At 70.6% G+C, this 57,671-nt stretch carries 47 protein-coding genes (1 of these 47 running past the window's edge); 12 read left to right on the forward strand and 35 right to left on the reverse strand.

Annotation, left to right across the window (positions count from 1 at the left end; translation table 11 throughout):
- The first annotated feature begins 123 nt into the window (after positions 1–123).
- Positions 124–1,401 carry an MFS transporter gene (locus AB0N07_RS00005; protein ID WP_365830369.1) on the forward strand — a complete coding sequence of 426 codons (1,278 nt, stop codon included), beginning with the start codon at positions 124–126 and terminating at the stop codon, positions 1,399–1,401.
- A 317-nt stretch (positions 1,402–1,718) separates the two neighbouring features.
- Positions 1,719–4,262, forward strand: coding sequence for a class III lanthionine synthetase LanKC (gene lanKC / locus AB0N07_RS00010; RefSeq protein ID WP_365830371.1), 2,544 nt, complete (start codon positions 1,719–1,721; stop codon positions 4,260–4,262).
- 29 nt (positions 4,263–4,291) lie between these two features.
- Here the strand turns inward: lanKC (AB0N07_RS00010) and AB0N07_RS00015 are convergent, their stop codons facing one another.
- From AB0N07_RS00015 to AB0N07_RS00030, 4 genes are all read right to left on the reverse strand, one after another.
- Positions 4,292–6,091, reverse strand: coding sequence for a BTAD domain-containing putative transcriptional regulator (locus AB0N07_RS00015; protein WP_365830373.1), 1,800 nt, complete (start codon positions 6,089–6,091; stop codon positions 4,292–4,294).
- 180 nt (positions 6,092–6,271) lie between these two features.
- Positions 6,272–6,379: a class III lanthipeptide gene (locus AB0N07_RS00020; protein WP_365830375.1), complete on the reverse strand. Its 108-nt coding sequence runs from the start codon at positions 6,377–6,379 to the stop codon at positions 6,272–6,274.
- A 69-nt stretch (positions 6,380–6,448) separates the two neighbouring features.
- Positions 6,449–9,037 carry a class III lanthionine synthetase LanKC gene (lanKC, locus tag AB0N07_RS00025; RefSeq protein ID WP_365830377.1) on the reverse strand — a complete coding sequence of 863 codons (2,589 nt, stop codon included), beginning with the start codon at positions 9,035–9,037 and terminating at the stop codon, positions 6,449–6,451.
- A 36-nt stretch (positions 9,038–9,073) separates the two neighbouring features.
- Complete coding sequence (locus AB0N07_RS00030) at positions 9,074–9,205, reverse strand: hypothetical protein (RefSeq protein ID WP_365830380.1); 132 nt, start codon at positions 9,203–9,205, stop codon at positions 9,074–9,076.
- 833 nt (positions 9,206–10,038) lie between these two features.
- On the opposite strand from AB0N07_RS00030, the gene AB0N07_RS00035 reads away from it, so the two are divergent.
- Complete coding sequence (locus AB0N07_RS00035; protein ID WP_365830382.1) at positions 10,039–10,197, forward strand: hypothetical protein; 159 nt, start codon at positions 10,039–10,041, stop codon at positions 10,195–10,197.
- A 415-nt stretch (positions 10,198–10,612) separates the two neighbouring features.
- Here the strand turns inward: AB0N07_RS00035 and AB0N07_RS00040 are convergent, their stop codons facing one another.
- Positions 10,613–13,564: a LuxR C-terminal-related transcriptional regulator gene (locus AB0N07_RS00040; protein ID WP_365830384.1), complete on the reverse strand. Its 2,952-nt coding sequence runs from the start codon at positions 13,562–13,564 to the stop codon at positions 10,613–10,615.
- Between the two features lie 962 nt (positions 13,565–14,526).
- On the opposite strand from AB0N07_RS00040, the gene AB0N07_RS00045 reads away from it, so the two are divergent.
- Positions 14,527–14,946, forward strand: coding sequence for a ribonuclease domain-containing protein (locus AB0N07_RS00045; protein WP_365830386.1), 420 nt, complete (start codon positions 14,527–14,529; stop codon positions 14,944–14,946).
- Positions 14,947–15,911: 965 nt separating this feature from the next.
- Here AB0N07_RS00045 and AB0N07_RS00050 read toward each other — a convergent pair.
- The 4 genes from AB0N07_RS00050 to AB0N07_RS00065 form a co-directional block, all read right to left on the reverse strand.
- Positions 15,912–16,832: an undecaprenyl-diphosphate phosphatase gene (locus tag AB0N07_RS00050; RefSeq protein WP_365830388.1), complete on the reverse strand. Its 921-nt coding sequence runs from the start codon at positions 16,830–16,832 to the stop codon at positions 15,912–15,914.
- Between the two features lie 188 nt (positions 16,833–17,020).
- Positions 17,021–17,656, reverse strand: a complete 636-nt coding sequence (locus tag AB0N07_RS00055; protein ID WP_365830390.1) for a phosphatase PAP2 family protein — start codon at positions 17,654–17,656, stop codon at positions 17,021–17,023.
- A gap of 132 nt (positions 17,657–17,788) precedes the next feature.
- Positions 17,789–18,730 carry a M56 family metallopeptidase gene (locus AB0N07_RS00060; RefSeq protein WP_365830392.1) on the reverse strand — a complete coding sequence of 314 codons (942 nt, stop codon included), beginning with the start codon at positions 18,728–18,730 and terminating at the stop codon, positions 17,789–17,791.
- A 35-nt stretch (positions 18,731–18,765) separates the two neighbouring features.
- Positions 18,766–19,194, reverse strand: coding sequence for a BlaI/MecI/CopY family transcriptional regulator (locus tag AB0N07_RS00065; RefSeq protein WP_365830394.1), 429 nt, complete (start codon positions 19,192–19,194; stop codon positions 18,766–18,768).
- Positions 19,195–19,584: 390 nt separating this feature from the next.
- Here AB0N07_RS00065 and AB0N07_RS00070 point away from each other — a divergent pair, with 390 nt between their 5' ends.
- Positions 19,585–21,321 carry a TIGR03767 family metallophosphoesterase gene (locus AB0N07_RS00070; protein ID WP_365830396.1) on the forward strand — a complete coding sequence of 579 codons (1,737 nt, stop codon included), beginning with the start codon at positions 19,585–19,587 and terminating at the stop codon, positions 21,319–21,321.
- Between the two features lie 147 nt (positions 21,322–21,468).
- Here AB0N07_RS00070 and AB0N07_RS00075 read toward each other — a convergent pair whose 3' ends face one another.
- Both AB0N07_RS00075 and AB0N07_RS00080 read right to left on the reverse strand, forming a co-directional pair.
- A complete protein-coding gene (locus AB0N07_RS00075; RefSeq protein ID WP_365830398.1) occupies positions 21,469–22,212 on the reverse strand; it encodes a polysaccharide deacetylase family protein in 744 nt (247 codons plus the stop codon).
- A gap of 558 nt (positions 22,213–22,770) precedes the next feature.
- Positions 22,771–23,337: a methyltransferase domain-containing protein gene (locus AB0N07_RS00080; protein WP_365830400.1), complete on the reverse strand. Its 567-nt coding sequence runs from the start codon at positions 23,335–23,337 to the stop codon at positions 22,771–22,773.
- 132 nt (positions 23,338–23,469) lie between these two features.
- Here AB0N07_RS00080 and AB0N07_RS00085 point away from each other — a divergent pair, with 132 nt between their 5' ends.
- A complete protein-coding gene (locus AB0N07_RS00085) occupies positions 23,470–24,750 on the forward strand; it encodes a histidine kinase (RefSeq protein WP_365830402.1) in 1,281 nt (426 codons plus the stop codon).
- On the forward strand, positions 24,747–25,433 hold the full coding sequence (locus AB0N07_RS00090) for a response regulator transcription factor (RefSeq protein ID WP_365830404.1): 687 nt from the start codon (positions 24,747–24,749) through the stop codon (positions 25,431–25,433). Before AB0N07_RS00085 ends, AB0N07_RS00090 begins: the two co-directional genes overlap by 4 nt.
- A gap of 54 nt (positions 25,434–25,487) precedes the next feature.
- Here the strand turns inward: AB0N07_RS00090 and AB0N07_RS00095 are convergent, their stop codons facing one another.
- The 14 genes from AB0N07_RS00095 to AB0N07_RS00160 form a co-directional block, all read right to left on the reverse strand.
- Entirely contained in the window at positions 25,488–27,971 is a 2,484-nt protein-coding gene (locus AB0N07_RS00095) for a transglycosylase domain-containing protein (RefSeq protein ID WP_365830406.1), read from the reverse strand.
- A gap of 348 nt (positions 27,972–28,319) precedes the next feature.
- Complete coding sequence (locus AB0N07_RS00100; RefSeq protein WP_365830408.1) at positions 28,320–29,117, reverse strand: FCD domain-containing protein; 798 nt, start codon at positions 29,115–29,117, stop codon at positions 28,320–28,322.
- A gap of 304 nt (positions 29,118–29,421) precedes the next feature.
- The gene (locus AB0N07_RS00105; protein WP_365830410.1) at positions 29,422–30,132 is read right to left on the reverse strand and encodes a FadR/GntR family transcriptional regulator; all 711 of its coding nucleotides are present in this window, start codon (positions 30,130–30,132) and stop codon (positions 29,422–29,424) included.
- Positions 30,123–31,124 (reverse strand): aldo/keto reductase, encoded by a 1,002-nt coding sequence (locus tag AB0N07_RS00110; protein WP_365830789.1) that lies wholly within the window; start codon positions 31,122–31,124, stop codon positions 30,123–30,125. The genes AB0N07_RS00105 and AB0N07_RS00110 overlap by 10 nt, the downstream gene beginning before the upstream one ends.
- Before the next feature lie 46 nt (positions 31,125–31,170).
- Positions 31,171–32,208: a sugar kinase gene (locus AB0N07_RS00115; RefSeq protein ID WP_365830412.1), complete on the reverse strand. Its 1,038-nt coding sequence runs from the start codon at positions 32,206–32,208 to the stop codon at positions 31,171–31,173.
- Positions 32,205–32,834 (reverse strand): bifunctional 4-hydroxy-2-oxoglutarate aldolase/2-dehydro-3-deoxy-phosphogluconate aldolase, encoded by a 630-nt coding sequence (eda, locus tag AB0N07_RS00120; protein ID WP_365830414.1) that lies wholly within the window; start codon positions 32,832–32,834, stop codon positions 32,205–32,207. The genes AB0N07_RS00115 and eda overlap by 4 nt, the downstream gene beginning before the upstream one ends.
- Entirely contained in the window at positions 32,831–33,592 is a 762-nt protein-coding gene (locus AB0N07_RS00125; protein WP_365830416.1) for an SDR family NAD(P)-dependent oxidoreductase, read from the reverse strand. Before AB0N07_RS00125 ends, eda begins: the two co-directional genes overlap by 4 nt.
- Positions 33,589–34,644, reverse strand: a complete 1,056-nt coding sequence (locus AB0N07_RS00130) for an alcohol dehydrogenase catalytic domain-containing protein (RefSeq protein WP_365830418.1) — start codon at positions 34,642–34,644, stop codon at positions 33,589–33,591. The genes AB0N07_RS00125 and AB0N07_RS00130 overlap by 4 nt, the downstream gene beginning before the upstream one ends.
- Positions 34,641–35,078, reverse strand: coding sequence for an RbsD/FucU domain-containing protein (locus AB0N07_RS00135; protein ID WP_365830420.1), 438 nt, complete (start codon positions 35,076–35,078; stop codon positions 34,641–34,643). Before AB0N07_RS00135 ends, AB0N07_RS00130 begins: the two co-directional genes overlap by 4 nt.
- On the reverse strand, positions 35,069–35,977 hold the full coding sequence (locus tag AB0N07_RS00140) for an amidohydrolase family protein (RefSeq protein WP_365830422.1): 909 nt from the start codon (positions 35,975–35,977) through the stop codon (positions 35,069–35,071). Before AB0N07_RS00140 ends, AB0N07_RS00135 begins: the two co-directional genes overlap by 10 nt.
- Positions 35,970–37,304 (reverse strand): L-fuconate dehydratase, encoded by a 1,335-nt coding sequence (locus AB0N07_RS00145; protein WP_365830424.1) that lies wholly within the window; start codon positions 37,302–37,304, stop codon positions 35,970–35,972. The genes AB0N07_RS00140 and AB0N07_RS00145 overlap by 8 nt, the downstream gene beginning before the upstream one ends.
- A 95-nt stretch (positions 37,305–37,399) precedes the next feature.
- Positions 37,400–38,443 (reverse strand): ABC transporter permease, encoded by a 1,044-nt coding sequence (locus tag AB0N07_RS00150; RefSeq protein ID WP_365830426.1) that lies wholly within the window; start codon positions 38,441–38,443, stop codon positions 37,400–37,402.
- Entirely contained in the window at positions 38,436–39,998 is a 1,563-nt protein-coding gene (locus AB0N07_RS00155) for a sugar ABC transporter ATP-binding protein (RefSeq protein WP_365830428.1), read from the reverse strand. The genes AB0N07_RS00150 and AB0N07_RS00155 overlap by 8 nt, the downstream gene beginning before the upstream one ends.
- Positions 39,999–40,041: 43 nt before the next feature.
- Complete coding sequence (locus AB0N07_RS00160; protein WP_365830430.1) at positions 40,042–41,106, reverse strand: sugar ABC transporter substrate-binding protein; 1,065 nt, start codon at positions 41,104–41,106, stop codon at positions 40,042–40,044.
- Positions 41,107–41,538: 432 nt separating this feature from the next.
- Between AB0N07_RS00160 and AB0N07_RS00165 the strand changes: the two genes are divergently transcribed.
- The 4 genes from AB0N07_RS00165 (at position 41,539) to AB0N07_RS00180 (ending at position 46,083) form a co-directional block, all read left to right on the forward strand.
- Positions 41,539–43,770 carry an alpha-L-fucosidase gene (locus tag AB0N07_RS00165; RefSeq protein WP_365830432.1) on the forward strand — a complete coding sequence of 744 codons (2,232 nt, stop codon included), beginning with the start codon at positions 41,539–41,541 and terminating at the stop codon, positions 43,768–43,770.
- 175 nt (positions 43,771–43,945) lie between these two features.
- The gene (locus AB0N07_RS00170) at positions 43,946–44,899 is read left to right on the forward strand and encodes an expansin EXLX1 family cellulose-binding protein (RefSeq protein ID WP_365830434.1); all 954 of its coding nucleotides are present in this window, start codon (positions 43,946–43,948) and stop codon (positions 44,897–44,899) included.
- 172 nt (positions 44,900–45,071) lie between these two features.
- Positions 45,072–45,509 (forward strand): winged helix-turn-helix domain-containing protein, encoded by a 438-nt coding sequence (locus tag AB0N07_RS00175; protein WP_365830436.1) that lies wholly within the window; start codon positions 45,072–45,074, stop codon positions 45,507–45,509.
- A gap of 121 nt (positions 45,510–45,630) precedes the next feature.
- A complete protein-coding gene (locus AB0N07_RS00180; protein WP_365830438.1) occupies positions 45,631–46,083 on the forward strand; it encodes a hypothetical protein in 453 nt (150 codons plus the stop codon).
- A gap of 562 nt (positions 46,084–46,645) precedes the next feature.
- On the opposite strand, the gene asnB is transcribed toward AB0N07_RS00180, so the two are convergent.
- From asnB to AB0N07_RS00220, 8 genes are all read right to left on the reverse strand, one after another.
- The gene (asnB, locus tag AB0N07_RS00185; protein WP_365830440.1) at positions 46,646–48,487 is read right to left on the reverse strand and encodes an asparagine synthase (glutamine-hydrolyzing); all 1,842 of its coding nucleotides are present in this window, start codon (positions 48,485–48,487) and stop codon (positions 46,646–46,648) included.
- A 257-nt stretch (positions 48,488–48,744) separates the two neighbouring features.
- Positions 48,745–49,191, reverse strand: a complete 447-nt coding sequence (locus tag AB0N07_RS00190) for a hypothetical protein (RefSeq protein WP_365830442.1) — start codon at positions 49,189–49,191, stop codon at positions 48,745–48,747.
- Positions 49,192–49,206: 15 nt separating this feature from the next.
- A complete protein-coding gene (locus tag AB0N07_RS00195; RefSeq protein WP_365830444.1) occupies positions 49,207–50,208 on the reverse strand; it encodes a LacI family DNA-binding transcriptional regulator in 1,002 nt (333 codons plus the stop codon).
- A 105-nt stretch (positions 50,209–50,313) separates the two neighbouring features.
- Positions 50,314–51,831: an alpha-L-arabinofuranosidase C-terminal domain-containing protein gene (locus tag AB0N07_RS00200; RefSeq protein WP_365830446.1), complete on the reverse strand. Its 1,518-nt coding sequence runs from the start codon at positions 51,829–51,831 to the stop codon at positions 50,314–50,316.
- A gap of 114 nt (positions 51,832–51,945) precedes the next feature.
- Positions 51,946–52,350 carry a class I SAM-dependent methyltransferase gene (locus tag AB0N07_RS00205; RefSeq protein ID WP_365830448.1) on the reverse strand — a complete coding sequence of 135 codons (405 nt, stop codon included), beginning with the start codon at positions 52,348–52,350 and terminating at the stop codon, positions 51,946–51,948.
- Between the two features lie 155 nt (positions 52,351–52,505).
- Complete coding sequence (helR, locus tag AB0N07_RS00210) at positions 52,506–54,674, reverse strand: RNA polymerase recycling motor ATPase HelR (protein ID WP_365830450.1); 2,169 nt, start codon at positions 54,672–54,674, stop codon at positions 52,506–52,508.
- 193 nt (positions 54,675–54,867) lie between these two features.
- Positions 54,868–55,386 (reverse strand): GNAT family protein, encoded by a 519-nt coding sequence (locus AB0N07_RS00215; protein WP_365830452.1) that lies wholly within the window; start codon positions 55,384–55,386, stop codon positions 54,868–54,870.
- Positions 55,387–55,571: 185 nt separating this feature from the next.
- Positions 55,572–56,156: a rhodanese-like domain-containing protein gene (locus tag AB0N07_RS00220; protein WP_365830454.1), complete on the reverse strand. Its 585-nt coding sequence runs from the start codon at positions 56,154–56,156 to the stop codon at positions 55,572–55,574.
- A 105-nt stretch (positions 56,157–56,261) separates the two neighbouring features.
- Here AB0N07_RS00220 and AB0N07_RS00225 point away from each other — a divergent pair, with 105 nt between their 5' ends.
- Positions 56,262–56,558 carry a metal-sensitive transcriptional regulator gene (locus AB0N07_RS00225; protein WP_365830456.1) on the forward strand — a complete coding sequence of 99 codons (297 nt, stop codon included), beginning with the start codon at positions 56,262–56,264 and terminating at the stop codon, positions 56,556–56,558.
- 24 nt (positions 56,559–56,582) lie between these two features.
- On the opposite strand, the gene AB0N07_RS00230 is transcribed toward AB0N07_RS00225, so the two are convergent.
- Both AB0N07_RS00230 and AB0N07_RS00235 read right to left on the reverse strand, forming a co-directional pair.
- Positions 56,583–57,332, reverse strand: coding sequence for a sulfite exporter TauE/SafE family protein (locus AB0N07_RS00230; RefSeq protein WP_365830458.1), 750 nt, complete (start codon positions 57,330–57,332; stop codon positions 56,583–56,585).
- Positions 57,329–57,671: the 3' portion of a rhodanese-like domain-containing protein gene (locus AB0N07_RS00235; protein ID WP_365830791.1), read on the reverse strand. Its footprint extends 38 nt past the window's final position; only the last 343 of its 381 coding nucleotides appear in the window; its start codon lies beyond the right edge, outside the window; the stop codon is at positions 57,329–57,331. The genes AB0N07_RS00230 and AB0N07_RS00235 overlap by 4 nt, the downstream gene beginning before the upstream one ends.

A 57,671-nucleotide genomic window follows, 5' to 3' on the forward strand; every position in this document is an offset into this window, starting at 1 on the left:
GCACCCACGGCTGGTCGTGCCCCGCCCCCCCCCCGCGGGCCCGGCCGCCCCGGCTGCCCCCCCCCCCCCCACCCCGGTCCGTCCGACCCCCACCCCCGGTGGACCAGAATCCGGAAGGGCCTCATGAACGGCAGGCAGTCCAGCGCCGCCACTCAGGGCGGCACGGTCAGACTCAGCGGAATCAGAGACTTCCGGCTCCTGTGGATCAGCGGTCTGCTGGCCGGTCTGGGTTCGCAGATGTCGGCGATCGCGCTCCCCCTGCTGGTGCTGCGCCAGACCGGCTCCCCCGTACAGGCCGGGGCGGTGGGCACGGTCTCGGTCGGCGCCCTGCTCGTCACGATGCTGCCCGGGGGCGCGCTGGCCGACACGGTCGAGCGGCGTCGGCTCATGCGGCTGTGCGACATCGGCAGCACCCTGGTGGTCGGCAGCCTGGCGCTGGCCGTCCTGCTCGGCCGCACCCCCCTCGTCCTCGTCCTGCTGGTGGCCGCGGTCGGTGCCGTCATCAACAGCTTCTACGGACCCGCCGCGTTGGGCCTGCTGCGCGCGGTGGTCTCGCGCGAGTTGCTCGGCACCGCCTCGTCCCGGATGCAGGCCAGAGCAGCCGCGGCGCGTCTGGTCGGCCCGATGGCGGGCGGCGCGCTGTACGCCGTGCATCCCGCCCTCCCGTTCGCCGGCGAGGCCGTCTTCCTGCTGCTGTCCACCACCTGCCTCGCCTTCGTCCGCACCCGGTCGGCACCCGACCCCGCGGCACGATCCGCCTTCTCCGGAAGGGAGTTCACGGCCGGCGTCTCCTTCCTGTGGCGGCGGCCCTATCTGCGTACGGTCCTGTTGGTCTTCGGCCTGGGCGTGAATGGCGCGTTCGGCGCGATGATGTTCGTCGCGCTGGCGGTCACCTCGCACAGCGGCAGTTCCGGCCTGGGCAGCGGCACAGTCGTCTCGCTCACCGCCGTCGGCTCCCTTCTGGGAGCCTTGCTCGCCCCGCGCATCCCGTCTGCGTGGCGCTCCGCGACCCTGATCGCGGCGACCTGCTGGGTGTGCGGCTTCGATGCCCTGTTACTGACTATCAGTCAGAATCCCTTGTACGTTGGCGCGTTGTGCGCGGCCTGCGTCGCGATGGCGGCCGTCGCCGGCATCGGCTTCCTGACCTCCCTGTTGGAGTCGGCCCCGCAGCACATGGTCGGCCGGGTGCAGAGCGCCGCCGGATTCATCTCCTCACTCGTCCAACCGCTCGGCCCGCTGGCCGGAGGCACCCTGCTCGCCGCCTACGGCGCGCGAACGGCCTATGCCGCGCTCGGAACGGTGTTTCTGGTCTGCGCGGTCGTCCTGACCTTTGCCCCGTCGGTCCGACGAACCGACGCCGTACCGGTCGTCGTCCCTACCGAGGCACTCGGCGCCGACTGAGCGCACCGCTGAAAGTGCCGCGACAGTCCGCTGTCGACTGCTCAGGAGCCCGAACGGCGGATCAGGCCAAGGACGCGGAGGCTCTCCACGCCAGTCTGCTTGTCGTCGCCGAATCCGTACGCCGGCCCGGCTCGCACGGAAGACCTCATCGCGTCGCCCGCCGCGGCGGTGACCGATGCCGCCGTCGCCTCAGGCCGGCCCTCAAATGCGCCAACTCCCCGTGTATCTGGTCCGATTCGACAGGCAGCCAAGCCGACGACCTGATCCGCCGGACAGCCCCCGCTCCCTCCTACGACCGACCCGACGGGAGAATCACCATGGCCGAAGCACGCCAGTCCCTGACCTACTGCGCCGCCGACCGCGACTTCTTCGAGACGCCTGCCCGGCTCCCGGACGACGGCACCCGCTACCCGCTCGCGTGCGGCGAGGCGCCCGAGGGCTGGAGCCGTACGACGCGGGGGTTGTGGAGCGTACTGACCCCGGACGGCGTCCGGTTGCCCGAGCAGGGCTGGAAGATCCATCTGTCGGCGACCCCGCGTGTCGCCGGCGTGACGCTCGACCGGGCCGCCGCCGTGCTGCTGCGCCGCCGGGTCCCCTTCAAATTCCTGCGCAGCCGTGACGCGCTGTTGCTGATGGTCGACAAGAACATGGCGCGGGGCAGCAGCGGCAAGTTCATCACCGTGTACCCGTCCGACGAGACCGAGTTGGAAGAGGTCGTTGACGAACTCCGCTCCGTCGTCGACGGGTTGCCGGGCCCACACATCCTCAGCGACCTGCGGATCGGCCCCGGTCCCGTGCACGTCCGCTACGGGGCGTTCGTGGAACGGTGGTGCGCGGACGAGGACGGGCGGCAGGTTCCCGCGCTGCGTGACCCCTCCGGCACGCTGGTGCCGGACGTACGCTCACCGGTCTTCGCCCTGCCCGACTGGGTCACCCCGCCGTCGTTCCTGGACGAGCCGCTCGCGGCCCTGCGCGCGGCGGGCTTCGGCGACTTCCCCTACCAGGTCGTCAAAGCCCTGCACTTCACCAACGCCGGCGGCATCTATCTGGCCCGCCACCGGGTGAGCGGCCAGACGGTGGTGCTGCGCGAGGCACGGCCCTTCGCCGGACTCGACGGCGCCGCCGCCGACGGTGTCGAGCGGCTGCACCGCGAGTACCGCGCGCTGACGGCCCTGCGCGGACTGGACTGTGTCCCCGAGGTCCACGGCCTGCACACCGCCTGGGAACACCACTTTCTCGCCGAGGAGTACATCGAGGGCCAGACCCTGCTGGACGCCGTGCTCAACCGCTACCCGGCCGTCGGCCGGGACATGGGCGAGGAGGCGACGCGCGACTACGCACGCTGGGCGGGCGCCGTCATCGACAACCTGGGCAGGGCACTCGACTCCGTCCACGAACGCGGGCTGCGCTTCCGCGACGTGCACCCGCTCAACGTCATCGTGCGTCCCGACGACTCCGTGGTCCTGGTGGACTTCGAGTACGCCACCGACCTCGACGCGTCGGACGGACTGCGCGTCGGAGCCCGCGGCTTCGCGGCCCCGGCCGGTACGGCACCCGGTGACGTGGACGACTACGGTCTGTGGGCCACCTGGCTGTTCACGCTGCTGCCCATGACGGAAATGGCGGACTTCGCCCCGGACAAGGCGCCCTTGCTCGAAGCCGTGGCCAGGGAACGCTTCGGTCTGTCACCCACCGAGGGTCCGCGCCGACCGGCGGTGGCGGATTCCCGGCCGACTGCCTCCACCGTACGCGCCGTCCACGCCGACGACGTGTTCGCTCCCTCCGAGTGGCCCGCACTCCGCGACCGGCTGGCCGAGGGCATCCACGCCTGTGCCACACCCGACCGCGAGGACCGCCTGTTCCCCGCCGACTGGGAGGTCTTCCGCACCGGCGGCCACACCCTCGCCCACGGCGCCGCCGGTGTGCTCCTCGCCCTGCACCGCGCGGGCGCCGCCGTCCCCGGCGCCTACGTCGACTGGCTGACCGCGGCAGCCCACCGGGTCCGCCCCGAAGCGGGAGGTGGACTGTACGACGGTCTGTACGGCGTGGCCGTCGTGCTCGACGAACTCGGCCGTCCCGACGAGGCGTCGGAGATCCTGGCGCGCGCCCGGGCGGCCGGTGACCCGCCCCGGGCCGGTCTCTTCGGCGGCCTGGCCGGTATCGCCCTCACACTGTGCCGCTTCGCCGTACGCACCGGTGACCCGGCCCTGTTCGACGAGGCCGTGCACATCGCGGAGCGCCTGGAGACGCTACGGCGCGGCGCATCGTCGCCGAGGCTCGGCCTGCCGTCCCACGCGGGCCTCATGTACGGCCTCGGCGGCCCGGCGCTGCTCCAGCTCCGCCTCTATCGCGTGACCGGCGAGGAGCGGTATCTGAAGGCGGCACGGGCCGCACTGGACTGGGACGTCCGCCAGTGCGTCCCGATGGCCGACGGGACCGTACAGGCCAAGCAGGGCCACCGTCATCTGCCGTACCTGGACGAGGGCAGCATCGGGATCGCCCTCGTGGCACGGGAATACCTCGCCCATGCCGACGATCCCGCGCTCGCGGCCTTCGTCTCCGCAGCGACACCGTGCGGCGCGGCTCCCTTCGTGCGCGAGCCGGGCCTGTTCCACGGCAGGGCCGGGCTGGTCGCCGGTCTCGCCCTGCTCGCGCCGGCGGACGAGGACGCACAACTGCTGTCGGCGGTACGGAACTTCTTCTGGCACGCGCTGCGCAAAGGCGAGGGACTGTACGTCCCCGGCGCCGGTCTGCTGCGTCTGTCCGCCGACCTCGCGACCGGCTCGGCGGGCGTGCTGCTCGCCCTGCACACGGTGTTCGAGGGCAAGGGCGACCTGGGCACGCTGCTGCCGGTGAGCTGACGGCTCCGCGCCCGGAGGGAGGCCCGGCCTCAGACGCGGGCCGCCTCCCGGGCGTACAGGTGTGTCAGGTACGGCAGTGAGTAGGCGGCGGTGTGCGCGGTGACCTCGCTGTCGGGCAGCACCACCGCCCCCGCCTCGATCATCTGCTCCAACTCCCGCTGAGCGCCCAGCCGGTCACTGCCCAGGACCGCGGCGGCCTCCGCCGCGGTGAACCAGCCGGACAACGGCAGGCCCGCGAGACGTCGCAGCGCGCCTTGGTGCCGTTCGGCCAACTGCGCCCACGCGTCGGCGACATGGGAGCGCACCTGCAGGTCACCGACGCTCAGTTCGTCCAGGAGCGCTCCGGGGTCGGCGAGCCGCTCCGCGTACTCGGCGAGCGGCAGATGCTGCAGCACGGCCAGTTTGAGGCCCGCGGCCCGTATCGCCAGCGGCAGTGCGCCGCACGCGGCCACCACGCGTGCGGCGGCGGGCCGGTCGCACAGTACGCGGCCGGTGCCGATCAGCCGGCCCAGCAGCTCCAGGGCCTCTGCTGTCGACAGCGGCGGGACCTGCACCCGATGGGCCGGGGCCAGCCCGGCCAACTGCGTACGGGCCGTGACGATCACCGTGCTCCGGCCGGTGCCCGGCAACAGTGGCCGCACAGCGGCCTCGTGGGGCGCATCGTCCAGCACCACGAGCACTCTGTGGTCGGCCAGCCAGTCCCGCCACAGCGCGGCAGCCCGCTCCGGAGAGGTGGGCGAGGCCGCGCCGAGACCGGCGTACGCCAGCAGTTCCGCCGTCACCGAGGCCAACGACCTCGCCCCGCCGTCCTGTTGCCGCAGCGGTACGAGGATGCGGCCGCCCGGGAACCCGCCCTCCAGCCGGTGCGCGGCACGCACCGCGAGGGTGGTCTTGCCCACACCGGCCGGACCGACCAGGACGCGGGTGACTCCAGCGCCCCCGGTGATCGTCTCCAGCAGCTGCGCGAGAATCTCCCCGCGACCGGTGAAGTCCGCGGTGTCGACGGGCAGTCCGACCGGCGCCGGAGGACGGGCGGCCGGGGCGGCTTGCTCGTCGGCGAGGACCCTACGGTACAGCGACTCCAGGGCCGGACTCGGGGACAGCCCCAACTCCCGTGACAGGTGCTGCCGTAGATCGTCGTAGGCGGCCATCGCCTCCCCCCGGCGGCCCGATCGGTGCAGGGCTGTCATCTGGGCGGCGCGCAGTCGCTCCCGCAGCGGATGTTCGTCCACCAGGTCGCCGACCGCCTCCGCGACCTCGCCGGGCCGGCCGCCCGCCAACGCGGCCTCGGCCCAGTCCTCGCAGACACCCAGATAGCGGAGGGTCAGCCGGTCGGCTTCCGCCCGGAGGGCCTCGGAGCCGCCGAGTCCGGGCAGCGGCGGCCCGCTCCACAGCGTCAGGGCCTCGTGCAGCAGCCGCGCCGCGCGTTCCACGTCGCCGTCGGCCGAGGCCTCACGCCCGGCCCGGGCCAGTTCCAGGAACCCGAGGGAGTCCAGCTCGCGGGCGTCTGCCTGGAGCACATAGCCGCCGCACTGCAGGGAGATCCGGTCGCCCGCGCCCGCCTTGAACAACATCTTGCGGAGCGTCGAGACGTACAGCTGAAGATTCTTGCGTGCCGTGCGCGGCGGATCGTCGTCCCACACGGCCTCGGTCAGAAACTCCACCGAGACAGGGGAGTTGGCGTGGCACAGCAGTGCCGCCAGGACGATGCGCTGCTTGAGGGGGCCGAGCGGGAGGGCGTGTCCGTCCATCTCGGCGGAGAGCGGCCCGAGGACCGAGAACCGCAGGCGAGACGTGACGGTGATCGGGTTCGAGGGAGTGGCGTACACCAGGCGTTCCTGTCTCACGGGACGTGGGACCGGCTCCGGCCCACGCAGGGGTCGCGTGGGCCGGAGCCGGTCGGGGGCCGTGGACGACTGTGCCGCGAACCATGATCCCTAACATCGGGGAAACCCCGACACCCGATCGAGGGTCCCTACGGCCCGGCGCCATAGGGTCCCCCGCCTTGGTCACGCCGTGTGAATGCTCCACCCGCTCCAACTGGCGCTGATACAGAAAGCAGCGGTCTCGGTCTCCGTGTCGGTGTCCAGGGTCTGCAGCGCGAGGATCTGAGTCATCAGGGGTCTCCTGTTCGATGATGAAGAAGATGAAGAAACGGACGTACCAACCCGGCGGACGACACTGGTCTATCCACCGGGCGCTGTGGATCCGGTGGCGGTGCCCAGGGTGAACACCTCGTCACCGGGGCCGTGCAGGACGCGGCGGAGGGCCAGCAGCACCCCGGCCGCACCGCTCGACAGATCGGCACTGAAACGCTGCGCCCCCGACCCGAGGAAGCGGACCCCTCGGGTGTGCGGCACGGCGTACTTGATCAGACCGGTGGCAGCCCGCACGGCTGCGTCGCGGGCGTCGGCACCACCGTCCGTGTCGGCCCGGTCGGCGAGAAACCAGGCCAGCCCGGCCAGCCCCTGATACAGCCCGGCCTCCTTCGTCCAGCACGACACGGACGTCCCCGCCGCCACCAACGGGAGCGCCTCTACGAGGCGTTGGTCGGCGCAGGTGGCGGCGTACCGGGTGAGGACCGTACCCACGCCTGCGGCTCCGACGGCGAGGTAGGGCATGGCTCGTTTGAGGACGGCGTTGTCGGCGAAGGACAGGGTGCCGTCGTCCATGGGGATGGCACGGTCCAACTCCTCGTGCAGGAGCCGGAGTCCCGCCGCACGGTAACGGTCGTCGCCGGTCTCGCCGCCCAGGTGGTGCAGGAACAGAGCCAGTCCGGAACGGCCGTGGAACAGCCCGCGGGCGTCGTCGGCGCCCAGAGCGGGTACCAGGTCCGAGGCGGCAAGGAGCGCGTCCCCCGCGGCGGCGGCCCGCTCCAAGTGCCGCTCGTCGTCCGTCTGCCGGTGCAGGGCCAGCCAGGTCAGGCCGACCCCGGCGAGTCCGCCGGCCAGAGTGGCGCACGACGCGGTGAGGGGGTGGCTGTCGGCGTGCCGGGCGAGGTCGACCGCCTCGTCCAACTGCCCGAGCGAGGCCAGGACACGGGCGATCCCCGCGGTGCCCGCGTCGAGCCCGGGGGGCAGTTCGTCACGACGGGCCAGTGCGTCGTGACGCAGCCGCTTCTCGACGGCCTCCGGGACGGGCGCCCCGGCCTGGTGCAGGGCGTGGACCACACCCGCGGTGCCGTAGGCCACGCACACGGTGTTGGCGCCGAACGCCTGTGCTGAAGGCGGGAAGACCCAGTCCGCGCGGCCGGTGTCGGCGGTCTCCAGCAGACCCGCCACCACGTCGTCGGCGAGCCGGGCGAGACAGCCCAGCGGATCGGCATCCAGTTCGGCCGGAGTGGGCGGAGCCGGACGGGGCGCGGCGCTCGCGGGGTAGTGGGAAACGGCACGCGTCCACAGATCGTCCGCAGGCGCGGCATCCGCCAGGTCGCGCCGGAGCAACGTGAGCCCGCCGGGAGTCAGTTCGGCGGTCTCGTGGAAGGGCGCGAGAAAGGCGAGGACGAGCGCGGCAGTGCCGTACCGGTCCGTCAGCAGCGGGTCGTCACTCGCGGCCAGCAGCGCGGCAGGTGGAGTGAAGCCCTTGGTCCCCATGGCCGCCGGGGGCCCGTCGAACGCCGAGGCCGCCTCGAAGTCGACGAGCCGGGCGGTGCCCGACGGGGTGACGATGACGTTGCCGAGGCTGATGTCCCCGAACCGGTGTCCCAGCGCGTGCAGTTGGTCCAGGGACGCGTCCACGTCCCGCAGGAGTCCGCGGCAGAGTGCGAAGAACTCCGCGCGGTCGTCCGCCGTACGGCCGTGCCGCATGAGAGGGGACGTCCGGCTCAGCCATCGGCGCAGTGGATCGCCCTCGATGTACTCGGTGACCAGGAAGTCGTGCTCCCACTCGGTGAAGTGCTCCAGCGGTTCCGGGCACACACCGGGAGCCGCCGAGTGCACTGTGGTCAAGATCTCGTACTCGTGGCGCAGCCGCTCCTGCGCGCTCGTACCGTCCCAGATGAGGCCGTTGTGGGCACGGGCCTCCTTGATGAACACACGGCGGCCGGTGCGGGTGTCCCGCGCCTGGTACGTCCCGCCGGCGTTGCTCGGCTGCAGCGCGGCGAGAATCTCGTAGTCGCGGATGAGGATCGCGCCCGTGTGCGGCACCGGCTCCTCCGTGACGAACGGGTCGGTGATCCCGGCGGGCAGCACGAAGAACGGCCGTCGTTCGTCCGGGACGTCACGACCCGAGGCATCCCGGACGAGCCCCTGCCGAGTGCCGTCGGGCAGCAGTCTGCTCCGGGCGCCGAACGCGCCGTACCGGTAGTGGACGGTCTTGGAGTCGCCGAAGCGGCGGTCCGAGAGGATGTACGGTCCGTCCTCGTCGCGCAGCGCGTCGGAGAGCAGACCGAGCAGCCGCCGCGCGGTCTCGGTGTCCGGCGGGTAGATGGCGCAGAACTTGCCCGCCTGGGCGCGGTGGGCGTGCTTGTGGTGCATGACAAGGAAGAACATTCGGGCGGACAGGTGCTTGAACGGCACGTCCTCCGCGAAGCAGACCCGTGCCACCTGATCGAGGACCTGCTGGGCCCGGTCGAGTCGCGCCGACACATGGATCTTCCAGCCCTGTTCGGGACGGCGGGCGTGCGGTTGGCTCCACACCGTCCAGACGTCCTGAGGTACGTGCCGCCAGCCGGGGGCCGGACGGCTCGGTGTGAAGCGCGGGCCGGGGTCGGCCATCGTCGCGAGGGGAGCGTAGTACTCCTGGTCCGCGAGGGTCTCCGCGAAGGTATCGAGCACGGGATCTCTCCTCGGGGCGTGTGGTGCGAGCCGGGATCACAGAGTGCGGACGGTGATCGTGCTTCCGGAGACGCTGAAACAGGGGAACGCGCCGGCCTCCTGCTCCGCGTCCAGTCCCTGAAGGGCCAGGATCACGGCCATTTCAGTCATCTGGGCTGACTCGGTCATCTGGGTCACCTGTGCCTTCGTAGGCGTCGACGCACGACGATGAGGGTGACGGGCCGGCGGGTCGGAACGCGCGGTCCTGTCGGCCTGGCTCGACGGTAGGCAATCCCGGTTCAGAGTTCTGCTGCGACCGGTATGCGACGGGTACTGCCGCAGGTCGGGGAGCGCCTCGGGGGCCGTCCTGTCTCCGGGGCGTCGGCGGACCGCAGGCCCTCCGTCTGGGTCGACGTCCTCGGCGGCGGCGACGAGACCTCCACCATCCTGTTCCCGAACGGACCGGACGCCCGCCACCCCCACGGTGTCCCACGTCCTGCCACGGGTCTTCCCGGCCGTCCTCGACTGGAGCGGCGGCCTACTGCTGCCGGACGACGTTCAGCGAACAGTTTGAAACGCAGCCGCCCATGACGTCCGGGCGGCCGTCGGGCACGGCCTCATCGACGCTCTCACCGAGGCCGAACCCTCTCCGTCGGTCAGCAGGCCTGAGCCTCCACCGATCCCGGATCCGGCCAGGGCCGGTGAAGCCCACGGCGGACGCCCCTTGAGCTCGGCTGTGACCTGCACGTTCATGGGCCGCATCGATGAGCTTTGCCCCGCCCCGGCCGGTGAACCTACGTATTCGATTACGTAGTTCTACTGGAGCCTCCGAAAGACAGCGTTGGGAGACTCGCCCCATGGGCTACCTGACGGAGCCGTGGTGTCACGCCGGGAGCCTGCTGCTTCCTTACCGAGCACCGTCGTCAGCGTTCCAACGGGTGGCGACCGCTGTCCGGTCAATAGAACCCAACTGAACATTGGAGAGTCCTCCGTTGGTATCCAAGATTCGTGTCCTTCTGGGCATGCTCGTGCTCCTGGCGCTGGCCATCGTCGCCATCGCCCTGCTCGCGGCCATGAAAGCCGGTGCCGTCTGGTTCACGATCGTTCCTCTCGGCATCCTCTTTATCGGCGCGTCCGTTGTCCGGTCGCTCGGATGGTTCGACAAAAAGGCTGGTGGCTGACCGGCTCACAGGGCACACAGTTCTAGCCGGACCGCCGCGCCACGGCTCCCGGCACCCGGCGTCCACCCGGTGGCCTGCCGCACGGTCGTACGCCCGTGCACGTGAGTTTCCTGGTCGGCGTCGTCCGTGGTCAGGGGGAGCGGGTCAGGCGGGTGGGCGCGCCCGCCGTCCGGCCGCCCTCGTCCCCCAGGCGCAGGGTGTCGGCGCCGGACTTCGTCAGGGTGTAGATGTTGCCCGCACGCACAGCACACCCGCGGACGGGTCCGACGGAGCGCTGGTCGCCGCCTCGAAGACCATGGACGTGCCGTGTGTCTCCCGCGGACGCGCGAAGTCCAGGTGCAGAGCTGGCACCCCTGACGGAACAACAGGTCACGGTGGCCTGGCCGTCGGACCGGGCGGCCACCAGAGCGACCGGTCAGACGGTCGGCCGGTGGACCACTCGGCCGAGTGCGTGCGGCAGTGCCGCGCGGGAGGAGATGTCGAGCTTGCGGTAGATACGGCCGAGGTGGGTTTCGACCGTTCTGGTGCTGAGGAAGAGCTGCTCCGCGATCTCCTTGGTGCGTTTACCGCCCGCCGCCAGTTCCGCGATCTCCCGCTCTCGCTCGGTGAGAAGAACCACCGTCGCCCTGGCGCTCGCGTCGTGCGCCGCTGCGACCGCCGCACCGTTGGCAGCGAAGGACGCAGGCAGCAGGGTCCTGACCCTTGCCGCCTCCTCACGGATCCGCTGTGCGCCGCAGGCCCGAGCTGCCTGTCCCGCCATATCGAGCCACTCCAGTGCCTCCTGGGTGCCATGGGCCGCGTGCACCGAAGGCGCCCCGGTCACCAGGGTCCAGGCGTGTTCCACCGGCAGGCCCGCCCGGCGGAACGATTCCGCGGCCTCGTGGAACAGCTCTGCCGCCAGGCGGTGTTCTCCTTCGGCGGCGTGGATCGCGGCCCGGGCTCTGCGCACGTGTTGCTGTTGCAGCGGCAGCCCCAACTGCTCGGCCACGACCTCCCCTGCCCTGGCCCAGTCGCGTGCGGCGTCGATGTCACCACAACGCAGTGCCGCGTCGCAGGCGAGGGCCAGAAGCGCGGGCTGCCAGGCCCGCAGCAGCCGCTGCAGCCGCGGGCCGCCCTCCTCGACGAGGGTGCGCAGACAGCCCGCCGCGTCCCCGCCGATGAACTGGGCGTGGGCGCGCAGGCCGACCGCTACCGCTGCCCGCCAACCTCGCTTGCGCAAGGCGAGGGACAGCCCGTCCCCGGCTAGTTCGAGCAGCCTGCCGGTGTCCCGCCGTGGCCGTGTCCACAGCAGCCCCGTCGCCCGCAGGATCATGGCGATCCCGGCGGCTTCGTCGGCCCCGCTCATCCGGGCGAGCAGCTCGGCCTCCCCGGCACGGCGACAGAGCGACTCCAGACGCCCCGTCAGCTCGTCGAGATGGCACAGGGCCACCAGTTGGTTGATCCGGATGAGCCTCCGGGTGGCACCCGTGGTTGCCTGCAGTCCCCGTTCCAGATGCCGGTAGGCGTCATGGAACCGCTCCTGGAACAACTCCGCGCAGCCGAGCATTGCCAGGACGTCGGGCATGGTGACGGCAGAGGCGTCCGGCAGCGCGTCCACGATCCGCGCGCACTCGGTGACCTCGGCGACGGCCTCGGGCAGCAGCCCGAGCTGGGTATCGCCGAGGGCGCCCAGGGCCCGCAGGTAGGGCACCGCCGGGCCGACGGCTCTGGCAGCCTCCGCCGCCTCTCGGACCACGTCACGTGCCTCGCCGTAGGCGCCCCGGAACAACTGCACTCGCCCGTATGCGGTGATCAGTTCGGCCGCCGGCGCCGGCAGCGGAACGGGCAGTGGGCGGGGTACGAGGTCGAGTGCCGTCCGGACCACTGCATCGGCCTCCTGATGGCGGCCCAGCAACCGCTCCAGCTCTCCGCAGACGGCGTAGGCGCTCAGCCGCAGGTCCTCGGAGAGATCCGACTGGTGCCGGAGCAGGTCGTGCACCAGTGAACGGGCTTCCTGCAGGCGGCCCACGGCACTGAGGGCCCGGCAATGGTCGAGCACCAGAACGACCCGGGGGGCGCTGATCCTCTCTCCGGCGGGCAGGTGGTCCAGCGCCAGCCTCAGCCAGCGGGCAGCCGCAGCCGGGGACTTGGGCATCGCCTCCGCTGCACCCTCGACCAGCACCTGCCGGGCCTCCGCACCGCCCGCGCCCACCAGGTGCTCGGCCTGCCGGGCGCGTCGCAGCGCTGACGCTCCTCGCGTGGTGAGCAGATCCAGGGCCCGCCTGTGGGCGTTGACGCGCAGCGACGGCGAAGCGTGTTCCAGGGCGACATGGCCGAGCACCGGGTGCCGGAAGACGTAACCGCCGCCCCACGACAGCGGCCGTATCAAGTCCGCTTCGACGAGTTCGGTGAACGCTGAGAGGGTCCGTTCCAGACCGAGATCGGAGACCGCAGCGACCTCGTCCGGCAGGAAAGGATCGCCGAGAACGGCGGCGGCCTGGACCGAGAGCACGCCGTCAGCGGTGAGGGAGTCCAGCTCGGTCACGACGGAGCCGGCCTCCCGGAGCATGCCGTCCCGGTCCGGACCGGCACTCAGCGGCCACTCGTCCGGGTCCCACCGCGCTGCCACCAGGATCCGCAGCATCCGCGGGTTGCCGCCGGAAGCCGCGTGCAACTGCTCGGCGTAGGTGTCGTCGACCACGGGTGCCGTAGAGGCGCGCCACACGGTGTACGCGTGGTCACCTGCCGATGAGCGAAAGGCGTGCGGGGAGGTGTCAGTGTGAGACCCCCCATTGCCGAGCAAGGTGGATATCGCCCGGAGGTCCAAGGAGGACGGGGCCAGGCGGATGACCGAGCCGATCTCGACTCCGTGTTCGAGCACTTCTCTCAGTACGGGCCCGGACTGCCGTGGGCGGTGCGCCAGCGCCAGCACGAACGGGCCGGGCGGGGGTGTCCGCACGAGCTGCGCGATCAGTCTCGTGGACTGCTCGTCGTACAGATGCACGTTGTCGAGGACAAGCACGCCGCCGCGCCGCGACGCCCAGCGCCCCAGTATGCTCCGCACCTCGGCATCCGCCCCGGCGCCGAGCTCCCGGGCGATCGGCGAATCCCGCACCTCCAGGGCATCCAGCACCTCTCTGATGACCTGGCCGGGTTGCGTGGTACCGATCGCGGCGTGGGCTCGCGCCACCAGCGCCCCTGCCTCGGCAGCCCGCTCGGCGAGCAGGCCGAGCAGGACGGTCTTGCCGATCCCCGGCTCACCAGTGACTTCGAGGACCGCTCCCCGGCCGTCGGTCAGATCCTGTACGACCGCGGAAAGACACTCGATCTGCGTGTGTCTGCCGACGAGAACGGCGCCGTTCTCGTGGGCCCGATCCTTGGGGGGCACGTGATCCTCTTTCTTCCCATGGATGTGCACACGAACGAGAACACCATCTGTCGTCAATTCGGATATTAAGCCATCATGTTGGCCGACCTGTGGCCTGAACGGTGGCCTGCGCACGGATGGCGAGGACTGCTCGTCACAGGGCAGGAGCCCGCCACTGTCCTCGTCCTCCAGGCCTGGGGCCGGAGTCGCCGCCCACGCCTTTCGGACTCGGGGAACGCTCTGCCAAGCGCCGTGGTACGCACCAATGTGAACGTCCGGGCACTCTCCACTGGAGCCGAGGCGGATGCCGCGCGACTCGCGTCCAGGCCGGCTCTCCCGCCGGCTCGACGGACGGGGACACTCGGCGGCCGGGACTGCTGATCGTCGCGTCGGTGAGCCGCCGGGCGGTCGCCCCGCCTGGAGGCACGCCGGGCAGGACTGCCTGAACGGAACTGCCCCTGACGCGAGACGCACAGGCCCAGCCATCGGCAAGTGCGAGTCCCCGTGCGCAGGGAGAGCGTCCCTTGCGCACGGCAGGCGAACCGGATGGAGCCGAAACCGTCGACGCCGCCAGGTTCTGACGTCGAACTCGCCGCCGGAGGCACGCCGGGTGTCAGCGTCTGCAGCTGCGACGGGGCTCCACGGGGCGGCCGGTGACACCGACACGACCAGGACGTCCCTGGGGTGCCTCCGTGAACTCCTGGGAAACATCGCCTTCTTGGCATTGACAGGGGCATGTCTACGCGCGTCATGCTTTGCGACATGAGCTTGCCCCCACAGATCACCAGGTTCGGCGCCGCGGGCGTCCTGGCGTCGGCCCTGCTCTTCGCCGGGACCGTCGTGGCGACGGCACCCGCCGGCTGACGAACCGCCCGCACGGCGGTGGGGCCACACCCGCACCCCGACCGCCGCGCACCCAGCCTGCCCCCTGACGGCTGCGCCGCATCTCGGCGGCAGCCAAGAACATCAACTTGGAGGATTCCTTGCTGACTCTGCGACGTCCCGAGCTGTCCTGGGCCAAGCGGTTCGCGGTGCTGCTCGCCGCCATCGCATCCGTGCTCAGCCTGTCCGCGATCAACAGCCCCGCTGCGAACGCGGCGGTCTACAGCTCCTGCAACATCAGCGGATGCTCCGCCGCGGCCTCGGCCAACTCGACCTGGTCCGACCTCGGCTACCCGACCACCCGGGGCTGGGTCGACTGGCCGGACGGCCAGTGCAGCTACGCCGGCGGCGAGTTCTACAACAACGACGGGCAGCTGCCCTCCGGTGACACCTTCTACGAGTACGACGTCTACCCCCGTGCCTGCGGCGCCCACCGGGACGCCTACCGGATCGTCGTCGACTCCAACACCGGCGCCGTCTGGTACTCCCCCAACCACTACACCGACTTCTACCAGCTCTGATACCGCAGCAGGGCCTGCTCGCACGTGCAGGTCACTGCACTGGTGCGAGTCCAACCGAGCAACGCCGTGAGACCCTGCGGCCGGTGTCGCACAGGTTCGAGCCCGTCCACGTCGACTCGACCGCACCAGCGGGGCTGAACCCGTGACGACCGCCCTGCCGGGCCTCACCGGCGGGGCGATCGCCGTCCCGCCGGTGAGGCGCCATCCGAGCCCCGTAGAAGACCACCGGCGTGGTGTTGTCCACGAGTGGGATCTCGTGCCGATGTCGCCGTGCAGGTTGGCGAGTTGCAGGACCACGTCACCACTCGCACTGGTGGTGGCGATCAGGCTGCCGGAAAGGTCTTCGAGGCTGCGGCTGATGCCGTTGCTCGCCGAGGTCCAGGCGGGGCTGTCGTCCTCGCCGCCGTAGTGGTTCGGCGTGGTCGCGGCTGTACCCCGAGTGCCGTCCTCTGCCTGTTCCTCCGTGCCCCAGGAGGCGAGGCGTCCGCTTGCGTCCAGGCTCCGGGTCGTGCGCTTGGAGTTGGCAGTGATCTGGCGGACGAGGGCGTTGGCGCAGTAGGCGTTCTGAGATCCGCCTGCCTGTGCGGTGGCGCGTCCGAAGCCGTCGTAGGCCGTGCCGGTGGCGATCAGCCGGTCGGCGCTGTCGTAAGCGTAGTTGACGGGGTTGGTGGTGAGGGTTCCGCCGTCGACGTCGTCCACCGCGGTGGTCAGGGAAGTGCGGTTGGTGCCCCGCCTGGGAGTCGTCTGCCTCGGTCAGACGGCCTGCCGCGTCCTAGGTGTACTCCTGGTAGGCGCCACCTCCGGTGTAGGTGGTGCGGGAGACGCCCTGCTCGTGGATGGACTCGCTGGTGGTCAACCTGCCGGCCTGGAGCCGATGCTTGCGCTGACATTCGGTTTCCGAGCCGGTCGGACCAGAAATAGGGCACCGCCGCGTAGGGCTGGGCCACCGGGAAACCTGCGTCGGGTCAGCCGATGGTGAAGTAGGCCAGGCTGCCGAGCCCGGCCAGGGTGCAGTAGACGGCGAACGGGATGAGGGTGCGGTGCTCGAAGTAGCGCACCAGGAAGCGGGTCGCGAGGTAGGCCGCGATGAAGGCGGCCACGCTGCCCACCAGCAGCGGGCCGCGCAGTCCGTTGCCCTCGGGCCCGAGCAGCGGGGGCAGCTTGAGCAGGGCCGCTCCGCCGATCACAGGCGTGGCGAGCAGGAACGCGAAACGCGCGGAGTCCTCGTGGTTCAGACCCTTGAAGATGCCCGCGCTGATGGTCGAACCGGAACGGCTGATCCCCGGGCACAGGGCGAGGATCTGGGCCGCGCCGATCACCACGGCCTGGCGCATGGTCATCCGCGTGATCCGCAGGTCCGAGAGTTCGTCCGGGCTCAGGTCCTCCTCCCCCGGCGCGGGGGAGGCTCCGGCCCGCCTGCGGCCCGTTCCGCCGCTCCGCAGCCGCTCGGTGACAAAGAGCACAATGCCGTTGAGTGCCAGGAAGATCGCAGTCGGAACCGGCTTCCCGAGCGTCGTACGGAACACCTTGTCGAGCGCGATGCCGGCCACGCCCACCGGGATCGTGGCCATGATGAGCAGCCAGGCGAGCCGCTGGTCCACGGTCTGGATACGCCGCTGCGTGATTGAGGTGGCCAGCCCTCGGGTCACCCGGACCCAGTCCCGCCAGAAGAAGACGACCAGCGCGAGCGCCGTGGCCAGGTGGAGGCCGACCAGCTCGTTGAGGTACAGGGACCCGTCGGCGGACACGTCCAGGTCGTGTTTCCAGTGTCCGCCCAGGAGGGCGGGTATCAGGATGCTGTGTCCGAGGCTGGAGACCGGGAACAGCTCGGTGACGCCTTGCAGCAGGCCGACGCCTATGGCTTCGGGGTAGGTCAGGACGGACATGGCTGGCCTTCGACTCAACACGCACGGGCGGATGGGGCTCCGGACGACGCGCGCGGCGGTCCCGGCCACACCGGAAGCTACTACACGCGCGTAAAACCCAGACCAAGCCACCAGGCCTGTTCACCCCGTCAGCCCGTACTGTTCACCTGCGCGCCGACAGCCGTCATGGCAACCGGCGCGCACCTCGTTCAGTGGGCGGCAGGGGCGGTCAGCAGGGGCTGGAGAGCCCCGCCGGTACGCAGGCGGGACACCAGCGGGCGGATCAGGGCACGCAGGACCAGGCTCGCGAGGAGCGCCGCGGGCGCGGCGATGACGATGGCACCGAGGACATCGTGCGGGTAGTGGTCACCGACGTAGACACGGGTGAAGCCCTCAAGGAGCGTGCAGACGGCGGCGATGGCGGCGAGCCTGCGGTCGAGGAGGAAGAGGGCCGCGGCCGTGGCGGCGGCCGTGGTCGTGTGACCGCTGGGGAACGCGTAGTCGGTGGGGGCCGGGCAGCTGTTGACGTAGAAGTCGTGCGGGAGCGCGCGACAGGGGCGCGGCTCGGCGACCAGCTTCTTGATGACCTCGGTGACGGCGAAGGCGGCCACCACGCTCACCGGGGCGGCCAGGGCCGTGGCCATGGCGGCGTCGTCGCGGCCGCGGGCCCGCCACCAGCCCAGCACCATCAGGACGGCGAAGACACCCAGGCCCAGATTGGTCGTCAGCGCGATGGGGGCGTTGAGCCAGGGGGTGTCGCGGGCGAAGTCGGTGACCGAGGTGAAGAGCGAACCGTCTATACGGGAGCCGTCGAAGGCCAGTTGGGCCGCGGCGCGAGAAATCATCAGGCGGGGTCTTTCGGGCAGGCGGATACCGCGGGAACACCAAGATGCGGAAAGGTGAACGACACCTTAACATCTACACGCGCGTAAAAGATCACGGGTGGGCGAGGGCTCCCGATGACGCGGCGGCGCTCATCAGGCGCCGATCGTCTCCAGCAGCTCGTGGAGGTCGTGGGCGGCCTCGGCGCTGGACCAGGCCGCGACGAACAGGACCACGGCCGTGGCGCAGGCGAGCACGGGCCGGCGGCCGGGCGGCGGCGCGAGCAGGGCGGCCACCCGACGGGGCACGGGGCCGGCGGCGGCGAGCGGACCGCGACGGCGGCCGAAGATGCCCAGGGCGGCACCCGGCAGCCGGGAACGGACGGCGGCATCCCGGGCAGCGAGGGCGGCCTTGCCCACCGCGCGGGCAACGCGCGCGCGGTCGCCGGTGACCGCCGCCGCGTTCTCGTCGGCCCAGCGCTCCGTCGTGTAGGTGACGGCCGCGGCAAGCGGGCGCAGCAACGGGTTGGCAGCTGCACCGAGTTGGGCGAGCGCGACGAACGCGTAGTGGTGCGCGGCCAGGTGGGCGCGCTCGTGGGCGAGCAGGATGCCGTGCTCGGACTCGTCCAGCGTGTGCAGCATCCCGCTGGAGACCACGACCCGGCCGGGCAGCCCCGGCAGCGCGAACGCGTCGGGAGCCGGATCGTCGACGACCACCAGCCCCTCGCGCGCCGGCATGCAGGCTGCGTCCAGCGCGGCGGCGGCCAGGGACCGGATACGGCGCCAGAACATGCGTACGACCATGACCAGTGCGCCGCCGAGGAGCAGCCCGGCGAGCAGAGCGACGGAAAGTTCGGTGGGGTCGTCGCGCCGCGCGGAACTCACCGACCAGTGGCCGAGCCCGGCGAACAGCGGCATGCGGATCAGCCCGGTGGCGGCCAGCACCCCCAGCGAGACGGTACTCGCCACGGCCAGGACCAGCGCGGAGGCGGTGAGCAGCCAGGTCGCCAGGCGCGGCTCGCAGCGCTCCGCCAGCTGCTGGGCGCCCAGCGGGGCGAGCAGCGGCAACAGCAGCGGGAGGTAGACGAGGATGCGCATCCAGGGCCTTTTCGAAGGTTGCGGAGGCCGACGGCTCAGCGGGCGGCGTCGGCTTCGGAGCCGAGCAGCCGGCGCAGCAGCTCGGCGTCCACGTCGGACAGGCCGTCGGCGAAGCGGGCGAGGACGGCCTCGCGGTCGGGCCGCTCCTCCAGGACGGTACGCATCCGACGGGCGGCGAAGCCCGCGTCATCGGTGACGGGGGCGTAGGCGTAGGCCCGTCCGCGCGGGGCTCGGGTGAGCAGGCCCTTGCCGTGCATGCGGGTCAGGATCGTCACCACGCTGCTGTACGTCAGTTCACCGCCGAGGCGTTCGGTGACCTCGCCCGGGGTCAGCGCCGGGTCGGCCCGCTGCAGCAGCGTCAGGATCTCGGCCTCCCGCGCGCCGTTGGGCAGCTTGGGACCTCGCCCGTATGCGTCGCCGTCCATGGGGTGTGCCGTTCCCTCGTCGTGTCTCTTGCCTCTCACCGTTCACCTCTCCCCGACGCGCTGAACTTCTACGGCGGTGTAAAGGCTGTGGTCCTTCGAGTCTGCCACGCGCTGCTCCCTGTCCTCACCCCTACGACCGTGGCCTTCGCCCTTACGACCCGGCTCGGACGCCGGCTGCCATGCCTACCTCGGCCCAGTTGGCGCGCCGACCGGGACGACGCGGTTGTCGTCCGCGCCAGGCAATGACGCCAGAAGAGGACCTTCGGCCGAGTTCGCCATCACCGATGCCACTCGTTCCCCCTGTTTCCCCCAAGTTTCCCTCTGCGCCCTGGACACCTCCCTACCCACCAGTAAGGTTGCGCCGGCGGACTCGCCCGGCCCTCGGGTGACACTCAAGTGCCGCCATGGACAGGGGGATTCATGAGCGGGATGAGCCGTCGCCGATTCGTGTCGGGAGCGTCCGCAGCAGCTGCGGGCGCCGCACTGTGGCCGGTGCTGACAACGGGCCGCGCGCTGGCGCAGGACCGGGCCCTGGCGGCCACGGCGGCGCGTGCGGTGCGGATCGGCGGGACCACTCTGGAGCAGGTGGCGACGCCGGTCGGCGACGGGGCGTACAAGCGGCTGGTGGCTGGCCCCGGCTGGCCGCTGATGGTGCGTGCTGAACTGGCCGGTGCCGCGTCCGGGCGGGACGACCGGCGCACCGGGCTCGCCTCCTTCGTACAGTTCACCGACCTGCATCTGACGGACACCGAGTCACCGGTGCGGTTCGAGTACCTGGCGCGGTTCAACGACAGCGCGCACCGGCCGCAGGAGACGCTGACCGTGCGGGGCGCCTCGGCGCTCGTCGACCGAGTCAACCAGGTGCGCCAAGGCCCCTACACCGGGCTGCCGTTCAGCTTCGTCATGGCCACCGGCGACAACACCGACAACCACGAGCGGATCGAACTCGACTGGTACCTGACCGTCATGAGCGGCGGCCGGATCACCCCGAACAGCGGTGACCTCGCTCGCTACGAAGGTGTGCAGAACTCCGGAAGCGCCCAGTACTGGAACCCCGAGTCCTCCCTCCAGGACACCTACAAGGCCAAGGGCCTGCCGCAGATCCCCGGATTCCTGCGCGGCGCCATCCGTCCGTTCGACGCGCCCGGCCTGAGCGTCCCGTGGTACACGACGGTCGGCAACCACGACGACAGCATCGAGGGCAGCCTGCCCGACCTCGGCCTGCTGAACGACCTCTACACCGGCTCACGCAAGCTGGAGGGCTGCGACGACGCCACCGCAGCGCAGCTGGCGGACGCCGTACTGCACGACCCGGCCGCCGCCGTGCTCCTGCTGAGCAAGCTGCTGGCCGGCGGCGGCGCGATCCGCACAGTCACGCCCGACGAGCGGCGCCACCCGTTCACTCCCGCCGAGTTCGCCCAGGCCCACCTCAGTCCCGCGTACACCGGTCCGGGCCCCGTCGGCCACGGGTTCACCCAGGACTCGGTCAGCAGCGGGCACCTCTACTACACCTTCGACCTCGCCGACGGCGTCCTCGGCATCAGCCTCGACACCACCAACCGCGCCGGTTTCGCGGACGGTTCACTGGGCACCGGGCAGCTGAACTGGCTGGAGTCGGTCCTCAAGGCGCACAGCGGTCGCTGGTACGACACCGACGACAACGTGGTGCGCGGCAACACCGACAGCCGAGTGATCGTCCTCTTCAGTCACCACACCAGCGGCACGATGGGCAACCTGCTGCCCGACCCGTACCAGCCGTTCGAGGGCCGCCACAGCGGCGCCGAACTCGTCACCCTGCTCCAGCGCTTCCCGAACGTCGTGGCCTGGGTCAACGGGCACACCCACACCAATCAGATCATCCCGCACGGACACACCGTCCCCGAGCGCGCCTTCTGGGAGATCAACACCGCCTCCCACGTGGACTATCCCCACCACGCCAGGATCATCGAAATCGCCGACAACCAGGACGGCACCCTCTCGCTGTTCACCACGCTCGTCGAATCCGCCGCCCCGTACCGGACCGACTTCTCCGACACCTCCGACCCCGGCCTGGCCGCCCTGTATCGCGAACTCGCCTACAACGACCCCTACGCCACCCCCGCCACCCGCATTGGCACCGCAGCCGACCACAACACCGAACTGCTGCTGACCAAGCCCACGACGTAAGAATCGGCGGACCCGCACAACTCTCCGGCAACACAGCCGGCCGCCCTCTGGCGTGCTCCGGCTACCGGCAACCCTCCAGACTTGACTCTCGTGGCCACCAGCCCCGGAACCCGTTCCGCCGGCGATTCCCTCAATGAGGCGGCTGCGTCAGCTTGCGGGAAGGCTGAACCTGTAGCCCTGCCGGGTCATCCAGGGGAGCAGTTCGCGCAGGGCCGCCACGGTCTGGCTGCGATTGCCGCCGCCGTCGTGCATGAGGACGATGCCGCCGGGGCGCAGTTCCCGTTTCACGGTGGCGACGATCGAGGCGACACCGGGGCGCGACCAGTCACGGGGGTCGACGGTCCAGCCCAGCGGGCGGAGACCGTCCTGCACGGCTATCCGGCGGTTTTCGGGGCTGAAGTCGCCGCCGGGGGCACGGAACCACCTGATCCGGGTGCCCGGCCCGCCGGCCTTGCTGATCATTTCCTTGGCCGCGGTGATCTCGTGGACCTGCGTGGCGTGCGGGAGGGTACGCATCGGCTGGGGGTGGTCCACGGTGTGGTCGCACAGTCGGTGGCCGTCGGCGAGGATGCGCTTGACCAGGGCGGGGTTCACGGCGGCCTGGTTGCCTATCTGGCAGAACGTCGCCTGTACGTGGTACTGGGCGAGCAGATCCAGGACCTGACCGGTGAACGGCCCCGGGCCGTCGTCGAAGGTGAGTGCCACGGTCCGGCCGTACGTCGCCGCACTGTGTGCGATCGAAGCGTTCGGGGCGCCGACAGGGACGGCCTGCGCGCCGGCGCCGGTTGCGGCGCTTGCGCTCGTACCGGCACCGGCCAGGGCGAACGAGACGGCCACCGCGCAGCCGAGGGCCGCACGGCGCAGCAGACGGACGGAACTGGAGTTCTGCATTCTGTGTTTGCTCCTGGCATGGCTGGCCATCTCGGGATGACACGGACGGACCCCCACGACGATGACCGAATGCCTGACCGAAGCAAAGGATTCACTGACATTTGCAGCCTTTGTCACAAAGCTGCCGATAGTGACCCTCATCACTCCAGCCGCGCCCGCTGCCGCCCCGGCTCACTCCCCGTGCGGCTCCCAAAGCCTTCAGTCACCGGCCCGCTACTACAACGGGGTCTCCCTCGGCAGGGGCTTTGTGGTCGCTTCAGCAGGCGGCCGATGCCCGGGTGGAGTCGGTGTGTGCCGCACTGGGAACCGAGTGGCGCCGACCAGGCCCTGCCGAGGTGTGGGCCCCGATGGGCCGCCGCCTCGATGAGGTGGCACCACGTACCACTCATCAAGATCCGGACCAGGTGCGGACCGAATCAACCTGGCCCTCGGTGTTTCCACTCTTTGTCGCAGGTCAGGAGCGAGGGCAGACGTGTCCACCCCTGGAGAAGTCGTTGTGCTCCAGGCAACCGACGCGGGAGCCGCCCTCCGCGATCAATGCGTTACCCGGCCTCAGAGTCATGGCCTCCGGGTGGCCCTGTGCACGAAAGCGGGCGGCAGGTTCGCCCATACCGTCTTGGAGCATTCCAACCGGTCGAAACGGCAGGCCAGTTCGGCGGTGAAGTGACGGGCGGGCGGCGTCCAGGCCGCGTGCAGGTAGGCGAAGGTGGTGAACCGGCCACCGGGCGCGAGGACTTCGGTCACGGCATCCAGGATGTACCCGCGCTGGTTCTGCGGCATGACCGTCCAAGGCAGCCCGGAGACCACCGCGTCGACCGGTTCGCCGACCACGACGGCCAGCTCGGCCGCCGAACCCTGCACCACGGTCAGCCGGGTGTCGCGCCGGGTGGCCGACAGCCGGGCGGCGAGCACCGGGTTGAGCTCGACGGCGACGAGCCGTGCGTCGGGGGCGAGCCGGGCGAGGATCGCGTCGGTGAACACCCCGGTCCCCGGGCCGAGTTCGGCGACGGTCCGGGCCTGCTCCAGGGCGATGCCCTCGGTCATCGCGTACGCCAGTCGTCGCGAACTGGCCGCCACGGCACCGGTCATGAGGGGCCGTCTGAGGAATTCGGTGGTGATCGACATGACGGCCATGGTGGAAACGCCCCGGGTGGCCGCACGTCGTATCCCCGGCCGGTGCCCGTACGACTGCGGGAGGACCCCGTTACGCCCGCCAGGACGATGCCGGGGAGCCGGCCCCGGCCGTAGCGTGAAGCGGTGCAACGGCTGATCGAGACCCTGCCCCGCCTGCGGCGCGTACATCCGTGGCTGACGGACGTCCTGCTGGTCGTGCTGGTTGCCGTGCCCCCGGTGATCCGCCCCCAGCCGGGCTGGCGGCCCGTCTGGGTGCAGACGGGGGTGTACGCCGCCCTGGTGCTGCCCCTGCTGTGGCGCCGCAGGCGGCCGGTGCTCGTCGCGGCCCTGGTGACGGCGGCGTTCTGGGCCCAGTACCTCGGACAGGTGTGGGGACAGGAACCGGGACGCGGCGCCGTCGCCCTGGCCGCGGTTCTGGCCACCCTCACGGTGCGTGGCCTGCGCCGGGCCGCCGCGGCGTCGGTGATCTGTGCCGCCGGCTGCGTCGTGCTGTGGATTCCCGCCTGGCAGCGGGACTACGGGGGCCCGGGCGCGCGCGGCGCCTGGCTCACCCCGCTCGCCGTGGGGCTCCTGCTGGCCGGCGCCTGGGTGTTCGGTGAGTACGTCCGTGCCCGGCGCGCCTATGTCGCCGAGTTCGAGCGGCGGGCCGCGCTCGCCGAGTCGGAACGCCTGGCCCTGGCCCGGGTGGCCGTCGCCGAGGAGCGGGCCCGCATCGCCCGCGAGATCCACGACGTCCTCGCACACAGCGTGAGCGTGATGGTGCTGAACGCCGAGGGCGGCAGGCTGATGCGGCACGCCGACCCCACGGTCGTCGACCGCACCCTCGGCATCATCAGCGCGACCGGCCGCGACGCCCTGGACGAACTGCGCCGGCTGCTGGAGGTGCTGCGCACCCCCGACGCGCACGCCTCGTCCGACAACCCCGGACCCGGACCCGGACCCGGACCCGGCGACGGTGGAGCCGACCAGCCCCTCCCGGCCGGTCTGCGGCGGCTGGTCGGGCGCCTCAACACGAACGGCACGCGCGCCCGGCTGGACTTTCGCGGAGAGCCGGGCGGACTGCCGGCGGATCTCACCGTGCAGACCTACCGCATCGTGCAGGAGGCGCTCACCAACGTCGTGAAACACGCGCCGCCGAACGCCACGATCCACGTACGGGTCGACACCGGTTCCGCGGGGCCCGGACGGCTGGTCCGCGTCCGGGTGGAGAACTCGGCCGGAGCGGGAACCGCCCCGGAGCTCCCCGTCCGGCTGCTGTCCTCCGGTCACGGACTCACCGGCATGCGCGAACGCACCGCCCTGTACGGCGGGAGCGTCGACGCCGGACCCACACCCGGCGGGGGCTACCGGGTCACCGCCTCCCTGCGCCCCACCGAGCCCGAGCCCACCACGACGGCCCCATGACCGGCCCGGCCCCCACCCCGTCGTCGTCGCGGGTGCTGATCTGCGACGACCAGGAACTGATCCGGATGGGACTGCGCATGGTCATCGACAGCCAGCCCGACCTCACCGTGGTGGGCGAGGCCGCCGACGGCGATGCGGCGATCACGGGTGTGGCCGCCCTGGAGCCGGACCTCGTCCTGATGGACGTACGCATGCCCGGCCTGGACGGGCTCGCCGCAACCGAACACCTCTGCGCTCAGCCCCGTGCACCCCGGATCCTCGTCGTCACCACCTTCGACCTGGACGAGTACGCCTACGCGGCCCTGCGAGCCGGCGCGAACGGCTTCCTCGTCAAGGACGCCCCCGCCGAGGAGATCCTCGTGACCGTCCGCGCGGTGCTGCGGGGCGAGGTCATGGTGGCGCCCTCACTCACCCGGCGCCTGGTCCAGCGCTTCGTCCTGCAGTCCCCCACGCCCGGGCCCGCCCAGCGCAGCCGCCTGGCCGCACTCACCGACCGGGAACAGGAAGTCCTCGCCCTGGTGGCCCGGGGGCTGGCCAACGGCGAGATCGCCGAGCGCCTCTTCGTCGGGGAGACGACCGTCAAGACCCACCTCGGCCGCATCCTGACCAAACTCGGCCTCCGCGACCGTGTCCACGCAGTGATCTTCGCCTACGAGAGCGGGCTGATTCGGGCCGGGGACTGAACAGCGACAGGCCCGGCGCCGGACTGCCCGCATCGCCGATCACCAGGTACTGCGCTACGGATGGCGGCCGTGGCCAGTGGGGCTTGTTGTGGGTGTCGGTGTGGGTGAGGTGCCGCCGCCGGTGGTGCCGCCGATCAGGCCGCCGTCGCCCGCACCTCCGGTCGAGCCGCCGCCGGCGGTGGTGGTCGGGGTCGGGGTCGGGCTGGGGCAGTCCTTCTTCCGCCCGTGGCATGTTCCGGTGGAGGGACCCGGCGTGGACGGGCTGGGCGACGGTGTGCTCGCGGTGGCGGAGGGTTTCGGCGAGGGGGCGCCGTATTCGTCGCTGCCCTGGCCGAGTTGGGGTGCGGGTGGGAACTGTTGGACGGACTGCCCGTTCAGGGCGGCGGTCATGTAGCCGGTCCAGATCTCGGTGGGCATGTCGGCGCCGAAGACCTTGGAGTAGCCGCCGACGCCCTGCATCGACTGCAGACCGGCGTTCTTCGGATCCTCCTTGAACATGCTGACCGACGTGACCAGTTGCGGGGTGTACCCGATGAACCAGGCGGACTTGTAGTCGTCGGTGGTGCCGGTCTTGCCGGCCACCGGGCGGCCCAGGGCCAGGGCGTTGGTGCCCGTGCCGTGTTTGACCACGTCCTGCAGGACGTCGGTGACGGTGTCGGCGGTCGAGGCGGGCATGGCCGTCGTCCCCTTGGGCGCCTCGAAGCCGGGCAGCTGCCGGCCGTCGGCGATGACCTTGGTCACCGAGTACGGCTCGTGCTGGACGCCGCCGTCGTCGAAGGTGGCGTACGCGCCGGCCATGCGGATCGCCGAGGGGGTGGAGGTGCCGATGTAGAAGCCGGGGGTGTCGTACTGCAGGCTCGTGCGCAGCAGGCCTGCCTTGAGGGCTTCGTTCTCCACGTTGTTGTAGCCGACGTACTCGCCGAGCTGGACGTACGGGGTGTTGACCGACTGCTCCATGGCCTTGCGCAGGGTGATGTAGCCCCACTTCGTGGGAACGTCGTTGCGCTGGTGCAGCAGCCCCGTGGGGTCGGCCGAGTTCGGCATTTCCTGGCCCTGCTGGTTCTTGATGGTGATGCCGTCGTCGCCGTTGAACTTGGAGTCCGGGGTGATCGGTGAAGGCGCGTGGCCCGGGGAGAGTACGGAGCCGTGGTCGAGGGCGGCGGCCAGGTCGAAGGGCTTGAAGGTGGAGCCGACCGGCACCCCCTTGGCGTCGGCGTTGTCGGTCCAGTGGCCCTTGTTCCAGCCCGCTCCGCCATACAGTGCCACGACCGCACCGCTCGACGGGTCGACGGACGCCGCACCGACCTGGACGTCCTTGTCGGCCGAGCGGTGCTTCGGGTCGAGGTGCTTCTTCTGCATCGCCGCCACCGACGCCGACAGCGCCTTCACCTTCTTCTTGTCGAAGGTGGTGTAGATCTGGTAGCCGCCGCGGCCGAGCTGCTGGTCGGTGAGGGACGTATGGGCCTCGACGTACTTCTGTGCCGTCTGCACCAGGTAGCCGGTCTGCCCGGACATCCCGGCCGACGGCGTGTAGGGCTTGGGCGTGGGGAATCCGGCTGCGAGGTACTGCTGTTCCTGCGCATCGGTGATCTTGTGGATCTTGGCCATGCGCTGCAGGACGTACGTCCAGCGCGCCGTGGCCTGGGCCTTGGCCTGCGGGTCCGTGTCGGCCAGCATCATCACGCTCGGCTCGTTGACCGTGGCCGTGAGGAACGCGCCCTGGCTGACGGTCAGTTGGGAGGCGTGGACGTGATAGTAGGTGTTGGCCGCGGCCTCGATGCCGTAAGCGCCCCGCCCGTAGTAGCAGCTGTTGAGATAGCCCTGCAGGATCTGCTGCTTCGACAGCTGGTTGCCGATCTTGAGGGAGATCATGATCTCCCTCAGCTTGCGGGTGAGCGACTGGCTCTGGTCGAGGTAGGTGTTCTTCACGAACTGCTGGGTGATGGTGGACCCCGACTGCACCTCGCCGCCCGTGGCCATGTGGTAGACGGCGCGCAGCATGCCCTGCGTGTCGATGCCGGGGTCGGTGTAGAAGGTGGCGTTCTCCGCGGCCAGGAAGTCCCACTGCACCGCCAGGGGGACCTGGGCCAGGTCGACGTTCTGCCGGTTGGTCGAGCCTTGCGTGGCCATCACCGAGCCGTCGGACCAGTAGTAGGTGTTGCTCTGCTGCTGGGTGCTGGGATTCGCGCTCGGAATCGTCGTCGTCGCGTAGGCGTACGAGAACAGGCCCAGCAAGCCCCCGGAGAAGAGCAGGAAGGTGCCGAGCACCTGCTTCCACGAGGGCAGCCACCGCCGCACGCCGCGCTTGCCCGCACGTGGGTAGTCGATGAGGCGCCGGCCGGTACCTGCCGCATTCGTGCGCCGCGCGGCCGCCCGGCCGGAGCGCCCGACATCTGCAGGACGGGCGTCGGCCGCGCGGCGGCCCCGCCCGTCCCCGGCCCGGGCAGCCCTGCGCGCCTCGGCACGGCCGCCGTACGGTGTACCGTCCGAGCCGGACGGCCCGGTCCTCCCCGACGGTCGACGCCGGTGTTCACTCATCCTCGCCACTCCTCAGCCAGGCACAGGCCCGCTCGCCACTGCGAAGCCGACCGGCCCCGCCATGACGCGTGAAGGGCCTGGCCTGGGACCCGCTAGCGCTCTCGGCAGTTACTACAAGTTGTAAGAGTAAGCGGTGCGGTGCATACGACGGCAACCGGCTCCGCATAAGCTCCACGGCGCCCGGCTTCGGAGGGGGCCGGCGGTTCGCGCCGTCGTCAGGTCTGGATGAACGAGACGGCCCTCTCTCCGATCATGATGGCGGGAGCAGCTTCGCCGCCTGCGTGACCTGGCGGGCATGGGCGAGCAGACCTCGTGGCTCCGGAGGGCACTTGTCCCGGTCCGGGCCGGTTACCCGAACAGGCGCCGCTGGATCTCCCGCCGGTAGTCCTCCAGCGTTCTGTCCAGGTGGACCGCCGTCGCCTCGGCCGCCTCGTCGGGACGGCCGTCGCGAATGGCCCGGTAGATCGCCTCGTGCTCCTCGACCGCGAGCCTGGTACCCGTGCCGAAGGTGTCGTGGATACCGATGGCGCTGGACTGCCGCTGCAGACGCCGCGCGTCACGCACGGCACTGACCAGGAACGTGTTGTGCGACGCGGCCGCGACGGCCTCGTGGAAGTCGTCGTCCCCCTGGTTGAAGACGTCCACCTGACCGTGCTCGAACCCGTGGCGGCACTGCTGCATGGCCACCTCGATGGTGCGCAGTTCGGCCGGCGTGGCACGAGTGGCCGCCAGACTGCTCGCGGACATCTCCTGTACCCTGCGGAACTCGAACAGCATGAGGACGTGGTCGAGGTCGACGGGACGGAAGAACCCTCCCCACCGGCTGGTGATGAGCATCCCCTCGTCGTCCGCGACGAACAGCCCGCGCCCCTTGTGTGCCCGCACCCGGCCCAGCGCGGAAAGGATCTTCACTGCCTCCCGCACCACCGCCCTGCTGGTGTTCAGTGTCTGGGCCAGGTCGTTCTCGGTGGGGAGCCGGTCGCCCGCCTCCAGACGCGCTTCGGCGATGAACTCGAGGATCCGCTCCGCCACGATCTCGTACCCGGGGCGGTAGTCACGCTGTTCGCCCGCACCGTTCGCCGCCGGTGGCGCGGCAGGAGCGGCCTGCTCCGGCAAGGCCGCTTCGGTCGCGGGCGTGTCGTTCATCGGTTCCGCCTCCAGGGTGACTGCCGAGACAGCGACTGATCGCTGCGAAGCCAACGGCATCATACCTCAGAGGAGTATAAGTCGTACTCATCCTGGATTCACAGACCGGACCCCTGGAGGCGTAATCCGGAAAAACCTTCTATTACCTCACTGAACGGCTTCGGGTGACCCAAGTACGCCATCAATTGAAGCAAGAAGAGCCGTACTAACCCTTGAGAGTGCTCCTTGATAAGGCGACTAATTTTCTCGGGGTCTGGTGCACGCTGAAGTCGGCGATGAAGAAAGTGTCACAAGTCGAGACGATCTACGGGATCTTCCGAAGAGGTTCGCCCGAGCGCAGATGTTCCCGCAGCCACTGCTCGGTGTTGCTCACGTGCAGCAGTGCGGCGGCCTGGCTCAGGGCGGCGTCGCGGGTGGACAGGGCGTTGAAGATCGCCTCGTGCTCGGCGAGGGTGCGACCCGCGGCCTTGTCGTCGACCAGACCGCGCCAGATGCGGGCGCGCAGGGTGCGTCCGGAGATCCCTTCCAGGAGGGTGAGGAGCGTCTCGTTGCCCGTGGCCGAGACGACGGCGCGATGGAAGGCTGCGTCATGGATGTTGAGCTGCTCGACGTCGTCGCGGGCCTCACGCATCGCGTCCAAGTGGCGCTTGACCTCGGCCAGTTGGTCGTCGGAGATCCGGGTGGCGGCAAGGGCCGTGGCGAGCGGTTCGAGGAGCCGCCGTACCTCCATGAGGTCCTGGAGCGCGACCGAGTCGCCCTGCAGCAGTTCCACCGCGCCGCCGAGCCCCTCCAGGAGCAGGCTCGGCTGCAGGCTGGTCACATACGTACCGTCACCGCGCCGGACCTCCAGGACGCGGGCGACGGCCAGTGCCTTGACCGCTTCGCGGGCCAGGTTGCGGGACAGCCCCAGCTGGGCGGCAAGGTCCGGCTCCGGTGGGAGCTTCGAGCCCGGCGGCAGCGCGCCCGTGCGGATCAGTTCCCGGATCTGCTCGATGGCCTTGTCCGTCAGAGACATCGCGCATCCCTCCCGCCATCGTGCCACGCGAGCACGTCCGACCTGATCAGCCCCTGAGTGCGGAGATCGTCCCAGAGGGCGTCCGGGACGCGCTGATCATGGAGTTGCACGTTTCGTCCGACCTGTTCCGCAGTCCGCATGCCGAGGGTGACGTTGATGATACTGGGGTGCGTGTGCGGGAAGGCGATCGCGGCCGCGGGCAGGGTGGTCCCGTGCGCCTCGCAGACGTCGGCGATCGCCAGGGCACGGGCGATCAGAGCGGGTGGGGCGTCCTGGTAGTCGTACTTCATGCCCTCGGCGGGCCGGTCCTGGGAGAGCAGGCCGGAGTTGAAGACACCGACCGCGACGACGCTCTTGCCGTGCTCCTGTGCGGCGGGCAGGACGTCGTCCAGCGCCGACTGGTCGAGGAGTGTGTAGCGGCCGGCGAGCATGACCACGTCGGCGGCGGTCTCGCGCAGGAAGCGGGCAAGCAGGGCGGACTGGTTCATGCCGGCGCCGATGGCGCCGATCACGCCCTGGTCGCGCAGTTCCGCCAGGGTGGGCATGGCCTCGTCGGCGGCCTGCCGCCAGTGGTCGTCGGGGTCGTGGAGGTAGACGATGTCGAGGCGGTCCAGGCCGGTGCGCTGAAGCGTTTCCTCGATGGAGCGGAGAACGCCGTCACGGCTGAAGTCCCACTGCCGGCGCAGGTCGTCCCGTACGACGAAACCCTCGTCGTCGACGCCCCGCGGCCGTTCGTTGGGGACCAGGAGGCGACCCACCTTGGAGGAGACGACGTACTCCTCGCGCGGGCGGCCGCGCAGGGCCGCGCCCAGGCGGCGCTCGGACAGGCCGAGGCCGTAGTGCGGAGCGGTGTCGAAGTACCGTATGCCTGCCTGCCAGGCCGCGTCGACGGCGGCCGTCGCCTCGTCCACCGAGGTGACGCGGTACAGGTTGCCGATCACGGAGGCCCCGAAGCCGAGGTCGGTGAGCGCGACGGACGTGTGCTGGATCATCCGCTGGTGCAAGACGTGCTCCTGGAGTGACGGGTGGGGGCGCCGGTCAGCGTCTGACGTGGGCCGATGCGCCCGCAACGAGCGCCTCGACCTCGGCGAGGGTGGCCATGGAGACGTCTCCGGGGGTGGTCATGACGAGTGCGCCGTGCGCGGTGCCGTAGGCCAGGGCGCGCTCCAGGCCTGCGCCGGTGAGCAGTCCGTGGATCAGCCCGGCGGCGAAGGCGTCGCCGGAGCCGATGCGGTCCAGGACGTGCAGGCCGGGCATCCGCGGGCCGGTGACGAAGCCCGTTTCGGCGGACCAGGCGGCCGAGGACCAGTCGTTTACGCCGGCCGAGGGCACCTCGCGCAGGGTCGTCGCCAGTACTTTCGTCTCGGGCAGCAGGCCGGCCACTTCGGCGAGCGCGTCCGCGACCTCGTCGGCGCCGACGCGCTTCTGTCCCGGGTGGGTCCCGGCCAGACCGAGGGCGCCGACCACGACGTCGGCCTGCCGGGCGAGCCGCAGGTCGACCTCGCGGGCCCGTTCGGCGCCGCCGCGGCCTGCCCAGAGGCTGGGGCGGTGGTTGGGGTCGTAGGAGACGGTGACGCCGTGGCGGCGCGCGGCCGCCATCGCCTCGTCGGCGACGTCGACCGTGGTGTCGGACAGGCCCGCGAAGATGCCGCCCGTGTGGAACCAGCGCACCCCGCCCGAGAACACCGAATCCCAGTCCACGTCACCTTTGTCCAGTCGGGAGACGGCGGTGTGGGCGCGGTCGCTGACGCCGAGCGCGCCGCGGATGCCGTAGCCGCGCTCGACGAAGTTCAACCCGTTGCGGGCACTGCGGCCGATGCCGTCGTCGGGCACCCAGCGGATCAGTGAGGTGTCGACACCGCCCTGCAGGATCAGGTCCTCGACGAGGCGGCCCACGGCGTTGTCGGCGAGCGCTGTCACGACGGCGGTGCGCAGGCCGAAGCAGCGGCGCAGTCCGCGGACGACGTTGTACTCGCCGCCGCCTTCCCATACCTGGAAGGTGCGGGCGGTGCGGATACGTCCCTCGCCCGGGTCGAAGCGCAGCATCACCTCACCGAGGGCCACCACGTCGGTCACGTCCTGCTCCTTTCGACCGCATCGGCGGTCAGCCTGCGGATCTCCTCGTAGTCGCCCCGCCGAAGATGGTCGGCGGCGGCCATCCAGCTGCCGCCGACCGCAAGCACCGCCGGGTCGGCCAGGTAGGCGGCCATGCGGTACGCGTCGATCCCGCCCGTCGGCACGAAGCGCATCCCGGGAAAGGGGGCCGCCAGCGCGCGCAGCGTCCGCAGGCCGCCGAGCGACTCAGCGGGGAAGAGCTTGACGGTGTCGAGGCCCGCCTTCAGGGCGCGCATCAACTCGGTGGCGGTGGCGATGCCGGGCACCACGGGCACCCCGAGTTCGCGGCACGTGGCGACGACCTCCTCGTCGAAGCCGGGCGAGACGACGAAGCGGGCCCCGGCGGCCACGGCCCGCTCCGCCTGTTCGGCCGTGAGGACCGTGCCGGCGCCGACAGTGAGGCCACCGTGGGCGGCCATGGTCTTGAGCACCTGCTCGGCGTCCGGGGTGCGGAAGGTGACCTCGGCGCACCGGGCGCCGCCCGCCGCGAGCGCCTCGGCCAGCGGCCCGGCACTCGCGGCGGACGGCACGGTCAGCACCGGCAGGAGACGGGCTCCGGCCAGTACCGAGGGCAGGTCGGTGGTCATCGGCCGAGCCATCCGCCGTCGACGGGCAGGACGGTGCCGTGGACGTAGGCGGCCGCGTCGGAGGCCAGGAAGACGGTGGCGCCCGCGAGGTCGTCGGCGTTGCCCCAGCGTGCGGCCGGGATGCGGTCCAGGATCGCCTTGCTGCGCACCGGGTCGTCCTGCAGCGCCTGGGTGTTGTCGGTGGCGATGTAGCCCGGCGCGAGGGCGTTGACGTTGACGCCGTGCGGGGCCCACTCGTTGGCCAGCGCCTTGGTCAGACCCGCGATGCCGTGCTTGGCGGCGGTGTAGCCGGGCACGGTGATGCCGCCCTGGAAACTGAGCAGCGACGCGGTGAAGATGATCTTCCCCTGGCCGCGGGCGACCATCGCCGCGCCGACCGCACGGGTCAGCGCGAACTGCGCGCTCAGGTTGACCTGGAGCACCAGCTCCCAGTCGGCGTCGGTGTGTGCGGCGGCCGGAGCGCGGCGGATCGTGCCCGCGTTGTTGACCAGGATGTCCACCGGCCGCTCCCGGCCTGCGAGGTCGGCGCCCAGGGCCCGTACGGCGGCGGGGTCGGCGAAGTCGGTGCGGATCGCCTCGAAGGTGCGGCCCGCGGCGGTGACGTCCTTCTCGACCGCGCTGCCGGATGCCTCCAGGGATGCGCTCACCCCGATGACGTCCGCGCCGGCCTCGGCGAGCGCGCGGGCCATGGCCCGGCCGATGCCCCGGCGGGCTCCGGTGACCACGGCGAGTTTGCCGGTCAGGTCGAAGACGCTCATACGGCGGCTCCCTCTTCCCCGAGCGGGGCGTCGTCGGTGCAGTCCACGAGGATCTTCATCACGTCGCCGCCGCCCTCCAGCGCCTCGAACGCGGCCGGGGCCTGGGAGAGCGGCACGACCTTGCTGATCAGCCGCTCGGCCGGGACGGTGCCGTCCGCGACCAGGGCAACCGCCGTCTCGAAGTCGCCCCGCTCGTACAACCGGGCCCCGATCAGGGTGAGTTCGCGCCAGAAGAAGCGGTGCAGGTTCACCTCGCGGGGGCGGGGATGGATCGCGACGAGGCACAGGCGGCCGCGTACGCCGAGCACGTCGACCGCGGTGTCCACGCCGCCCGCCGCGCCGGAGACCTCGAAGGCGACGTCCGCGCCCGCCTCCCCGGTCCACGCGCCGACCAGCGCCGGCACGTCGTCGTCGGCCGGGTTCCAGGCCGTCAGCCCCAACTCCTCGGCGAGCAGCCGCCGGTGGGGGTTCAGCTCCACGATCCGGACGTCGGCGCCCGTGGCGCGTGCGACCAGGGCGATGAGGATGCCGACGGGGCCGCCGCCGACCACCACCACGCGCTCGCCGTCGCGCACGGCGGCCCGGCCGACGTCGTGCACCGCGACCGCCGTCGGTTCGACGAGCGCGGCCCGGTCCAGGGGCAGGGCGGCGGGCAGCCGGATCAGGGTGGAGGCGGGCACGGTCCAGCGCTGCTGCATCGCTCCCGGCGAGTCGATGCCGATGAAGTCCAGGTGCTGGCAGATGTGCTGATGACCCGCGCGGCAGGCCGGGCAGGTGTCGTCCCAGCGCAGCGGCATCACGGTCACCGCATCACCGGGCGCCCAGCCCTCCACGTCCGGCCCCACCTGCGTGACCAGGCCGGACATCTCATGGCCCAGGACGGCGGGCGCGGCCACCCGGGCGTCCATGTCACCGTGGAAGATATGCAGGTCGGTGCCGCAGATACCGACGTAGGCGGGGGCGAGCTCCACCTCACCGGGACCCGGCGGCGCAGTGAGTGCAGGGGCCGTGTCCAGCGTGCGGGCGGACAAGTATCGGACGGCAAGTGTCATCGTGTGGTCAGGGTCCCTTCAGCGCGGACGCCGATGGTCAGCAGCAGGTTGGCGTAGGTGCGGGTGTCGGCCGTGACGATCGCGAGTGCCAGGTCGGGTGAGCGGGCGGCGTCGTAGAACTCGAATCGGCCGAGCGTGTCGACCGGGAGGGGCGCCAGCATCGAGCGGTATTCGGCGATGGCGGGCGGCTCCGGTTCGCCCTCGGGCGGCACCATCACGTGGGCCGCCTCGAGGGGCAGGGCGCGCAGCAGTACGTCGAGCACGGTGGTGACGTCGAGCAGGCCGGGGGCGAGGTTGAGGTGGACGGTTCTGGCGCGTTCGCCGGTGGCGGTACTCGCCGGGTAGTGGCCGTCGGCGAGCAGTACGCGGGCGCCGTGGCCGGCTCCGGCCAGGGATTCGAGGATGCCGGGGTGCAGCAGTTCGGTCAGGAGCACGGCGTCCCCTCCTTCGTCGGAGTGGGGGTGGGGGTCAGGTGGTAGAAGGCGGTCGCGGTGCCGGCGAGCACCGCCTGGGTCTCCGTGCCGGAGCAGTCGTCCAGGAGTTCCTCGACGGTGGCGGCCCACCGGTTCCAGCCGCCGGCGAGGACGCAGACCGGCCAGTCGGAGCCGAACATCAGCCGGTCGGGACCGAAGGCGGAGAGCAGGACGTCCCACACCGGGCGGATGTCCTCGACGGTCCACTTGTCGCGGTCGGCCTCCGTGGCCAGTCCCGACACCTTGCAGTGAACCTGGGGATGCCGGGCCAGGAGCCGCAACTGCCTTTCCCAGTAGGGCAGTTCGCGCCGCGCGATGGAGGGCTTGCCCGCATGGTCCAGGACGAGGGGCAGCTGTGGCAGCCGTTCCGCGAGGCGGATCGCCTGCGGGAGCTGGTGGCAGCCGACCAGCACGTCGTATCCGAGCCCGCGCTCCGCGACCGCCCGCAACGCCCGCTCGACGTCCGGGCGTTGGAGCCACTCCGGATCCGACTCACCCTGCACGACGTGCCGTACGGCGCGCAGATACCGGCCTGCGGGCCCGGCCCGCAGATCGTCGAGTAGGTCGCCGATCGCGGGGGACGTCAGGTCCGCCCAGCCGACCACCGCGCCGATCAGTGGGTCGCTGTCGGCCAGGGCGAGGAGGTCACGGGTCTCGGGCACGGAGGCGATGCACTGGACGACCACCGTGCTTGTCAGTCGCCGTCCGGCGATCGGCCGGGTAGCGGCCGAGCGCAGGGAGTGCGAGCTGAAGTTGCGGCGGATCGGCTCGTGACCGGGCTCGTCCAGCCAGGGCTGTGGCCGCAGAGCCAGGTCCCACACGTGGTGGTGGGCGTCGACGAGGGTCCGGGCGTCAGACACGCGCGGTCCAGACGGGGCCGTCGGGGTAGGCGTACTCCTTGAGGGACTCGGCGTGCATCTGCGCGCTCAGCCCCGGCAGGGTCGGCGCCAGGTAGTGGCCGTCGACGATGCGGACCGGGTCCACGAAGTGCTCGTGCAGGTGGTCGACGTACTCGATGACGCGGTCCTCGGTGGTGCCGGAGACGGCGACGTAGTCGAACATCGACAGGTGCTGCACCATCTCGCACAGGCCCACACCGCCCGCGTGCGGGCAGACGGGCACGCCGAACTTGGCGGCGAGCAGCAGGATCGCGATGTTCTCGCCCACGCCGCCGACCCGCGCGGAGTCGATCTGCACGATGTCCACCGCGCCGGCCTGCAGGAGCTGCTTGAAGACGACCCGGTTGGCGATGTGCTCACCGGTGGCGACCTTGATGGGGGCGACCGCATTGCGGACCGCGGCATGGCCGAGGATGTCGTCCGGGGAAGTGGGCTCCTCGATCCAGTAGGGGTCGTAGGGCGCGAGGGCCCGCATCCAGTCGATGGCGGGCTGGATGTCCCATCGCTGGTTGGCGTCCACGGCGATCCGGATACCGTCGCCGACGGTCTCACGGGCGACGCGCATGCGCCTTATGTCGTCCTGAAGGTCCGCGCCGACCTTCAGCTTGATCTGGGTGAAGCCGTCGGCGACGGCCTCGCGGGCGAGGCGGGCCAGCTTCTCGTCGGAGTAGCCGAGCCAGCCGGGGGTGGTGGTGTAGGCGGGGTAGCCCCGGTCGAGGAGAAGGCCGATGCGCTGTTCGCGCCCCGGCTCGGCGCGGCGCAGGATCTCCAGGGCCTCCTCGGGGGTGAGGGCGTCGGACAGCCAGCGGAAGTCGACCTGCGCGACCAGCTCCTCGGGGGACATCTCGCCGAGGAAGCGCCATACGGGCTTGCCGGCGCGCTTGGCGGCAAGGTCCCAGGCGGCGTTGACGACCGCGCCGGTGGCCATGTGGATGGCGCCCTTCTCCGGGCCCAGCCAGCGCAGTTGGGGGTCGTGGACGAGGGAGCGGGAGAACGCGCCGAGGTCGCCGCAGACCTCCTCGACGGACAGGCCGACCACGTGCGGGGCGAGGGCCGCGATGGCGGCGGCCTGAACGTCGTTGCCGCGGCCGGTGGTGAAGGCCAGCGCGTGGCCCTCCAGACCGTCGGAGGCGTCGGTGCGCAGGACGACATAGGCGGCGGAGTAGTCGGGTTCGGGGTTCATCGCGTCCGACCCGTCCAGGTGCTCGGACGTCGGGAAACGCACGTCCAGCACGTCCAGGGCGGTGATACGGGCAGAGGCCGGCGAAGCGGACGGGGCGGATGACATGGCGGCAACTCCTGTGAGAGCAGGGGCGATACGGCCCTTTGCGACGAGATGGCGGTGCGGCGGAGGGTGCCGGGCGGCCGGGAGGGCCGCCCGGTTCACTCCTGGACCTTGCCGCCGGTGATGCGTGAGATGGCGAGCGCGACCAGGATGATCAGGCCGTTGAGAGCACCGATCCACTGCGCGGGGACGCCCGCCAGCGTGAGCACGTTCTGGATCATGAAGAGCAGCAGGATGCCGCAGAAGGCCCCGAACATGGTGCCCTTGCCGCCGTTGAGGCTGATCCCGCCGATGACGGCGGCGGCGAACACGGTGAAGATGTAGCCGTTGCCCTGCGCGGAGGCGACCGAGGCCAGGCGTCCGGAGAGCAGCAGTCCGGCGAGGGCGGCGAGCAGGCTGCCGGTGACGATGACGATCCACAGCACCCGGTCGGTGCGGATGCCGGCCGCCTTCGCCGCGTCGACGTTGCCGCCGATGGCGTACAGGGAGCGGCCGAAGCTGGTCCAGCCGAGCACCACGATCGCAACGGCGAACAGCGCCAGGCAGACCCAGATGGACGCGGGCATCCCGAACCATTCGGTGCTGCCGAGGTAGAGCATCGACTGCGGCAGCTGGAAGAAGGTCTGGCCGCCGGAGATGCCGGTGAGGACACCGCGCAGCACGATCAGCATGCCGAGGGTGACGATGAAGCCGTTGAGGCCGAAGCGGATGATCAGCAGGGCGTTGATCACGCCGATCAGCAGACCGGTGGCGAGCGTGACGGGGATGGCCCAGGCGCCGGGGAGGAGGCCCAGTCCGTGGCCCGCGCCCGCCGGTACCACCAGCCAGGCCGCGACGCCGGGTGCCAGGCCCATGGTGGACTCGAGCGACAGGTCCATCTTCTTGACGATCAGGATCATCGTCTGGGCGAGGACCAGCAGCGCCATCTCGGACATGGTCTGCAGGACGTTGATGAGGTTGTCGGCCTGCAGGAACACCGGGTTGACGATCTGTCCGACGATCGCGATGACCACGATGGCCGGGACGAGCGCGAGGTCGCGCAGCCGGGCCAGCGGTATCCGGCCGCCGAGCAGCGCGGTCCGCTTCGCGGCGGGCTCCGGGGTGCCCGCCGCGGCGGTGTCCGCGAGGACGGTTTCAGGCATGGAGGTCCACTCCTTCCATCGCGGCCACGAGGTCGTGGTCGTGCCAGCCGCGGGCGATCTCTGAGGTCACACGGCCCTGGAACATCACCAGGACCCGGTCGCACATGCGCAGGTCGTCGAGTTCGTCGGAGGCGATGAGCACTCCGGTGCCGGTCTGCGCGGTCTCCTCGACCTTGCCGAGGAGGAATTCCTTGGAGCGCACGTCCACGCCCGCGGTCGGGTTGATCAGGACCAGCAGCCGGGGGTCGTCGGCCAGGGCGCGGGCCATGACGACCTTCTGCTGGTTGCCCCCGGAGAGCGCGGAGACGGGCAGGTCGGGGCCGGGAGTCTTGATCGCCAGCTTCTCGATCATGCCCTCGGCGAGCCGGTCCCGGCGGGCGCGGCTCAGGAACCCGTTCGGACCGAGCCGCTTCGGCACGGACAGCGTCGCGTTGTCCGCGATGGACATGTCGGGAACGAACCCCTGGTGGTGGCGGTCCTGGGGAACGAACCCGGCGCCTGCGGCGAGCGCCGCGGGCACGCTGCCCGGCCGGGGCCGCTTCCCGGCGATCTCCACCTCCCCCGCCGCTGCCGCCCGCAGCCCTACGACGGTCTCGGCGACCTCGGTGCGGCCGCTGCCGGCGGCCCCCGCGAGGCCGACGATCTCGCCGGCCCCGATCCGGAAGCTGACGTCGTCGTACCCCTCGCCCTGCAGCGCGCGGACGTCCAGTGCGGCCGTGGCGCCGGCGTCGAGGGTGGCGGCCCGTTCCGCGCGCCGGTCGGCGGCCGCCTCGCCGGTCATGGCGGCGACGAGGTCGGCTCGGGGGAGGTCCGCGACCGGGGCGGTGACGATGTGCCGGGCGTCGCGGAACACGGTCACCATGTCGCAGATCTCGTAGACCTCCTGGAGGTGGTGGCTGATGAACAGGAAGGTGACGCCCTGGCGTTGCAGGTCGCGGATGCGGTCGAAGAGCCGGTTGATGGCCGCCCCGTCGAGCTGGGCGGTCGGCTCGTCGAGGATGATGAACCGGGCCCCGAAGGACAGCGCGCGGGCGATCTCGACGAACTGCCGCTGCTCCACGCTCAGTTCGGCGGCCGGGGCCTGCGGGTCGACGTTCACCGACCAGGCCGACAGCAGGTCCTGTGCGCGCCGACGGGTGGCCTGCCAGCTGATGAGCCGGCCGGCTCCGTGGTCGTGCCGGTTCAGGAACAGGTTCTCGGCGACGGTCAGCGTGGGGATGATCGTCGACTTCTGGTAGACGCAGGCCACGCGCCGGCGCCAGGCGTCGCGGTCCCCGAGCCTGGGGGCCGGCTCGCCGCCGAAGGTCACCGTTCCCTCGTCGGGGGCCTGAAGGCCGGTGAGGACCGACACCAGGGTCGATTTGCCGGCTCCGTTGCGGCCGACGAGCGCGTGGGTCTCGCCGGGCCTGATGGTGATCCGGGCGCCGTTCAGGGCCACTGTCGGACCGAATCGTTTGACGATGCCCGTCGCCTCGACGACGGGCGGGGCTGCGGGGGCCCGCCCGTCGTCCGCCGGGGCGGGCGCGGGGGTGACTGTTCGTTCCCCGTCGCTCATCTCAACCGCCTTGTTCTCGTGGGCCGTTGTGTTCCGGGGAAAATCAGCCGAGGTTGTTGCCCCACAGCGACTTGTCGTCGCTCTTGACGCTGGGCACACCGCCGTAGGTGGCACCGTCGGCGGTGACGAGCGGGGCGGAGAGCTGGTCCTCGAGCACGCCGTCGCGGACCTGGATGATGGTGCTGTCGTGGTCCGTCTTGCCCGGCTTGAACGTCTTCCCGTCGATCGCCGCCTTCAGGTAGTACAGGGCGTACTTGGCGTAGAGGTCGGCCGGCTGGGAGACGGTGGCGTCGATCTTGCCCTCGGCGATGGACTTGAGCTCCTCGGGGATGCCGTCGTTGGACACGATGAAGACGTGCTTCTTGTCCTTCGGGTCCACCAACAGGCCCTTCTGCTTGAGCACCTGGAGCGTGCCGGACAGGGCGAAGCTGGACTCCATGTAGACGCCCTTGATGTCCGGGTTGGCGGTCAGGTCGGTCTGGAGCTTCTGCGCGGCGGTCGCGCCGTCCCAGTTGGTGGCCTCACCGAGCACCTTGATACCGGGGTAGCTCTTCTTCATGCAGTCGTTGAACGCCTCGGTCCGGTCACGGCCGTTGATGGAGTCCAGGCCGCCCTCCAGCATGACGACCTTGCCCTTCCCGCCGAGCTTGGTGCCCAGGTACTGGCAGGCCTTCTCGCCGTAGGCGCGGTTGTCGGCGCGCACGACCATGAACACCTTGCCGCTGTCGGGGCGGGTGTCGACGGTGACGACCGGGATCTTCTTCGCCTCCAGCTGCGCGAGGGTGGGCGCGATGGCGGCGGTGTCCTGCGGGGCCATCGCGATGCCCTTGACGCCCTGGCTGATGAACGTCTGTGCGTTGGCGGTGAGCTTGGCGACGTCGTTCTGCGAGTTGGTGGTCTTCAGGTCCAGCCCCAGCTCCTTGGCGTACTGGGGTGTGTACTTGATGTACGAGTTCCAGAAGTCGGTGTCGGAGCGCGGGTAGTCGACGCCGACCAGCGGCTTGTCACCCGACGACGCCGAGGTGGTGGAGCCGCTGCTGCACGCACTGAGCAGAGCCAGTGCGGACACGGCGGAGACGGCTGAACAGAGGGCGGTCCTGAGTCTCATCGATGCTTCCTCGCGCTCGTCCCTGGGCGGGAGATGTTCCGCCTCGACGACGCCTTCGCATCGCCGGACGGTAGAGATGGGATGTTTATAGGCGCGATTTCGGCGAGCTGTCTAGCCCCTTGTCGGACTCGAAATGAAATGCCAGGCCACAGCCGTATCGATGATGAGACCGGTGCCATGGAGGCGCGAGATGCATCCCATCAATCCGCAGCACTGAGTGAGCTCACTCGACACACGAGACCTCGACAAACATGGCATGTCTACGTGGTCATATAACGGGCCGAATCTGCTGCAACCTTGTCAAACTGCCTTCCAATACAGCGCTTTTCATCCCTGCACGCTGGTTGACATCCCAGGGAGACATGGCGGACCTTCATCCGTAACAAGCGGCCCGCTGCATTCCCCTGTCCCCCTCTGAACCAGGGATGTTCCATGTCCAGTTCGCTCAGCAGACGCCACTTCCTGGCCGGCGCCACCTGCGTGGCCGCTGCCGCCGTCGCCGGAGGTGTGTTCGGCGCGGGTACGGCCCAGGCGGCGCCCAGCACGTACACGCCCGACTGGAACTCCGTCGACCAGCACCCGCCGGCGCCGGAGTGGTTCCAGGACGCGAAGTTCGGGATCTACTTCCACTGGGGCGTCTTCAGCGTCCCCGCGTACGACAGCGAGTGGTACCCGCGCAACATGTACAACGCGGGCAGCAACGCCAACCAGCACCACATCGCGACCTACGGCCAGCCGTCGGCGTGGCCGTACCACAACTTCATCAACGGAGCGCAGGACCTGGCGGGCAACTTCGTGAAGTTCGCGCCGAAGCTGAAGTCGGCCGGCGGGAACTTCGACCCCGACGAGTGGGCGCAGCTGTTCGTCGACGCGGGCGCCAGGTTCGCCGGCCCGGTCGCCGAGCACCATGACGGCTTCTCCATGTGGGACAGCCAGGTCAACGAGTGGAACTCGGTGAACAAGGGCCCGGGGCTGAACCTGCTGCAGCTCTTCTCCACGGCCATCCGCGCCAAGGGCCTCAAGCTGCTGGTCGCCATGCACCACGCGTACCACTTCAACGGCTACTACGAGTACGCCCCCGCCCAGACGGACCCGAGCCTGAAGAAGCTCTACGGACAGCTGGGCTCGGCCGCGGAGAACCAGCTCTGGTACGACAAGCTCAAGGAGGTCATCGACCGCGCCCAGCCCGACATCCTGTGGCAGGACTTCAAGCTGGACGCCGTCGACGAGACCCAGCGCCTGAACTTCCTGTCGTACTACTACAACCAGGCCAACAGCTGGGGCCGTGAGGTGGTCGCCACCTACAAGGACGGGTTCGACAACAAGGGCGAGGTCTTCGACTACGAACGCGGTGGTCCGGCCGACATCACCACGCCGTACTGGCTGACCGACGACAGCATCTCCAGCTCCAGCTGGTGCTACACGCAGGGCATCGGTTACTACAGCATCCAGCAGATGCTGCACTCGTTCATCGACCGGGTCAGCAAGAACGGCAACATGCTGCTGAACATCGCGCCCATGGCCGACGGCACCATCCCGCAGGCGCAGAAGGACGTCCTGCTCGGTATCGGCGACCATCTGAAGCGTTTCGGCGAGTCGATCTACTCGACCCGCGCGTGGAGCGTGTACGGCGAGGGCCCGACGAAGATGGGCGGCGGCGCCTTCACCAATCCGACGGCCGGCACGGCGCAGGACATCCGCTTCACCCGCAACAAGGACAACAACGTCCTGTACGCCACCGTCCTGGGCTGGCCGGGCAGTTCGCTGACGATCAAGACACTCGGCACGGGCAGCATCAACCTGTCGTCGCTGACCTCGGTGAAACTTCTCGGCTCCACCGCCGGCACTTACATCGACCTGCCGACGCCGACGCAGAGCGCCTCAGGCCTCACGGTCACCCTGCCGTCCTCCGCGCCGTACAGCGCCAACGCCTATGTCCTGAAGCTCTCCTTCTCCGGCAACATCCCGGCCATGACGCCGCTCGCCGGTGCCGTCGCCTTCACGGACGTCAACTACACGGGCAGCTCCGCCACGTTCGCCCTCGGCGACTACACCGCGGCCGACCTGACCGCGGCGGGAGTGGGCGCGCGCAGCATCTCCTCCCTCCGGCCGGCTCAGGGCTACCAGTTGATCGGCTACTCCGGTGACAACTTCACCGGCACCGCCTGGACGTTCACCGCCGACAACCCCGACCTGAGAGGCACCGGCAACAACGATCAGATCACCTCGCTGAGGGTCCAGTTCAACCCGTCGACGTACTTCCGGCTCACCAACGTCACAGACGGTCTCGCCTTGGACAGCGGCGGCAACGTCGCCTCCGGATCGAACCTCAAGCAGTGGACCTGGAACGGCAGCTCCAACCTCCAGTGGCAGGCGGTCGATGTGGGCGGCGGCTACTACAAGCTGGTCAACCGCGCCAACGGCATGGTCGCCGACGGCTGGGGCGCCACCGCAGACGGCTCCGCAGCCCGAGAGGCCGCCTGGAACGGCGGCACCAACCAGCAGTGGAGGATCACCAACCGCGGCGGCGGCAGCTACTCGATCGCCAACCGCACCACCGGCCTGGTCCTCGACGGTGGCGGCAACGTCGCCTCGGGCTCCGTGACCAAGCAGTGGACGTACGGCAGCAGTACGAACCTGCTGTGGACCTTCACGGCCCTCTGATCCTCGGGGCCTGCGAGCGGCTGCGGTGGCGTACCTCCGGTGCGCTGCCGCAGCCGCCGTCCGGCTGGGAAGACCGGAACCGCGAACGAGACGCCGAGAAAAAGGTCGGCAACCTTTTCGCGGCCGGCGGCAACCGAGCAGTGCACCATCGGTTCCATCTTCCGAACGGACAGGTATGAAGACAGCGAGGCAGGCCGCGCGGGAGCGCAGGCGCAGACGCCGGCTCATGCTGGGCACCACATTGGCACTGACCGCCGCGGGCGTGCTCGCCTACCTGGTCATGGGGGCGTTCCCCGGGCGCGGGGCGGATGCAGGGTCTGCCGCGGACGCCCCCTCCGCCACCACTCAGGTGAGAGCCGCCGGCTCGGCCGAGGCGCGCGCCGCGGCCACGTCGGCGTCCCCGAGCACGACCGGCACGTCGACGCCCACGGCCGCTGCGAGCACTGCTTCAGCCCGTCCGTCGGCCAAGGACACCCCGCCCTCCCGGCGAACGACGTCCACCACGGCGTCACCGGCAGGGCGGATTCGGCCCGACACCACCTACACAGGGGTTGCCACCGCCTACGCGGCCGGTGACGGAAACGGTGCCTGCCTGTTCGGTCCCAGCGACAACCTCATGATCGCTGCGATGAACACCACCGACTACGAGACGTCCAGGGCGTGCGGTGCGTACGTGCTCGTCCACGCGGCCAACGGAGCCTCCGTCACCGTACGGATCACCAACGAATGCCCCCTGCCCTGCGCACCCGGTCAACTCGACCTCAGCCAGCAGGCCTTCGCCAAGCTCGCCGACCTCAGGGTCGGCCGGCTGCCGATCACCTGGCAGTTGGTGAGCCCCGGCTCAGCCGGGACGATTTCGATCAGGTACAAGACCGGGTCCAGCCCCTACTGGTGCGGCATCCAGGTGATCGGCCACCGGAACCCGGTGGCGCGGCTGGAGGTCCGCACCTCAGGCGGCTGGCGGCAACTGCCGCGCACCGACTACAACTACTTCATTTCCGCCGACGGCGGCGGGTGCGGCGGCTCGATCAGAATCACGGACCTCTACGGGGAACAACTGACCGTCAGCGGGATCGCACTGCGGCCGGACGTCGTGCAACCGACCCAGGTCCAGTTCGCGCGGCACTGATCGCGTCGGTCGCCCTGGCTTTCGTTGGGCATTACGAAACCCAGGGCGCCGTGGACCCCAGGTCGACCGTCGAGCACGTCAGTCCTTCCGCCGAAGCAGCTTCACCTCCCAGCTACGTGCCGGGTGAAGCCTTCGAATGTTTCGAGACAGACGACGAATCATGCGAGAGGGATTGACGTGCTTTGGCGCGTCCCTACATCTGGAGGGTCGCGGGCTGCTTCTGCTCCCGTCCTACTTCTGCTGGCGCAGGCCCACCGCCCTTGCCGATCCGGCCCTCGGCCCGGTCCTGGTCTACCCGGTCACCGCACGGCCCCTCGACTCGATCACCCTCAAGGACAACGGACTCGACCGGCTGCTGGGCCGGACCAGGGCCTCGGTCCTCACCGAGGTGGCCCGCGCCGGCCCCCGGACCACCTCCGAGGTGGCGTCGGCTGTCGGCATCGCCCTGCCCAGCGCCAGCTACCAGCTCGCCGTCCTCCGGGACGGGGGGCTGGTGGCAAGCAGGCGCGAGGGACAGTACGTGCGGCACTCGGTGACGCTCATGGGCCACCGGCTCCTCGACGGAGAAGAAGGACAGTTGCAGCAGACGGTTCAGACGAACTGCCCGTGATTCGACCACCTTCGAAATGCTTCTCGCCCGCCCGGTGCACGGGCGAACATCCTCGGCGGGGCGTGGCCGCAAAGCACCGCGGCGACCGCACGCACCGCACCACTCGACCCACGGGGGAAACATGAAACCGCTCCGCAGTCACCGCACCCGTCGCGGCGCAACCGCCGGCGTCACCCTTCTGCTGGCGGGCGGCCTCGGGACCGCCGGCGCCACCGTCTCCAACGCCCAGACCGCGGCGCCGCAGACCCAGCAGATCGCCTCGTCCGTCCTCGGCAGCGACTACAAGATCACGCTCACCGCGCTGCGCTTGTCCCAGGACGAGTACGCCGCCTCGGTGCGGCTGCAGGTCTACACGCACGACAGCGGCAAGTGGAAGGAGTCCGACCGGGTCACGGTGGGCAAGGTCGACGGATGGTTCTGGTACCCGCTGACCGGCAGCCAGTCCGTCTGCGAGTTCTCGACCGCGAGCATGGAGCCCGCGCCCCTCACCGTCAGCCTGCTGATCACCCCGTCCATCGGCTGCTCCGAGCCGGCGCACTACGTCGTGAAGCAGGGAAGGGTCTACGCCGGCTGAACCGCGCCCTGCTCCACCACCGCCACGATGCCACCTGCTCCCGGGTTGCTCATGAACAAGACCTCGCTCCGTGCCGGCCGGCTCGCAGGCTCCGCGGCTTGCGCGTTCGTCCGGCCCTCGCGCAGGGCCGTCCGGGCGTGGAAGGGGGCGGCGGCCGAGCTTCGCGGCGTGGGCGGACGTGGACGTGATCGGCTCGGCGGGCCATCGGTTCCTTGAGCCGGGTCTGGCACAGGTCGCCCTCGCAGATGCCGTGTTCGGGCGAGATGCCGTCGGTGCCGAGGAAGACCCGGTCGAAGGTCATGCGCTGCCGGCCGCCGGGCTCCCGGGCGGCGCCGCCCTCGACGCCCTCGCCCACGGCAGCCGATCACTCCGGCAGGCAGGTGCTTCGGGGGTGACGCCGGCCCGGGTGGAGACCGGGCAGGAAGCCCCCTCTACGTCTGGCCTCCGCTTGGCAAGGAGGTCGGGCCCCGGCCCCACGGCGACCGCCGCCGGGCGCGGTCATCGTCCGATCCGTTGGCCGCCACGCACCGAGCCTGACGAGGTTGCCCGGTAGCCGCTCGCCTCAGTCGAGGTCGATGTCCGGCCGGTACATGTCCAGCCACACCGCCAGGTCCAGCGCGCGTTCCAGACCGCGCCGTTCGGACTGTGTGTTCACGGGTGTGTCGCGGTGGGCGACGCGGTGCAGGAGGTCGCGGTCGACGAGGTCGAAGACGGGGTGGGCAGGCTGGGCCAGCAGGTCCTTGGCCTGGTCCTGGAGCGCGGTGGCGTACTTGGGGTCCTGCGTGGACGGATAGGGGCTCTTGACCCTGTCGTACACCGACTTCGGGAGCAGATCGGCGGTCGCCTCGCGCAACAGGCTCTTCTCCCTGCCGTCGAAGGACTTCAACGACCAGGGCGTGTTGTAGACGTACTCCACCAGACGGTGGTCGCAGAACGGGACCCGGACCTCGAGGCCGACGGCCATGCTCGCGCGGTCCTTGCGGTCGAGCAGGACGCGGACGAAGCGGGTGAGGTGCAGGTGGCAGATCTGCCGCATCCGGTACTCGAAGTCGCTCTCGCCGACCAGGCGACGGATACCGCTGACGGCGGTGCGGTAGCCGGCGTCGACGTATCCGTCCAGGTCGAGGGAGGCGAGCAGGTCCGGACGCAGGACCTCGGCGTCCTCGCCGAAGTGGCGGCGGAAGTTGACCAGCCAGGGGAAGGTGCCGCCGCGGCGGGCCTCCTCGTCGAAGAACTGCAGATAACCGCCGAAGACCTCGTCGGCGGACTCGCCGGACAGAGCGACGGTCGACTGGTCCCGGATGGCCCGGAACAGCAGATACAGCGAGGCGTCCATGTCGCCGAGCCCGGCGGGCAGGTCGCGGGCCCTGATCACCTTCGCGCGGATGCCGGGGTCGGCGAGTGCCTGCGCGTCGAGCACGATGTCCTGGTGTTCGGTGTGGGCGGTGCGGGCCACGTCGTGGACGAACGGGGTGTCGGGCGTGCCGCGGAGTTCGTCGGCGACGAAATGGTCGGTCTGGCCGACGAAGTCGACGGCGAAGCTGCGTACCTTCTCACCGTGTTCGCCGAGTTGGCGGGCGGCTAGCGCGGTCATCGCGGAGGAGTCGAGGCCGCCGGAGAGGAGGGTGCAGCGGGGCACGTCGGCGACGAGCTGGCGGCGCACGATGTCGTCGAGGAGGGAGCGTACGGTGGCGATGGTGGTGTCGCGGTCGTCGGTGTGCGGCCGGGTCTCCAGCTGCCAGTAGACGCGGCGCTGCACCCCCGTACGGTCGACGGTGACGACGGTGCCCGGTTCGACCTCCGCCATCCCGTCCCACACGGCGTGCCCAGGCGTCTTGATCATCGTGAACAGCTCGCGCAGGCCGTCCTGGGTGACACGGGCGGGGGCCAGGGGGTTGGCGAGGATCGCCTTGGGTTCGGAGCCGAACAGGACGCCGTCGGGTGTCGGGTAGTAGTAGAAGGGCTTGATGCCCATACGGTCACGGATCATCACCAGCTCGTCCCGGCGGCCGTCCCACACGGCGAACGCGTACATGCCGTTGAGCCGTTCCGCGACCTGCTCGCCCCATTCGAGGTAGCCGTGCAGGACCACCTCGGTGTCGGAGTCGGTGGTGAATCGGTGGCCCCGGCCGGTGAGTTCACGGCGCAGCTCGGTGAAGTTGTACGTCTCCCCGGAGTAGACGAGTGCCACGGTCCCGTGCGGGGTGTCGACCGTCATCGGCTGCCGGCCGCCGGGCAGATCGATGATTGCGAGCCTGCGATGCCCGAGGGCCGCGGGTCCCCGCACCCAGGTGCCGCTGTCGTCGGGGCCGCGGCACGCCATCGTCCCGGTCATTGCATCCAATACGGCCTCCTCGGCGCCCAGGTCGCGGTCGAAGGAGATCCAGCCGGTGATGCCACACATGCGGTGCCTCCTGCTCCAGGTCCGCACGGGATGCCGTCGCACCTGCGGTTTCCCGGACGCAACGACGACCCATCAGCAGACAAGATGTAACTGCCACGCATATGCGAGGGTGCGCCGCACCGAGGACGTGGTCAACACGGCCGTAACATCAGCAGCCCGTCGACCCGCCCTTTTCGGCCCTACTTTGCATCGGCGAAACCCGCGGAGCCGCGCCCGACCGGGCCACCTGCGCCGCGAATCGGCCACAGGCAAAGACTTCACCACCGTGGAGCCATTGGGGTGCGGTCACTCAGCATCCGGTGGTGCCCGCCGAGCGTCTCGTCCTTGAACCACATCCGCCGGCCGCAGCCCGGCAGCGGGTACACGCACGCGTCGATGGCCCGGTCGGAGTCGAGGTCCGGTGCGCCGGGCTGGGTCCGGGCAAGGAGGTCGGGGCTGGTGCCGTGGCGGATGCGGGCGGGGCCGGTCCAGGAGTCCGGGACACCGGGGACGTGGCTGACGGGTGCGGCCCCCGACCGCCGAGGCGGCCACGCCAGGTCGGGGCCGTGAACCCGACCGGCGTCGGGGCCGGGGGCGGTGGCGTGGCGGCTGGTGTGGATCAGGCACCATTCGCCGGCCTGCCGGTTCCGGACGGCGACGGGGTCGGCTGCGCCGTCGTACACGGGATCGCGGAGGAGGGGGCGTTCACTCAGGGAGTTGCACATGGGCTCTTACGGGGGTCAGCCGCCCGTCGACTCCCGGATCACCAGGGAGAAGCCGCCGACGACGTCCTGGTGCGGGGCCGGAGGCTCGGTCCGTTCGATGCGCCGGATCAGGAGGTCGACCGCCCGCTCGGCCATGCCGTCGTGGTCCGGATCGACGCTGGAGAGCGAGGGGATGAGGAACTCGCTCTCCGGGACGTTGTCGAAGCCGATCACCTTCACCTGGTCGGGCACGCGTGTCCCGACGTCGGCCAGGCCCCGCAGCACGCCCATGGCGAGGGAGTCGGTCACGCAGAACACGCCATCGAAGTCGAGCCCGCTCCTCGCCATCTCCCGGGCCCGTTCGGCGCCTTCGCGCATGCCGAGCCGGTCCACCTGCTGCACCAGGGCGCGGTCCGCGGACAGGCCCGCGTCCTCCAAGGCCTTCCGGTAGCCGGCGATGCGCAGGCTGGAGGTGTCCACTTCCTCGACCGCCCCGCACACGAACGCGATACGCCGACAGCCCCGCTCGATCAGATGGCGGGTGGCGGCGTGGGACGCGTCGAAGTTGGGCATGGCGACGTGGTCCACGGGACCGCCGAAGATCCGGTCGCCGAGGATGACCACCGGGTGGTCCACCCTGAGCCGCTCGGCATCGCCCTGCCCCATGCCGGCTGCGCTCAGGATGAGCCCGTCGTAGAGCCGGTTGCGGGAGAGGGACAGGGCGTCCAGCTCGTTGTCCCGGGAGGCGGTCTGTTCGATGCTCACCCTGAGGCCGCGTCGCTCGGCCGCGGCGATGACGGTGGCGGCCAGCAGCCCGTAGTAGGCGCTGTCCACCTCCGGAACGGCGAGGCCGATGGTTCCGGTACGGCCCTTGCGCAGATTGCGGGCCGCGACGTTGACCCGGTAGTCGAGCCGGGCCATGGCCCCGAGCACCTTCTCGCGCGTCGCGGGGCGGACGTTCGGATGGTCGTTGATGACGTTCGAGACGGTCATCGGTGAGACCCCGGCCGCCTTCGCCACGTCCTGGATCGTCGTCACCCTCACCCCTGGTCTGCCGCCTCGGAACCCAGTCGCATGCCAAGCCGCACCCAAGTGCGCAGGACGGCAAGGGAATGCGGCCGGAAGACGGTCGGAGTCGTTGTGTCAGGCGAGCGGGGCGCCGACCGTGACGAACGAGTGCGGCGGCAGTGTCAGAGCGAGCCCCTGGCCGGTGGCCTTGAGGCCGTCGAAGGGGCGCGGGGCGACCGTCTGGGGCGTGCCGGGCGTGTTGTGGTCCTGGGGCCGGTCGGCCGTCAGGATCCGGGCGTTCGGCTCGCCGACGGAGCGTCCGCGCAGGTCGAGCGTGACCTCCGCGGGCTCCTCCGCGTCCAGGTTGGACAGTGAGATCAGCACCGCCCCGTCCTTGACGCTGGCTGAGGCGGACAGGGTCTCCAGCTGCGTGTCGCCGACTGTGCGCCGCAGGGCTTCGCCGCGCAGATGGACGGTGAGCGAAGTGGCGTCCTGGTGGCCCTTGTTCATCTCGAAGACGTGGTAGGTCGGGGTCAGCACCAGGCTGTCGCCGTCGGTGAGGAGCATGGCCTGAAGGACGTTGACCGTCTGCGCGATGTTGGCCATGTACAGGCGGGCGGCGTGCCGGTGGAAGATGTCGAAGTGGGTGGCGGCCACCAGCGCGTCACGCAGGGTGTTCTGCTGGAACAGGAAGCCCGGGTTGGTGCCCGGCTCGACGTCCCACCAGGTGCCCCACTCGTCCAGGACCAGCCCGACCGTGCGGCCCGGGTCGTAGACGTCCATGACGGTGGAGTGGCCGGTCAGGATGCGGTCGATGCGGCGGGCCGCGACCATGGTGCGGTAGTAGTCGTCGATGTCGAAGACGGTCGCGCTGCCCTTCGCCTCCCAGGGGCCGGCCAGCGTGTAGTAGTGCACGGACAGGCCCTGGAAGAAGTTCTTCGGGGTGGCCTCGCAGCCGAAGCAGCTGATCTGCTGCATCAGCGTCTCGGTCCACTTGTAGTCGGCGTCCGAGGCTCCGGAGGCGATGCGGTAGAGCTTGTTGTCGCCGTGGTCGCGGCAGTAGGTGGCGTACTGGCGGGCCAGGTCGGCGGAGTACTCGGCGCGCATGTTGCCGCCGCAGCCCCAGGTCTCGTTGCCGATGCCCCAGAACTTCACCCGCCAGGGCTCCTCGCGGCCGTTGGCCTTGCGCAGCCGCACCATGGGGCTGTCGCCGTCGCGGGTGAGGTACTCGACCCACTCGCTCATCTCACGCACGGTGCCGGAGCCGACGTTGCCGCTGATGTACGGCTCGGCGCCGAGCAGCTCGCACAGCGCCATGAACTCGTGGGTGCCGAAGTGGTTGTTCTCCTCGACGTCGCCCCAGTGCGTGTTGACCATGCTCGGTCGCTGCTCGCGCGGGCCGATGCCGTCACGCCAGTGGTACTCGTCGGCGAAACAGCCGCCCGGCCAGCGCAGGTTCGGGATGTCCAGGGCACGCAACGCCTGGACGACGTCGAGGCGAATGCCGCCCTCGTTCGGGATCGGCGAGTCCTCCCCGACCCAGAAACCGCCGTAGACGCAACGACCGAGATGCTCGGCGAAGTGACCGTAGAGGTGACGGCTGATCCTCGGGCCCTCGATGTCGAGGTTGATGACCGCGGTGGCGTCGGGCACGGAGGTACTCCTGTGTCGGGCGGAGGACGGGGGCCGGGAGCTACATGGCAACCGCTTTCTTGTAGCGATACAAACGTATCTTCTGCGGCCCCGGTTTCGCCATGCCCGCACCGATCAGGGCTGCGTGGCTTTGCGGTCGTGGTCGGCGGCGTACGCGGCGAAGACCTCCGTCGTGGTACCGCCCATGTGCAGAAAGCGCTGGTCGAGAATGGTGGCGAGGTCGTCGAGGGCACCGGCGAGCAGGTCCCCGGTCAGCCGCATGTCCGGTCGCCGGGCCGCCTGCTCGGTGACCGCGCCGTCGCGGACGACGTTGTCGCCGACGACGATGCTGCCGGGTCGGGTGAGCTCGAGCGTCCACGCCGAGCAGGCGGGACTGGAAGGCTTGTCGGCGTCGATGAAGACCAGGTCGAACGGGCCCGCCCCCTCGCCCACCAGCCGCGGCAGAGCGTCCAGGGCCTTCCCGACGCGTAGGCCGACGACGTGGTCGAGCCCGGCGCGGGAGACGTTGGCGGCGGCCACGGCGGCGTGGTGCTCGGTGCTGTGGCCGCTTGCCCTGGTTGGGGGGCGACCTGGTGCGTCGGCTGCCCTGCCCGCTCGCTGCCCGTGGCGGCCGCGAGCAGGGCTTCTGTTCCCAAAGGGAACCCAATACGGACCTCCGACGCCCGCCGAAGGTTTCAGCTGGTGAGGATGACGAGTTGCTGCGTCGCTCGCGTCATGGCGACATAGCGGTCGACCGCTCCTTCGATGCCCGTGCCGAACGCCTCCGGGTCGACGAGGACGACCAGGTCGAACTCGAGCCCCTTCGACAGCTCCGGGGTCAGCGATCGGACCCGGGCTGTTGCCGGGAACGCGGGATCGCCGATGACGCAGGCGATCCCCTCGGCATGCTCGGCCAGCCAGGTGTCCAGGATCGGGTCCAGCTCCGCCACAGCGCCGTGTACGACCGGGATGCCGCTGCTGCGGATCGAGGTCGGCACGTTGGCGTCCGGGAGCACGGCCCGGATGACCGGCTCGGCTTGCGTCATGACCTCTTGCGGGGTGCGGTAGTTGATGCTCAGTGAGGCCACGGTGACCCGGTCGAGCCCGATCCGTTCGAGCCGTTCCTGCCATGTCTCCGTGAACCCGTGCCGGGCCTGGGCGCGGTCACCGACGATGGTGAAGCTGCGGGACGGGCAGCGCAGCAGGAGCATCTGCCATTCCGCGTCGGTGAGTTCCTGGGCCTCGTCCACGACGATGTGCGCGAACGGGCCGGCGAGCAGATCCGGTTCGACGACGGTCAGTTCGGCTTCGTCGACCAGGCTGACCTTGGCGTCCTGGCCGCGCAACATCCTCACCAGGCCTTCGCCGTCGTCACCGTCGGCGCCGGAATCGGCCGCCGCGTCGATGAGGTTGTCCACGACCTGCGCCATGCGCTCGCGCTGGGCGGCCAGGACGGCCGCGTGCCGCCGCTTGCGCAGGGCGGTCTCAGGGTCGCCGAGCCGCTGCCGGGCGGCGTCCAGGAGCGGCAGATCGGACACCGTCCACGCCTGGGCATCCGCCCGCTGCAGCCTGCGGACGTCCTCGCTGCTCAGCCAGGGCGCACACATCCGCAGATAGGCCGGCACCGACCACAGGTCCGAGACCAGGTCGGCGGCTTCGAGCAGCGGCCATGCCCGGTCGAGGGTCCCGACGAGCTCCTTGTCCTGCCTCAGCGCCCTGCGGAACTGCTCCGGCGGGATGTCGTCGCCGTCGTATCCGTCCTCCAGGATCGTGACCAGCTTCTCCCAGATCTGATCACGTGCCTCGTTGTGCGGGGTGCCGGGTTCCGGCGCGTCGAACGCCTCGGCCCAGTCGTCGGCGGTCAGCCGGATGTCGGTCAAGTCGACGGTGACCGTCATCGCCTCGGTGGGCGGCTCCTCGTAGAACCGGACGGCCTTCTCGATCGCTTCCACCAGGTCCGCGGACGACTTCAGCCGGGCCGCCTCGGGGTCGGTCTCGACGCTCGCGTCGGCGCCCTCGTCGACGAGGTCCCGCAGGATGCAGGTCTGCACGCCCTCCTCGCCGAGGCTCGGCAGGACGTCGGCGACATAGTCCAGGTAGGGCCGGTGCGGGCCGACGAACAGTACGCCGCCACGACGGTGACCGAGGCGGGGGTCGGAGTAGAGCAGGTGGGCGGAGCGGTGCAGGGCGACGACGGTCTTGCCGGTGCCGGGACCTCCGTCGACGACGAGAGCGCCGCGGGAGCCCGCCCGGATGATGGCGTCCTGGTCGGCCTGGATGGTGGCGAGCACGTCCCGCATGCGGGCCGAACGGTTGCTGCCCAGGCTGGCGATGAACGCGGACTGGTCGTCGAGCGCGGCCCGTCCTTCCAGGCCGTCGGCGGTGAACACCTCGTCCCAGTAGTCGCTGATCCGGCCGCGGGTCCAGCGATAGCGTCGGCGGCTGGCGAGGCCCATCGGGTTGGCGTGGGTCGCCGCGAAGAACGGCTCGGCCGCGGGAGAGCGCCAGTCGAGCAGCAGGCGACGGCCTGTGCTGTCGGTCAGACCGAGTCGTCCGATGTAGACGGGCTCGGGGTCGTCCGCGCTGACGATGTGGCCGAGGCACAGGTCCAGGCCGAAGCGGCGCAGGGCGCGCAGTCGGCCGGTCAGCCGGTGCACCTCCAGGTCGCGGTCCATCGCCTGCCGGCCGAGGCCGCCAGGTCCCTTGAGCTCGGTCTCGAGGCGGGCGGACAGTTCGGCGATCGTCTGCTCGAGGTTCTCCGCGATCGCGGAGAAGTGCTGCTCGTCGCCGGCGATCAGGGTGGGGTCGGCCTTGTGGGCGAGTCGGTCGGGAAGGTCGAACGCACGGGTGGTCAGGGGGGTCATGTCACCAGACAGAGCATGCACGTCGTGAAACTCCCATTTCCGCAGCTTGTGGCCTCGGCGTGCGATTGTGCGGCACGACCGGGGCCTTGCCGCAAGCCCCCCGGTGCGCTATAAGTTGAGAGTGGCAAGGAGTGAGTTACCTCCTTGCCTTTGTTTTTTTGAGCGGGGTGCTCATGGATTTTGAGCGCGGCGCTCAGGCCGGTTCGCCACGCAGGATGCTGTAGCGCACTCCGTCACGCCACTGTCCGTCGCGGAAGGCGATGCTGCGCAGGACGCCCTCGCGGGTGAACCCGACCTTTTCCAGGGCGCGTTGTTCGGGGGTGTTGTCCGCTTCGGTGTCCGCCTCGATGCGTACGACCGTGGTGTTCGCGAAGAGGTAGTGGACCAACTGCCGTTGCGCCTCGGTTCCGACGCCCTGTCCGCGGGCCTCCGGCAGCAGGTTGATGCCCATGTTCCAGTACGTGGTGGTCCGGGTGGGCCTGACCTGCCGCCAGGCGACGAACCCCAGCCGCTCCGCGCCGCGCACCACCATCAGATGCCCTCCGTCGTCGCCGAGCAGGCCGTTCTCCGCCCACTGGCGCCGCCAGCGTCCGGTGTCCGACCAGCCCCACCACTGGAACGGAACCACGGTCTCCGGATCGATGAGGAAGCGTTCCATGACGGACAGGTCGGGCTCGGCCACCGGACGCAGCGCAACACCGTCGATGCTCATGTGCGCAACCCTACGGCGTGACTCAGCGGTTGTCGGGGCTCCGTGGAGAGGGTCAACTCCCTTGCCGTGCCCAGCCGGCGAGCAGACGGCGCCGGAGCTGTACATCCCGGTGACGACGCATCCGCTCGCGCGGCGGACTCTCGGCACGCCTCAGGGCCGACTGACGCGCGGGGTCGCCCTGGGTGTCAGCCGCCGCGGAGCTCCGTCAGCGCGGCGTCGAGGTCGGCCGGGCGGGGCCGGTTGTGCGGGAGTCCGGCGAGCAGGGCCGCCATGCCACAGGTGTCGGTGAGCGCGGAGAAGACCAGGCCGCCCGCTGTCGCTGCCGAGAGGAGCTGGAAGGCCGGGTGCACGAGGAGGCCGAGCGTCAGCCCCAGGAGGACCAGCGTGCCCGCGGTGAAACGCACCTGGCGCTCCATGCCCCAGACTGCCCGTGCCCGGCGAGTCAGCCGGTGGAGGTCGTGTCCTGCGGCGGCCCAGGCGGCGGTGCCGCCGGTCAGCGTCGCCGCCGGGATGCCCTGCTCGGCAAGGAGCTTGCAGGCGTTCTGCGAGCGGGCCCCGGAGGCGCACACGACCAGGACGTCACCGCGTTCGGCGGCCTGCCGGATGTCCGGCAGGCCGTGGCGGAGCTGATCCAGGGGGATGTTGAGCGCACCGGGCAGATGACCGGAGGCGTACTCGCCGGGCGTACGCACATCGATGACCGTCAGCCGGTGGAGCAGTCCATGGGCCTGGTCGGTGGCGAGGGCGGAGGGAACGGGGGAAGCAGTCACGGCAGTTGTGATCCTTTGTCGCGCTCTGAGTTCGTTGGTGTTCGACGCCGTCCCGAACCGGGACGTAGAGTACCCCTAGGGGTATACGTTGACGGAGGAGTCGTCGTGGACATGGAGCTCGCGGGTGCGGACCTGAAGGCAGTGCTGAACCGGCTGCGTCGCGCTCAGGGCCAGATCGCCGGTGTGATCCGGATGATCGAGGAGGGGCGCGACTGCGAGGACGTCATCACCCAGCTCGCCGCGGCCTCCCGCGCCCTGGACCGGGCGGGTTTCGCCATCATCGCCACCGGTCTGCAGCAGTGCCTGACCGACGTCGAGTCCGGCCGCAGGAACGGCGAAGACGTCGAGAACGCTGAGCAGATGCGCGCCCGCCTGGAGAAGCTGTTCCTGTCACTGGCGTGAGGAGGCCGCACGCGTCGGTGGCCGTCACACGGCGGAGCCGATCAGCATGAAACCGGCCACCCCCAGCAGCACCAGGGCGAAGATCCGCTGCAGCGCCTGCCCCGACACCTTGGCGGCGAGGCGTTTGCCGTCCCAGGCGCCGAGGACGGCGGCCCCGGCGAACGGTCCGATCACGGCCCAGTCCAGTCCGTCGGCCGTGCCCGCGCGGAGCGCCAGGGCGGCGACCGAGTTGAGGGTGATGACCAGCAGGCTCGTCCCCACCGCCGCCCGCATGCGCAGCCCGAGGACACTCACCAGGGCCGGTACGGCGAGGAAGCCGCCGCCCACTCCGAGGACTCCGGTGACCGCCCCGAGCCCGGCCCCCGCCGCGGCCGCCCGGCCGGGCCGGGCCGTACGGACGGCGTCGGGCGGGCCGGACCGCGGGCGCAGCATGCGCACCGCGGCGACCAGCGCCACCAGGGCGAAGGCCGCCGTGAGCACCGCCGCAGGCAGCCGCGCAGCCACCAGCCCGCCGAGCATGGCGGGCCCGATGCCCGCGGCCGCGAACAGCAGTCCGGTGCGCCAGCGGACATGACCGCCCCGGGCATGCGCGGGCAGCGCGGTGGCCGTGGTGACGGCCACGACGACCAGGCCGGCGGTGGTGGCCGCGACCGGGGTGAAACCGAACAGGTAGATCAGGGCGGGCACGGCCAGGACGCTGCCGCCCCCGCCGAGCGCGCCCAGCGCCAGACCGATGACGGCACCGGACACCAGAGCCAGTGCGAGAACGCTCACGTCACCGTTCCGCTCTCGCCGCGCCGGTCCACCACGGGCAGCCCGAGGCGGGCCCAGTCGCGCATCCCGCCGATCACGTCCACCGCGTCGGCGCCCCGTGCGCCCAGGAGTTCGGCCGCCTGCCGGGAGCGGTTGCCCGAGTGGCAGACGACCACCAAGGGCCGGCCCGCCACCCGCTCGGGCAGTGGCGCACCCGCGGCCAGAGCGGACAGGGGGACGTGAACCGCGCCCGGGGCGTGGCCCGTCTGCCACTCGTACGGCTCGCGGACGTCCAGCAGTACGGCGTCCTGCTCCGCCGGGACACCGTCCGCATGTCCGGTGCACTCGGCGGCCCGCAGC

Source organism: Streptomyces sp. NPDC051172 (assembly GCF_040682555.1).
In the GTDB taxonomy this organism is placed as follows: domain Bacteria; phylum Actinomycetota; class Actinomycetes; order Streptomycetales; family Streptomycetaceae; genus Streptomyces.

Excerpts from the sequence above, each read along its gene's own strand:
- AB0N07_RS00050 (WP_365830388.1), bottom strand. The coding sequence starts at position 16,832 with ATGTCCGTCCTGACCTACCCCGAAGCCATAGGCGTCGGCCTGCTGCAA.
- AB0N07_RS00130 (WP_365830418.1), bottom strand. The coding sequence starts at position 34,644 with ATGACACTTGCCGTCCGATACTTGTCCGCCCGCACGCTGGACACGGCC.
- AB0N07_RS00035 (WP_365830382.1), top strand. The coding sequence starts at position 10,039 with ATGCTCGTGCTCCTGGCGCTGGCCATCGTCGCCATCGCCCTGCTCGCG.
- AB0N07_RS00030 (WP_365830380.1), bottom strand. The coding sequence starts at position 9,205 with ATGACCGAGTCAGCCCAGATGACTGAAATGGCCGTGATCCTGGCCCTT.
- AB0N07_RS00070 (WP_365830396.1), top strand. The coding sequence starts at position 19,585 with ATGAGCCGTCGCCGATTCGTGTCGGGAGCGTCCGCAGCAGCTGCGGGC.
- AB0N07_RS00105 (WP_365830410.1), bottom strand. The coding sequence starts at position 30,132 with ATGTCTCTGACGGACAAGGCCATCGAGCAGATCCGGGAACTGATCCGC.
- AB0N07_RS00180 (WP_365830438.1), top strand. The coding sequence starts at position 45,631 with ATGAAACCGCTCCGCAGTCACCGCACCCGTCGCGGCGCAACCGCCGGC.
- asnB (WP_365830440.1), bottom strand. The coding sequence starts at position 48,487 with ATGTGTGGCATCACCGGCTGGATCTCCTTCGACCGCGACCTGGGCGCC.
- AB0N07_RS00190 (WP_365830442.1), bottom strand. The coding sequence starts at position 49,191 with ATGTGCAACTCCCTGAGTGAACGCCCCCTCCTCCGCGATCCCGTGTAC.
- AB0N07_RS00090 (WP_365830404.1), top strand. The coding sequence starts at position 24,747 with ATGACCGGCCCGGCCCCCACCCCGTCGTCGTCGCGGGTGCTGATCTGC.
- AB0N07_RS00150 (WP_365830426.1), bottom strand. The coding sequence starts at position 38,443 with ATGCCTGAAACCGTCCTCGCGGACACCGCCGCGGCGGGCACCCCGGAG.
- AB0N07_RS00075 (WP_365830398.1), bottom strand. The coding sequence starts at position 22,212 with ATGCAGAACTCCAGTTCCGTCCGTCTGCTGCGCCGTGCGGCCCTCGGC.
- AB0N07_RS00055 (WP_365830390.1), bottom strand. The coding sequence starts at position 17,656 with ATGATTTCTCGCGCCGCGGCCCAACTGGCCTTCGACGGCTCCCGTATA.
- AB0N07_RS00100 (WP_365830408.1), bottom strand. The coding sequence starts at position 29,117 with ATGAACGACACGCCCGCGACCGAAGCGGCCTTGCCGGAGCAGGCCGCT.
- AB0N07_RS00020 (WP_365830375.1), bottom strand. The coding sequence starts at position 6,379 with ATGACTCAGATCCTCGCGCTGCAGACCCTGGACACCGACACGGAGACC.
- AB0N07_RS00095 (WP_365830406.1), bottom strand. The coding sequence starts at position 27,971 with ATGAGTGAACACCGGCGTCGACCGTCGGGGAGGACCGGGCCGTCCGGC.
- AB0N07_RS00080 (WP_365830400.1), bottom strand. The coding sequence starts at position 23,337 with ATGTCGATCACCACCGAATTCCTCAGACGGCCCCTCATGACCGGTGCC.
- AB0N07_RS00170 (WP_365830434.1), top strand. The coding sequence starts at position 43,946 with ATGAAGACAGCGAGGCAGGCCGCGCGGGAGCGCAGGCGCAGACGCCGG.
- AB0N07_RS00215 (WP_365830452.1), bottom strand. The coding sequence starts at position 55,386 with ATGAGCATCGACGGTGTTGCGCTGCGTCCGGTGGCCGAGCCCGACCTG.
- AB0N07_RS00160 (WP_365830430.1), bottom strand. The coding sequence starts at position 41,106 with ATGAGACTCAGGACCGCCCTCTGTTCAGCCGTCTCCGCCGTGTCCGCA.
- AB0N07_RS00165 (WP_365830432.1), top strand. The coding sequence starts at position 41,539 with ATGTCCAGTTCGCTCAGCAGACGCCACTTCCTGGCCGGCGCCACCTGC.
- AB0N07_RS00125 (WP_365830416.1), bottom strand. The coding sequence starts at position 33,592 with ATGAGCGTCTTCGACCTGACCGGCAAACTCGCCGTGGTCACCGGAGCC.
- AB0N07_RS00005 (WP_365830369.1), top strand. The coding sequence starts at position 124 with ATGAACGGCAGGCAGTCCAGCGCCGCCACTCAGGGCGGCACGGTCAGA.
- AB0N07_RS00110 (WP_365830789.1), bottom strand. The coding sequence starts at position 31,124 with ATGATCCAGCACACGTCCGTCGCGCTCACCGACCTCGGCTTCGGGGCC.
- AB0N07_RS00155 (WP_365830428.1), bottom strand. The coding sequence starts at position 39,998 with ATGAGCGACGGGGAACGAACAGTCACCCCCGCGCCCGCCCCGGCGGAC.
- helR (WP_365830450.1), bottom strand. The coding sequence starts at position 54,674 with ATGACCCCCCTGACCACCCGTGCGTTCGACCTTCCCGACCGACTCGCC.
- eda (WP_365830414.1), bottom strand. The coding sequence starts at position 32,834 with ATGACCACCGACCTGCCCTCGGTACTGGCCGGAGCCCGTCTCCTGCCG.
- lanKC (WP_365830371.1), top strand. The coding sequence starts at position 1,719 with ATGGCCGAAGCACGCCAGTCCCTGACCTACTGCGCCGCCGACCGCGAC.
- AB0N07_RS00060 (WP_365830392.1), bottom strand. The coding sequence starts at position 18,730 with ATGCGCATCCTCGTCTACCTCCCGCTGCTGTTGCCGCTGCTCGCCCCG.
- AB0N07_RS00145 (WP_365830424.1), bottom strand. The coding sequence starts at position 37,304 with ATGTCATCCGCCCCGTCCGCTTCGCCGGCCTCTGCCCGTATCACCGCC.